We start from the raw sequence: 55,910 nt of genomic DNA on the forward strand, positions 1-55,910 counted from the left end.
GGCTCTGACGCGCGCGGATTGTATCGTTCGGTTGCCATGGGACGTTTTTCACTTAAAAGCATGCGGACTGCGGGCGACAGCTCGGCAGTCCATTGGATGTGGTCCGGGTGTTCACCATGGTTTGGCAAACCCGTCAACCATATGGGTATCGCGTCTGGAAAAAACGCGGTCAAAACAGCGGGATTTGGACATGGGCGACGCCGTTCAGCAGTTTTTAGCGGTCAAGGCGAAGATCGCCGCCGCCGAGCGCGAAGCCCGGCGCGACGCTGGCGCGGTGACGCTGGTCGCGGTTTCCAAGACCTTTGACGCCGCCGACATCAGGCCCGTCATCGAGGCAGGCCAGCGCGTCTTCGGCGAGAACCGGGTGCAGGAAGCGCAGGGCAAGTGGCCAGCGCTGAAAGAGGCTTTCCCCGATGTCGAACTGCATCTGATCGGCCCGCTGCAATCGAACAAGGCCAGGGAAGCCGTGGCGCTGTTCGACGTCATCGAGACGGTCGATCGTGAGAAGATTTCCGCCGAACTCGCCAGGGAGATCGCCCGGCAAGGCCGGGCACCGAAACTCTACGTCCAGGTCAACACCGGCTCCGAGCCGCAGAAGGCCGGCATCGAGCCGCGCGAGGCCGTGACCTTCGTCGCCCGCTGCCGCGATGTCCACGGCCTCGCCATCGAAGGCCTGATGTGCATTCCGCCGGCGGACGAGAACCCCGGCCCGCATTTCGCCCTGCTGGAAAAATTGGCGCGGGAGGCAGGCGTCGCCAAACTGTCGATGGGCATGTCCGGCGATTACGAGACGGCCATCGCCTTCGGCGCCACCAGTGTCAGGGTCGGTTCGGCGATCTTCGGCAGTCGATAAAACCGTCCGCCCTGGGTTGGCCCTGTCGTCTGTGAGTTCTAAGCCTATGATACACAGACGGACTGAACACATCTTGCGAGTTAAGCGAGGAGTAGTGTTCTTGAGCTGGCAGCTGCGGGACGCAAGAAACAACCTCTCGAAGCTGGTAAGACAGTCGCGCGAAAAAGGGCCGCAAACCATTACGGTGCGAGGGCAGCCATCTGCCGTGGTGCTAGCGGTTGAGGACTACGAACGGTGGGTTGGCGCAAAGCCCTCCCTTGCGCAATATCTTCTCTCCGGCCCCGTCTGGGATGACGAGTTTGTCGAGGAGGTCAATCGCCGCCCGAACACAATGATCCGAGCGGTCCATCTCTGACAAGTTTCTGTCACCGGCAAGATGGTCCAGTTCTACCGGCTGATTACGCCAGCGCTGGAAACGAAACGTACCGTTCCTATTTGATCTGTGTCATCACAAATCTTTGGAGCCTTCGCCATGCATTACAACCAGCTTGGAAATACGGGGATGTTCGTCTCCCAACTCTGCCTCGGCACCATGACCTTCGGTGCAGCCGGCCAGAATGCCCAATGGGGCCTGATCGCCAGTCTCGACCAGAAAGGCGTCAACGAGATCGTCGGCCGCTCGCTCGCCGCCGGGGTCAATTTCTTCGACACGGCCGATGTCTATTCCTTCGGCGAATCCGAGCGCCTGCTCGGCCAGTCGCTCAGGGATCTCGGCGTTGACAGGTCGAGCGTGGTCGTCGCCACCAAGGTTCACGGCGCCATGGGCGAGGGCCCGAACCAGCGCGGCTCCTCGCGCGGCCACATCATGGATTCGGTCGATGCCAGCCTCGAGCGGCTGCAGCTCGATCACATCGATCTCTATCAGCTGCACGGAACCGACGCGGTGACGCCGATCGACGAAACGCTGCGGGCACTGGACGATCTCGTTGCCAGCGGCAAGGTCCGCTATGTCGGCGTATCCAACTGGCAGGCCTGGCGCATCGCCAAGGCGCTTGGCATAGCCGACCGCAAGGGCTTTGCCCGCTTCGAGACCATCCAGTCCTATTACTCGATCGCCGGTCGTGATCTCGAGCGCGAGATCGTGCCGCTGATCAACGAGGAGAAGCTCGGCCTGATGGTCTGGTCGCCAATGGCCGGCGGACTGCTGTCCGGCAAATACGGCCCTGGTGCGCCCGGCAATGGCGAGGGCCGCCGCGCCTCCTTCAACTTCCCACCGGTCAACGAGGACCGCGCCTGGGCGGCGGTCGCGGTCATGCGCGAGATCGCCAAAAAGCATGACGTCAGCGTCGCTACCGTGGCACTAGGCTATGTCCTGGCCAAGCCCTTCGTGATGAGCGTGATCATCGGCGCCAGCCGCATGGATCAGCTCGAACAGAACCTTGCCGCCACGAACCTCAAACTTGATACCGATGATCTCGCCAGACTGGACGAGGTGAGCGCGCTGCCGGCCGAATATCCCGGCTGGATGCTGGAGCGGCAGGCCGCCGGCCGGCGTCCGGCGCCGTTCGTGCCGAAGGCCTGATCGCTTTTCTAGCCTGCTTCGAAGCCGCGTGCCTTAGGTACGCGGCTTCTCAGTTACAGCAATTCCAAGAAAAGTGTGGGCGGTTTTCTGTCCAGAATTGCGTCAGAACAAAGAGTTAGAGCGGTTCGCCGTTTCCATGAAACGGTGAACTGCTCTAGAGGCGAACGGCCTCCGAGAGAAAATCGAGAAAAGCCCGCACCCGCGCAGGCAGATGCTTGCCCTGGCCGACATAGACGGCATGGGTGGCCTCCTCGTCGCCTGGGTTGAATTCCTCCAGCAACGGGACGAATGCCCCGGCGTCGATGTCCGGCTGGACATGCCAGCGCGCCAGCCGAGCGATTCCGCCTCCCGCCAGCGCGATCCGCCGCATCGCCTCGCCGTCGGTCAGCGTTGCGTTTCCGACAACCGGGACGATGACCGGCGCACCTGCCGCATCGACAAAAGGCCAGCCGTCTATATGCCGCGCAAAGCCGAAGGCCAGCATATTGTGACGCCCGAGATCGGCCAGCGTGCGCGGCGTCCCACGCGCTTCGACATAGGAGGGTGCCGCGACCAGCACCATCCGGCTCTGCCCCAGTTTGCGCGCTACCAGCCGTGACTCGCGCAAGGGCCCGGCGCGTATCGCCACATCGGCGCGCTCCTCCAGAAGGTCGATCACGCTGTCTGTCAGCACGGCGTCGACGGAAATCTCGGGATAACGCTCCAGCAACCGAGGCAGCAGCGACATCAGCCGGTGGTGGCCGAACGGCACGTAGCTGTTGACCCTCAACCGGCCGCGCGGCGCCGCCCCGGCGGCCGCCTCGCGCTCGGCCGCGTCCATGTCGGCGAGGATGCGCATGCCGCTGTCGTAGAAAGCAGTGCCTTCCGGCGTCAGTTGCAGCTTGCGCGTCGAGCGGGTGACCAGCCGCGCGCCGAGCCTGGCCTCCAGCCGCGCGATCAATTTGCTCACCGCGGACGGGGTCATGCGCAAGGCACGTGCCGCCGCCGAAAAGCTGCCCGCCTCGACGACGCGCACAAACACTTCGATCTCGCCGGAACGGTTGATGTCGGATCTCGCCATCTGTGAATCTATTTCACAGAAAGTATGCCTGGAGCAAGTCTGGTTCACATCGCATGGCCACACGATCTTCCCGGTCGGGGCGCAGCCTGGACAGGGCGCCCGTCACCGCCGAAGTGGAAACATCATGCCTCTCGCTCTCTATGCTCTCGCCGCCGGCGCCTTCGGCATCGGCGTCACCGAATTCGTCATCATGGGCCTGCTCATCGACGTCAGCAAAGATCTCGGCGTCTCGATCTCGGCCGCCGGCCAACTGATTTCCGGCTATGCGCTGGGCGTCGTCATCGGAGCACCTCTGCTGACGATCGCCACCGGCAACTGGCCGCGCAAGACGGTGCTTCTGGCGCTGATGGCGATCTTCACCATTGGCAATCTGGCCTGTGCGCTGGCGCCTGATTATTGGACGTTGATGGGCGCGCGCGTCATCACCGCCTTTGCCCATGGCACCTTCTTCGGCGTCGGCTCGGTGGTCGCCACCGGATTGGTCGCGCCCAACAAGAAGGCGTCGGCGATCGCGCTCATGTTCACCGGCCTGACCATCGCCAACATTCTCGGCGTTCCCTTCGGCACCTGGCTCGGCCAGGCTTTCGGCTGGCGCGCCACCTTCTGGGCGGTGACCGCGGTCGGTCTCGCGGCCTTTGCCGTCATCCTGGCACTGGTGCCGCGCAGCCAAGCAACTCCCGTGAAGAGCGACCTGCGCGCCGATCTCGCCGTGCTGCGCCGCACGCCCGTCCTGCTCGGCTTCGCCACCACCGTTCTCGGCTATGCCGGCGTCTTCGCCGTCTTCACCTACATCGCCCCGTTGCTGACCGAGATCAGCGGCTTCCAGGAAGCGGCCGTTTCGCCGATCCTGCTCGTCTTCGGCGGCGGCCTCATCGTCGGCAATATCGCCGGCGGCAAGATCGCCGACCGCTGGCTGGTGCCGGCGGTGCTCGGCAGTCTTGTGGTGCTCGCCCTGGTTCTGGCGACCATGAGCTTTGCTATCCACAGCCAGGTGTTGGCCGTGATCTATGTCGGCCTGCTGGGCGCCGCCGCCTTCGCCACCGTGGCGCCTTTGCAGATGTGGGTGCTGGAAAAGGCCCAAGGTGCTGGCCAGAGCCTCGCCTCGTCCTTCAACATCGCCGCCTTCAACCTCGGCAACGCGGCCGGCGCTTGGCTCGGCGGCGCGGTCATTGCCCAAGGTCTTGGCCTGGGTTCGCTCACCTGGGTCGCCGCGCTGCTGCCGGTCGCGGCACTCGCCGTGGCGGGACTGGCCCTGCGTCTCGACCGCGGCACCGCGCTCGGCGCGCCCGTCTGCGTTCGGTCGTGAAGCTCGCCGGCAAAGCCGGATCGATTCGACTTCTTTCAAAATCACAAGGAGTAAGAAAATGGACTATCGAAATCTTGGCGCATCGGGCCTGAAGGTGCCGGTGCTCTCGTTCGGAGCGGGAACCTTCGGCGGTTCCGGCCCGCTGTTCGGCGCATGGGGCAACAGCGACGCCAGGGAAGCGCGGCGGCTGGTCGACATTTGCCTCGAGGCCGGCGTCAATCTGTTCGACACCGCCGATGTCTATTCGAACGGCGCCTCGGAAGAGGTGCTCGGCGAGGCGATCAAGGGCCGGCGCGATGCCGTGCTGATCTCGACCAAGACCTCGCTGCCGATGGGCGACGGGCCGGCCGACTATGGTTCCTCGCGTTCGCGGCTGATCAAGGCCGTCGACGCCGCGCTGAAGCGGCTCGGCACCGATTACATCGACCTGTTGCAACTGCACGCCTTCGATGCCGGCACGCCGATCGAGGAAGTGCTATCGACGCTGGACGGCCTCGTGCGCGCCGGCAAATTGCGCTGTGTCGGGGTCTCCAATTTCTCCGGCTGGCAGGTGATGAAATCGCTCGGGCTGGCCGACAGGCACGGCTATCCGCGCTATGTCGCGCATCAGGTCTACTATTCGCTGGTCGGCCGCGACTATGAATGGGAGCTGATGCCGCTCGGCCTCGACCAGGGCGTCGGCGCGCTGGTCTGGAGCCCGCTCGGCTGGGGCCGCCTGACCGGCAAGATCCGTCGCGGCCAGCCATTGCCCGACAAAAGCCGGCTGCACGACACCGCGAGCTTCGGACCGCCGGTCGAGGACGAGCATCTCTACCGGGTCATGGAGGCCCTCGATGCGGTGGCGCAGGAGACAGGCAGGACCGTGCCGCAGATCGCCATCAACTGGCTGTTGCAGCGCCCGACCGTGTCGTCCGTCATCATCGGCGCCCGCAACGAGGAGCAGTTGCGCCAGAACCTCGGCGCCGTCGGCTGGACGTTGACGCCGGAGCAGATCGGGAAGCTCGATGCGGCAAGCGAGGTCACCGCGCCCTACCCTTATTTTCCCTACCGCCGCCAGGAGGCCTTCGCCCGGCTGAGCCCGCCGGCGGTTTGAGCGTGTCCGACCGCTAGAGCCGAAGATTAGCGGGGCGGCGCCCGCCTCTGTCCTGCCGGACATCTCCCCCACGGGGGGAGATTGGATGTCACCTCGGCTTTCGCCAATTTCCAACGTGAAGGGATGGCGCTGTTAGCAAAGCTGCCGATCTCCCCCCACGTGGGGGAGATGTCCGGCAGGACAGAGGGGGGCGCCGTAGAGTGCCGACCTTACGGCCTCGGACAGCGGCCCCTAATGCAGCACGAACTCGCCGTCGACCTTGCGCCACTCGTTGGGCGCGATGAGCTTCTGGTGCGTGTAGCTGACCGAATGCAGCGGCCCCTCGAGCTTGGTCTTCCAGAACTCGATGAAGCGGATCAGCACCGGAAACTTCGGCGCGATGTCGTAGTCCTGCCATATGAAGCTCTGCAACAGATGCGGATGGTCTGGGAAATGATAAAGGATATTGGCCGTAGTCAGGCCATAGCCCCGCAGCATCAGGTCCATTTCAAGCTGGTCGCGCATTTTTGCTCCCCGGGTTGATTCTCCTTCCTCCCAACAATGGATTGTGCGCGCGGTTGCTTAACCGTCTATTGATTTTTTCTTGATCGAAACCGGCTTTAGCACGCGAAAACATGAAGTTAGCAGCGGTCCGGTGCAAGTGCTGACAGCAGCCGCGGACCCATGTGCGGCATCCCGCCGCGCAAACCCAACGTCTAATGTTGCCGTCATCGCGGAACTGTTAATAATGCGCGCGAATTCGCGGCCGCGTCGCCGCGATCCCGCTGGCGGTTCAAGCCGGCGTTAGTTTCGGGAGGAAAAGCAGGAAATGTCCGAGGTTCATGTCCACCGCGTTCAGCCGGCCTGGAAGAAGAATGCGCTGATCGACAACGACACCTATCTCAAATGGTACGCCGACAGCGTGAAGAATCCGGACAGGTTCTGGAGCAAGCACGGCAAGCGCATCGACTGGTTCAAACCCTTCTCCAAGGTCAGGAACGCCTCCTTCGACGGCAAGGTCTCCATCAAATGGTTCGAGGACGGCCAGACCAATGTTTCCTACAACTGCATCGACCGCCACCTGAAGAAGCGCGGCGACCAGACCGCCATCATCTGGGAAGGCGACAACCCCTACGACGACCGCAAGATCACCTACAATGAGCTCTATGCGCATGTCTGCCGCTTCGCCAACGTGCTGAAGAAGCACGGCGTCAAGAAGGGCGACCGCGTCACCCTCTATATGCCCATGATCCCGGAAGCGGCCTATGCGATGCTCGCCTGCACGCGTATCGGCGCCATCCACTCGGTCGTCTTCGGCGGCTTTTCGCCCGACGCGCTCGCCGGCCGCATCGACGATTGCAAGTCAACCATCGTCATCACCGCTGACGAGGGCCTGCGCGGCGGCAAGCCGATCCCGTTGAAGGAGAACACCGACAAGGCAATCGAGATCGCGGCAAAAGCCGGCACCAGGGTCGAAAAGGTAGTGGTGGTCCGCCGCACCGGCGGCAAGATCGGCTGGGCGCCGGGCCGCGACGTCTGGTACCACGAAGAGGCCGCGACCGTTAAGGCTGAGTGCAAGCCGGAGAAGATGAAGGCGGAGGATCCGCTGTTCATCCTCTATACATCGGGTTCGACCGGCAAGCCGAAAGGCGTGCTGCACACCACGGCGGGTTATCTCGTCTACGTCTCGATGACGCACCAATATGTCTTCGACTATCATGATGGCGACATCTACTGGTGCACCGCCGATGTCGGCTGGGTCACCGGCCACAGCTACATCGTCTACGGGCCGCTCGCCAACGGCGCCACCACGCTGATGTTCGAGGGCGTACCCAACTACCCCTCGCAGTCGCGCTTCTGGGAAGTCATCGACAAGCACCAGGTCAACATCTTCTACACCGCGCCGACGGCGCTGCGCGCCCTGATGGGCGCCGGCGACAACCACGTGAAAAAGGCGTCGCGCAAATCGCTGCGCGTGCTGGGCTCGGTCGGCGAACCGATCAATCCGGAGGCATGGGAGTGGTATTTCAACGTCGTCGGCAACGCCAAGGTGCCGATCGTCGACACCTGGTGGCAGACCGAGACCGGCGGCATCATGATCACGCCGCTGCCGGGCGCCACCGACCTCAAGGCTGGCTCGGCCACGCGGCCCTTCTTCGGTGTCAAGCCGCAACTGGTCGACGGCGAGGGCAAGGTGCTTGAAGGAGCCGCCGACGGCAATCTATGCATCACCGAGTCATGGCCCGGCCAGATGCGCACCGTCTATGGCGATCACGACCGCTTCGTGCAGACCTATTTTTCGACCTACAAGGGCAAGTACTTCACCGGCGACGGCTGCCGCCGCGATGCCGACGGCTATTACTGGATCACCGGCCGCGTCGACGACGTCATCAACGTCTCCGGCCACCGCATGGGCACGGCCGAGGTCGAATCCGCATTGGTCAGCCATGACAAGGTTTCGGAAGCCGCCGTCGTCGGTTATCCCCACGACATCAAGGGCCAGGGCATCTACTGCTACGTCACGCTGATGGCCGGCGAGACGCCGAGCGAGGACTTGCGCAAGGAACTCCTCGCCCATGTCCGCAAGGAGATCGGCGCCATTGCCACGCCCGACAAGATCCAGTTCGCACCCGGCCTGCCCAAGACCCGCTCGGGCAAGATCATGCGGCGCATCCTGCGCAAGATTGCCGAGGACGATTTCGGCGCCCTTGGCGATACCTCGACGCTCGCCGATCCGGCCGTCGTCGACGACCTCGTCGCCAACCGCCAGAACAAGAAAGGCTGACACCGGCCATGGCCGCGATAGGCAGCGTTGCCGAACTCTGGCGCTATCCGGCGAGTTCGCTCGCCGGCGAACGCCTGGAGACGATCGCGGTCGGCACCGAGAGCATCGAGGGCGACCGCATGTTCGGCCTGGTCGATGCCTCCGACAATGAGATCGCCCGGCCCGATCGCGAGCCGAAGTGGCACAAGGTGCCGCGCATCCGCACCCGGCTGACGGGCGACCGCGGGCTCGAGATCGCGATTCCCGGCGCGGATTGGCTGGCAGCGCCCGGCGCCGAAAGCGATCGTGCCGTTTCCGACTATCTAGGCTTTCCGGCCTCGATCCGTCCGTTCGGCCTGGAGAACGCCCCGCCGGCCTATACCGGCCCGTTGACCGAGGCGCGCTACCGCAAGGCGCCGATCCATCTGTTGACCACCGCCTCCCTGGCGCGCCTGAAGGCGCTGCATCCGCAAGGCACTCCCGACCCGCGCCGCTTCCGTCCCAACATCGTCATCGACATGGCGGCGGTCGAAGGCTCTTTCCCCGAAACCGAATGGATCGGCAGGAAGCTCGCCGTCGGCGACCTGCTGTTGACCATTTCCGAGCCGTGCCGCCGCTGCGGCTTCACCATCATCGCCCAGGACGGTTTCGACGACGACCCGGCGATCCTGCGCAATCTGGTGCGTCATAACGCGCACAATCTCGGCGTCTACTGCACCGTCGACCGCGCGGCCAGCGTCAAGGTCGGCGACGTGATGCGATTCGCCTGACTACCTGTAAAGATCCGCCCGCGTCGGCGGCAAACCGCTCGGGCCCCGCGTCCGCTTGGTGGCGACCGTCTGGAAAATCTGCGCCGAGGCATGATCGAAGGCGATCGAACAGCCGGTCAGGTAAAGCAGCCACAGCCGCGCCTTGGCTTCTCCCACTTCGGCGATGGCCTCGTCGAAGCGCGCATGCAGGCGCTCTGCCCACAGCCGGCAGGTGCGGGCGTAGTGCTCGCGCAGATTCTCGACGTCGTGGACGAGGAAGCCATGTGCTTCCAGATTGCCGCACGTCATGCCGATCGTGTCGATCTCGCCACCCGGGAAGATGTATTTGATCAGCGCCTTGTATTCCGAGCCCTTGCGCAAGGTCTTCTTCATGCTGCCCTTGCTGCGCCTGGTGATGGCATGATGCAGATAGATGCCGCCCGGCTTGAGCAGGCGATGGACGGTCGAGAAGTAGGCGGCGTGGTTGGCCAGCCCCAGATGCTCGAACATGCCGATCGAGGATATCTTGTCGAAACTTCCGGTGAGCTCGGCATAGGATTTTATCTCGATTGTGATCCGGTCCTCCAGCCCCTCGGCCCGAATGCGTTCGCGGGCGAGTCCGGTCTGGGCCTCCGACAACGAGACGCCATGGCCGACGACGCCATGATGCTTCGCCGCATGGATCAGCATCGCGCCCCAGCCGCAGCCGATATCGAGCAGGCGGTCGCCGGGCTTCAGCCGCAGCTTGCGGCAGATATGCTCGAGCTTGTCGGCCTGGGCCTGGTCGATGTCATTGGCGAAATCCTTGAAATACCCGCAGCTGTAGACCATGCGCTCGTCGAGGAAGAGCCGGTAGAAGACGTTCGATATGTCGTAATGATGCTGGATCGCCTGCTTGTTGGAGCCGCTGACAAAGGGATTTTGCCCGGCGAGGTCGGCGCGTTGCGTCATCTGCCTTCGCGAGAACAGCACGGCCGGCAGGTCGCGCATGATCGCGAGCTTCGGCAGCGCCTTGAACCGCAGCTTGCCTTGTGAAGGCAGCGCATAGAGGTCAAACAGCGACCCCTCTTCCACATCGACCGCCTTGGAAATCCACATCTCGACCAGCGTCGAGAAATTTGGCCGGCGGGCCAGTTGCCAGACGATGTCCTGGTCGTTGATGGCAAGCACCGGGCCGCCGGCCGGACCGATGCGCTCGCCGGTCCAAAGCCTGACGGCAAAGCCCGGCTTCAGCGCCTGGACGACCGTGCGAACGATGCGTGCTGCTCTTTCGGTAGCGTCCATGCCGTCCCCCACTACATTCGGTAGGCCGATCTTGTCCGCTTGAACCCCTGGCCGCAACCCGATTGCACGAAAGGACGCGGCCAAGCCGGAAAAACGTCTTTTTCCATCTGGCGTCTTGTCTTTTGCTGCAACGCACCCCATCATCAGTGCGTGTTCAACAAACTGAAAGGAGGTGATCCGATGTCGAGTGATTTCGTTTTCCAGAACGTGGCCTCAGCGGATTGCACTTTCGGGAAGCAGTCTTCCCGTTAAGGCGCGAGATGCGCGGCGGGCGACCCCTCGGGTTGCCGCCAGGAGCCGCGCCATGGACGGAAACACGGAAGGCCGCCGGCTTCGAAAGAAGCGGCGGCCTTTTCCTTGTGCGGCTTACTGCGTCAGCGCGACCTTTTCGGTGTTGCGGATGATTTCCTGAAAGGCGGCGTCCAATTCCACCCCGGTCGACACTTCGAAATAGTGTTTTTGAGCGGTGGAGGCATCTTTCGACGAACAGTCCTTCAGCACCGCCTTTGCCTGATCCCGCTCGGCTGCCGACATGTCCTTGTTGTTCAGGTCGAAGCCGATGGTGAAAATTTCGATGCCGTCATTTTTCATGTTGCCGCACAGCGTTTCGGCGTTGCCGCGCGCAAGATTGCCCTGGCTGTTGTAGCGGCCCCCGGCGCCGGCGAAGGCGGTATTGAACTGGCCATCGGTCATCAGGATCGCGACCTTGGCGATCTTCTTCGCGTTGACGTCCGAGGCGCCGTTGCCGAGGCCGGCATTCTTGATCGCTGCGCGCCATTGCGGCGACAGCATATAGTAGGTCCACTGAATGGCGATCGCGCCGGCGGTATAACCGTCAGCCTGGAAGTCGTCGATCGGACCAAGCAATGCGCCGGAATCGGCGGTCAGCGGGATCACTTCCGCATCGGGACACTTGTTCATTCCGCCGCCATTGAGATGATCATCCCGGTTGACCAGGGCATAGTACTTCTTGCCGTTCTTATCCATGCGAACAGCATCTGGGCCGTCGGCGCTTAAATCCGCGTCGCCATTTTTGTCCTTGCGCTCCGTGGCGCAATTATCGGGGCGTGGCATCGCCGCGCCGACAATGGAGATGTAGTCGCTGAAGGACGGCAGCAAATTTTTGCCCGTCTTGGCGACGAGAAGCGAACTGCCGGCGACGGGTGGCAGCTCAGAGCTCCCTGGCTTCTCGGCATAGACGTTTTCGGCCAGCTTGCCGGCGTTCACGCCGGATGCGTAAGGCACAATCGCGACGCGGATGCGGGGGTTCTTCGGATCCTGGTTCCGGAGCATCGTCCGAACGGCGTTTTTCGCTGCTGCTTTCAGATCGCCGATCTTGTCGACCTTGCCCCGCTTCGCCATCGAGCCTGTTATGTCGAGCATCATGGCCACCTCGATCTGCTTGTCCGAATAGAGCGCTGTCGTCGAGGCGGGAACGCGCTGCATGTCGCGCGTGCCAAACAGCGGGAAATAGAAGGCGACGTCGGCATGGGCCTCCGCCTGCACCGTCCTGGCGGTCCTGTCGACCGTCAGCCTGTCGAGCACGATCTGGTTGGCCTGCAGGATGCCGGCCGTACTGTTGGCGTCGAGGAAGGCCTGCACCGATTTGTTGGCGTCGGCCTCCTTGATCACGCCGGTCGTCAGATCCCGCGCCGTCGACGTCACTGCGGCGTCGACCACGCTCTGCAGGCTCGATTTGGCGTTGTAGAGCTGGGTGATGTTGACGGCGAAGCCGACGCCCAGCGCCAAGACCGAGGCGGCGAATCCGAACAGGATGGCGAAATTCCCGCCGCGATGCCTGGCAAAGTCGCCGGCCGCGTCCACAAGACCCCCGAAAATCCGCATCGTTCTCTCTCCGCTCGCCCCGGCCTCGTCGCCGGGCAAACGGATCGATGCAGGATTCCGGCCGGGCGCGGCCAGCGGCCGCGCACCAGGGACTAGACTCTTGTTTTTGCTTCGCTTTCAAGGATGGAAAGGTGAATGACCAGTAAACGCCGATGCTGCGTTCGGGTGGCATTTACCAAGCGCTTACCACGATCTTGCACGTCGCGGCACAGGGCGCGCGGCCGTGTCCCGCCACGGCACAGCGGCTCGTGTGCCAGAGCGAGGCAGTATGGGGATGCATGGAAACCCGGCTCAGGCCAGCATCTGCGCGGTGACCGTCCTGTCGATGGCGTGGTAGGGCGGGTTGAACAGATTGTTCTCCTGTTCGTAGGTCCATACCTTGAACAGGCTGAGCCGGTGCGGGCCGAAACTGTGCAGCAACGGCACGTCGGTGGCATCGCGTCCGCGCGCGATGACGATGCGGCCGATCCTCGGAACATTGTGGCGGGGGTCGAACGTGTACCACTTGCCGTCGAGAAACACTTCCATCCAGGCCGAGAAATCCATCGGCGCCGGATCGGCCGGCACGCCGATGTCGCCGAGATAGCCATTCACATAGCGTGCCGGAATGTTCATGCAGCGGCAGAGCGTGATCGCCAGATGGGCGAAGTCTCGGCAGACGCCGACCTGCTCCTCATGCGCCTGCGCCGCGGTGCGGGTCGAGCGGGCATAGCCATAGCCGAAGGACAGCCGGTTGTGGACGTAATCGACGATCGCCTGCACCCTCGCCCAGCCGGACGGCAAACGGCCGAAAAGCTCCCAGGCGAGCTGGCTCAGGTGATCGGTCTCGCAATAGCGGCTGCCCAGCAGATAAAACAGCACCTCGTCGGGCAGCTCTGCCACCGGCACCTCGCGTGCCAGCGTGTTGACCTCGTCCGTCTCGCCGCTGTCCTCGACCACGGCATCGTAGAGGATGCGAAAAGTGCCGGCGGGTGCGGTAAAGCGGCGGCACGAATTGCCATGCAAATCGCTGTAGAGCCTGGTCGGAACCGCGGGCGACGTCAGCATGCGCGTCTGCCGCTTGATGTCGGCCTGCCTGTCCCTGTGGATCTCGAGCATTGAAATCACCGGCGTGGCTCCAGCGCATTCAATGGCCATTTCGTAGCCGAGCCGAATCAGCATCGCGTCCCCCTTCGATGGTCGTGGAAAAGCAGCGAAGTTGAAACGCCGGAGGCGGATCACGGTTCCCTGACTTGCGGAAAAGGGGACTGGCCGAAAAGGAGGCCGCGCGGCTTCCAATGCCGGCGCAGGGACGTTACCATCGGCGCTCCCTCGAAAGACCTCCCCGAAATCAAGGAAAATCATGTACGCAGGCAGAAAATTCGCCGCCTTCCTCTTCGATATGGACGGCACGCTCATCAATTCCATTGCCTCGGCCGAACGGGTGTGGAGCGACTGGGCGCGGCGGCAAGGGCTCGACGTCGCCGCCTTCCTGCCGACGATCCATGGCGTGCGGGCGATCGAGACGATCGCCGGTCTGGCGCTCCCCGGCGTCGATCCGGCGCATGAGGCCGACCTCTTGCTCAAGGCCGAAGCCGCCGATCTGGAGGGCATTGTTCAGATCGCCAGCGCCGCCGCGTTTCTCAACGCGCTCCCGCCGGAGCGCTGGGCGATCGTAACCTCGGCGCCGCGGGAACTGGCGCTCTTGCGCATGAAGGCTGCCGGCATCCCCGTCCCGGCCGTGCTGATCGCGGCGGAAGATGTTTCACGCGGCAAGCCGGCGCCCGACTGCTTTCAGCTCGGCGCGACGCGGCTCGGCGTCGATGCGCGCGATTGCCTCGTGTTCGAGGATGCCCCGGCGGGCATCACGGCGGCCGAGGCGGCGGGCGCAGCGGTCATGGTCATAAACGCCACGCACCGACATCCCCTGGCGACGCGGCATGCCGCGATCGCTGGCTACGACGCCATCGGCGTCACCGTCGACGAGCGGGGCTGGATCGCGCTCGAGCCGCAGCGGGCGGCGGCGGCGGCCTTCTAGGCTGTGGCGACACTCAAACACCCGATTGCCGGCAAATGAGCTGTTTGCTGGGCCGGCATATTAGAAATCGCTGGTCAGGCCCTTGATCTCCCAGTCGCCGTAGCGGCCGGGCTCCTTGCCGCCGCGGCCGCCGACTTCCTTCGGCACCGCGGCTTCCTTGCGGCGGTAGTCCTCGCGCCGCGCCGCGGCCTCTTCAAGCGCGCGGCGGGCGGCGGGCGTCAGCGTCTTCAGCCGCGCTTCGTCATCAGTGGCAGGTGTTTTACTGGTCTCGTCGTTCATGCGATATTCCGGCGGATTGAAACAGGCCGATTGAAACGGGTACCGGCGTTTCCCATCATATAGCGATGAGCCCACGAGGATCGACCCCCTTACATCACGACCAGGACGGGAGCAGACGATGAACACACTTCGCACCGCCATGCTTCTTGCCGCGATGACCGCGCTGTTCATGGGCGTCGGCTTCCTGATCGGCGGCACGGGCGGCATGATGATCGCCTTCCTGATCGCCGCCGCCACCAATCTGTTCAGCTACTGGAACGCCGACAAGATGGTGCTGTCGATGAACCGCGCCGTCGAGGTCGACGAGAAGAACGCGCCCGAATATTACGCCATCGTGCAGGCACTGGCCAAGCAGGCAGGCCTGCCGATGCCCAGGACCTACCTGATCGACAATCCGCAGCCCAACGCCTTCGCCACCGGCCGCAACCCGCAGAACGCGGCGGTCGCCGCTTCCACCGGCCTTTTGCAACGGCTGACGCATGAGGAAGTGGCCGCGGTGATGGCGCACGAGCTCGCCCACGTCCAGCACCGCGACACCTTGACCATGACGATCGTCGCCACCTTCGCCGGCGCCATCTCGATGCTTGGCAATTTCGCCTTCTTCCTCGGCGGCAACCGCGACAACAACAGCCCGTTCGGTTTTGTCGGCGTGCTGGCGGCGATGATCGTGGCGCCCTTTGCGGCGATGATCGTGCAGATGGCGGTCAGCCGCACCCGCGAATACGAGGCCGACCGGCGTGGCGCTGAAATCTGTGGACACCCGCTGTGGCTGGCCTCGGCGCTTGACAAGATCGCCCGGGGCGCCGAACGCATACCCAATCCGGATGCCGAGCGTAACCCGGCGATGGCTCATCTCTTCATCATCAACCCGCTGCACGGCGAGCGCATGGACAGTCTGTTCTCCACCCACCCGAGCACCGAGAACCGCATCGCCGCGCTGCAAGCGATGGCGCAGCGCATGGACGGTGGCGTATCGCGGTCCCCGCAGCGCCAGGCGCCAGTGCCGCCGCAGGCCGACGAGCCGCAATCGGCAGGACCGTGGGGCAAGCCGGCCGCGCCGGAACCGCCGGCAGAGCCCAAATCCAATCCATGGGGTCGCAATCCGACCGGGCCCAAGGGCCCGTGGTCGTGAGCGTGGCGGGCAGAGCACCTCGACACACAGGTGGTCAGGAAGACAAAAAGGACGGCGAGTTCGTTGCCGGCCTTGCCGCCCGCAAGGCGGCGGCGCGCCTGCTGGCAGCTGTCATCGATGCGAGGACGCCGCTCGACGGCCTGACCGACCATGAAAACGGCCATCCGCAATACAAGGCGCTAGACCTGCGCGATCGCGGTCTTGTGCGCGCCATTCTGGTCACCGCGCTGCGCTATCGCATGACCATTGCCGGGTTGCTGGCGCGGCGTCTGGAAAAACCGCTGCCGGCCAATGCCACCGCGCTGTCGCATATTTTGCATGTGGCGGCCGCGCAGATCCTGTTCCTCGACATTCCAGACAGCGCCGCGGTCGACCTCGCCGTCACCCATGCCAAGTCCGATCCCCGCACATTGCGCTTTGCCGGCCTGGTCAACGGTGTGCTGCGCACGCTCGCGCGGATCAAGGAGGCTGAACTTCCAGAGGCCCTTGCCACCACCGACGAAGCGCCGAAATGGTTTTCCGACCGTTTGAAGGCCGCCTATGGCGTGGACGAGGCCGGACGGATACTCGCCGCCCACCGCCAGGAGGCCCCGGTCGATTTCTCGGTCAAGGCCGATCCGGAGCACTGGGCCGAAAGGCTCGGCGGCATTGCCCTGCCGACCGGCACGATTCGGGTGGAGAAGCTTGCCGGCCCGGTCACCGAACTGCCTGGCTTCGCCGAAGGCGCCTGGTGGGTCCAGGATGCCGCAGCCGGCCTGCCTGCCCGGTTGCTCGGTGATGTCGGCGGGCTTCGCGTCGCCGATCTCTGCGCCGCGCCCGGCGGCAAGACCGCCCAATTGATCGTGGCCGGCGCACGCGTCACCGCGATCGACACCTCGAAGAACCGGCTGGCGCGGCTGGCGCAGAATCTCGAACGCCTCCGCCTGTCGGCGGATATCGTGCAGGCCGACCTCCTCCAGTACGAGCCGGACGAGCTGTTCGACGCCGTCCTCCTCGACGCGCCCTGCTCCTCGACCGGCACAGTGCGGCGGCATCCCGACGTGCCATGGACCAAGACTGTGGCTGATGTCGAGAAGCTCGCCGATCTCCAGCGCCGGCTGCTCGCGCGCGCCGTCACCCTGGTTAAGCCGGGCGGAAGGATCGTCTTTTCGAACTGTTCGCTCGACCCACTCGAAGGCGAGGAGCTTTATCGTGGCTTCCTCGCCGCGACGCCTGGCGTCGTTGCCGACCCGCTTCGCGCCGGCGAGATCATCGGCATCGATCCCTTCCTGACGCAGGAAGGCACGCTGCGCACCACACCTGCCGACCTCGATCTCGGCTCGCCGCAACGTTCCGGTCTCGACGGCTTTTTCGCCGCGCGCATGCGTCGCGCCGGCTAAGGCAAGTCCACGAAAGCTGCGTGACGATTCTCCGTCCGGAATTGCGTGGAACAAGGATCTGGAGCGGAGTATGGATGCCCATCGGGCGCTGAACCGCTCAGGGGTTTAAGCATAGGAAGTTGCTGACTTTTTTGGGGAGCATCCGCGGCCAAGCCAGGCGCAGCGTCACCGCTCGCGGGAATTCGCCTTCGCATGAATCGTTGAATCAGATAAGCTTGCCCTTGGGATAGAGGACGATCAGGAGGGGTTTTGGCACTTGCTGCCGGCAACACGACGCGTCTGTGGGCGCTTGTCGCGAAGGAGTTTTGGCGCAAAACGCGCCGGCGCCTGCGTGCCGGACCGGTTTATCGCTGGCGCTATTCCGGCCGCACGCCCGAACGGGTGCTGATCGCGCCGCCGGACCTGCGGCTGGCCGACCCGCAGATCGCGCTTGAGATCTACTATGGCCGCTATCCCTTGTCGGGACATATGGTCGAGACCGGCGGCAAGTCGCCCTTCCAGATCAGCGTTCCCAATTACGGCTGGCAGAAGACGCTGCATGGCTTTCGCTGGCTGCGTCACATGCGCGCCGCCGGCACCGAGCTTGCCGCCGCCAATGCGCGTGCGCTGGTGTCCGACTGGATCGCCACGCATGGAAACAACATTTCCGGCATTGCCTGGGAGCCCGGCACGGCCGCCAAGCGCATTATCGCCTGGCTGCAGCATTCCTCGATCGTGCTGCAAGGCGCTGAATTCCCGTTCTACCGCGCCTTCCTGAAATCGCTGGCCGTCCAGATCCGCTACCTCAGGTCGATGGCGCGCGAAATGCCTGACGGCAAGGACAGGCTGCGCGCCCGCATCGCCCTCGCCTTCGCCGCCCTGTCGCTGCCGGCGCCCGCATCGGCGCTGCGCGGCGCCACCCGCAACCTCGCCGAGGAACTGGACCGCCAGATCCTTCCTGATGGCGGCCACATCTCGCGCAACCCAATGGCGGTGCTGGAAATCCTCGCCGACCTTTTGCCGCTGCGGCAGACCTACGCCAACCAGGCGGAAGCGCCGCCACAGGCCCTGATCGGCGCCATCGACAGGATGCTGCCGGCGCTGCGCTTCTTCCGCCACCAGGACGGCAGCCTCGCCCGCTTCAACGGCATGGGCGCCACCATCCATGACCGCATCGCCAGCATCCTGCGCCACGACGACACCGCCGGCTCGCCGCTGCTGCATGCACCGCATTCGGGCTATGAGCGGCTGTCCATGGGTGGCGTCACCGTCATCGCCGACACCGGCCTGCCGCCGCCCGTCCACGTCTCCAATGCCGCCCATGCCAGCTGCCTTGCGTTCGAGCTGTCGTCGGGCCGCCAGCATTACATCGTCAATGCCGGCATCGACACCTATGGCGCCGCCGAATTCCGGCCCCTGGCCCGCGCCACCGCCGCGCATTCGACCGCCACCATCAACGACACCTCGTCGGCGCGGTTCAGCCATTCGCTGCGCATCAACGATCTTCTGGGGTCGCCTTTGATCGGCGGCCCGCAGCATGTGCAGTGCAAGCGTATCGACCAGAAGGGCGTTCAAGGCTTCATCGCCCGCCATGACGGCTATATCCAGCGCTTCGGTTTCCTGCACGAGCGCGAGCTGAAACTGTCCTCGAACGGCAATGTGCTGACCGGCAGGGACCGCTTCCAGCGTCCTGGAGGTGCGGCGATCCGCAACAATGGCCGCGATTTCGTCACCGTGCGCTTCCACGTCCATCCCGACATCAACCTTTTGCAGGACGAGCATGACCGCCTGGTGCTGACCGCCGAGCAGGCCGACAGCTGGGTGTTCACCTGCACCGAGATGGTGCCGGAGGTCGAGGAATCGATCTACTTCGCCGGTCTCGGCGGCCCGCGTCGAAGCCGGCAGATCGTGCTTGCCTTCAAGCCGTCCGACATCGCCGAAGTCCACTGGCAGCTCACCCGCACCTCTATCGCCGGCTATCCCGAAAACAACTGACCGCGCCTGCGCTGACCGAGCTTGCGCCTTGATTTCCTGATCTCATATGATACGGCGCGGGCCTGCCCCTCCAGCCGTGAAAGCACGCCCATGGCCGTCGCCGCCAAGAACATTCCCGCTCCCGACCTCGTTCCCGTGCGTCGTGCGCTGCTCTCCGTCTTCGACAAGACCGGCCTCATCGATCTCGCCAGGGCGCTCGCCGCTTCCGGCGTCGAGCTGGTGTCGACCGGCGGCACGGCAAAAGCGATCGCCGATGCGGGCCTGGCGGTCCGCGACGTCTCCGAGCTCACCGGCTTTCCCGAGATCATGGATGGCCGCGTCAAGACCCTGCACCCGTCGGTGCATGGCGCCCTGCTCGGCGTTCGCGATGATCCCGATCACGCCGCGGCGATGCACAAATATGGCATCGAGCCGATCGACCTGGTCGTCTGCAATCTCTATCCGTTCGAGGAAGTCCGCCGCTCCGGCGCCGACTACGCGGCGATCGTCGAGAACATCGACATTGGCGGCCCGGCGATGATCCGCGCCTCGGCCAAGAACCACGCCTATGTCGCCATCGTCACCGACCCCGGCGACTATGCCTCCGTGCTCAATGCGCTGGAGATGAATATCGGCTCGCTTTCGCTGGATTTCCGCAAGAAGCTCGCGGCCAAGGCTTTTGCCCGCACCGCCAGCTATGACGCGGCAATCTCGGGCTGGTTCGCCGAGGCGCTGGAGATCGAGCACCCGACCTGGCGCGCCTTCGGCGGCAGGCTGGAAACCGTGATGCGCTATGGCGAGAACCCGCACCAGGGCGCCGGCTTCTATGTCAATGGCGACAAGCGGCCGGGCGTGGCCACGGCGCGCCAGCTCCAGGGCAAACAGCTTTCCTACAACAACATCAACGATACCGACGCCGCCTTCGAGCTGGCCGGCGAGTTCGACCCGGCGCGCTCGGCCGCCGTCGCCATCATCAAGCATGCCAACCCGTGCGGCGTCGCCGAGGGTTCGACGCTGAAGGCCGCCTACGCCAGGGCACTGGCCTGCGATCCGGTCTCGGCCTATGGCGGCATTGTCGCTGTGAATCGCATCCTGGACGCCGAGGCGGCCGAAGAGATCGTGAAGACCTTCACCGAGGTCATTATCGCGCCCGGCGCCACCGACGAGGCGGCAGCGATCGTGGCCGCGAAGAAGAACCTGCGCCTGCTGGTCGCGGGCGGCCTGCCGGATCCGCGCGCGATCGGCACAACCGTCAAATCCGTCGCCGGCGGCCTGCTGGTGCAGGGCAGGGACAACGCCGTCGTCGACGACCTCGAGCTGAAGGTGGTGACGAAACGGGCGCCGACGCCGGCCGAACTGGCCGACCTGAAATTCGCCTTCCGCGTCGCCAAGCACGTCAAGTCGAACGCCATCGTCTACGCAAGGGACAGCGCCACGGTAGGCATCGGCGCCGGGCAGATGAGCCGCGTCGATTCCTCGCGCATCGCTGCCCGCAAGGCACTCGACGCTGCGGAAGCGGCGGGCTGGGCCGAGCCGCTGACCAAAGGCTCTGTCGTCGCCTCCGACGCCTTCTTCCCCTTCGCCGACGGCCTGCTGTCGGCCATCGAGGCCGGCGCCACCGCCGTCATCCAGCCCGGCGGCTCGATGCGCGACGACGATGTGGTTGCCGCTGCGGATGAACACGGTATTGCGATGGTGTTCACCGGCGTGAGACACTTCAGGCATTGAGCACTTCTTCCCTTCTCCCCTTGCGGGAGAAGGAAGAGTGCTACTCCGCCGCCCGGTCCGCCGGATACGGCGTCCTGATCAGGATCGCCATGCCTATGGCCAGGAACAGGATGATAACCGCCATGCCGAGCCGCGCCGAATCGCTCACCGCCGTGATGGTCGCCACCAGGAACGGCGCCAGGAAACTGGTCGCGCGCCCGGCCAGCGCATAGATGCCGAAATAGCGGCCGGATTCCGACGCCGTGACGCTGCGCGCCATATAGGACCGCGATGACGCCTGCACCGGCCCGAAGGCGAGCCCGATCAGCAATCCATAGAGGATGTAGGCCTTTTCCGCGGCGGTGCCGAACAGGCCCCCGGAATCGGTGGTCGAGAGCTGGATAAGCCCGAGCAGCGTGAAGCCGGGGCCGGTCGAGACGACGCCGATGGTGGCGACCGAAAGCATGACCAGCGCGATCATCACCACCGCCTTGGAGCCGAGCGCGGTGTCGAGCCGCGCAGCGATCCAGCAGCCGAAGATGGCGACGACGTTGAGGATGATGCCGAACATGCCGATCTCGGTGATCGACCACTGGAACATGCCGGCCGCGAAGGTGCCGCCGAGCGCCAGCAGCGCATTGACGCCGTCCTGATAGATCATGCGGGCGACGAGGAAGCGGAAGATGCCGCCGCGCCTGCGCACCTCGACCAAGGTCGACTTCAGCTCCGACAGGCCTTCGCGCACCGCAGGCTTGATCGGGATGCCTTTGATGGCATCGGGAGTGAAGAGGAACATCGGCAGGATGAACAGGAAATACCAGCCGGCCGACAGCGGCCCGGTGGCGCGGGCATCCTCGCCGAGCTTCGGGTCCAGCCCGAACAGCGGGTCGAGGCCGATGATGGTCTTGCCGGTCTCCTGCGATCCGGCCAGGAACAGCACGACGAAGATCAGCGCGATCATACCGCCGAGATAGCCAAGCCCCCAGGCCATGTTGGAGATGCGGCCGATCTCGCTCTTCGGCACCAGGCGCGGCATCATGGAATCGTTGAAGACGGTGGAGAATTCAGCCGCCACCGAGGCCAGCGAGAACAATGCCACGATCAGGAACAGGTTCGAGCCGGGCGCGGCGAGCCACAGCAGCGCCAGGCTGGCGATCTTGATCGCCGCGAAGAAGGCGATCCACGGCTTGCGCGGCCCGGTCTGGTCGGCGATCGAACCGAGGATCGGCGATAGCACGGCGATGACCAGTCCGGCCGCGGCGATGCCGTAGCCCCAGACGGCCTGGCCGGTGGTCGGATCGCTGGCCATGCGCGAAACGAAATAGGGGCCGAAGATGAAGGTGGTGACGACCGTGAAGAAGGGCTGCGCCGCCCAGTCGAACAACATCCACCCCCAGATGCCGCGCCCGGACGCCCGCTGCACTGCTACTTCGGCCATGTCCCCTCCGGTCGCCTTCGTTTCGTTGGCGGTTCACCCATGTCTGCATGTTTTCCGCGGGTCATGCAAACGAACACGCGCCGCGCCGCCGTTCTTTGGCCTACCCGCCTTCATTCAGATCAACGGAGCAAGGGCGCCACCCCTATGCCCCTTGTGCGACGGTCGGACCGAAGGTCCGGGTGAGGGCCGGCGCCGCCTCCCCGCCTAGGCGAGGGTAAGTCAGGCGATGGCTCACATCCCCGTCAGATCGCTCATCAGGCCCGATGCCACCGACAGCCGCGACACGGTGATGTCGCCGCCCTCGGTCAGCGCCTGCAGCCGTTCGCGGGTGCGGCCGATCCTCTCCCCGCCGGCCTCCAGCCACGCCGCCACCGGGTCGGCTGCCCCGGCGTGGTTCACGAGTGCCGCCACCGCGATGCCGCGCCGCGCGGTCCCGATCGTGTCGGTGGCGCGCGACAGGGCGAGCTGGTCGTAATAGTCCGCCGGTGTGATGGAGCGGGCCGCCTCCTCGACGCGCGGAATACGGAAGGCGTCGCTGACCGCGAAGAAGGCCTTCGCCGCGGCGACGATGTCGGCGCCTGCCGTTCGCGCCGTCAGCGCGATGTCGGGGATCAGCTCCGCCACATCGGCCAGCGCCAGTTGCGCTGCCAGCCTGTCCGGCGCCCCGGCCTTGAACAGTCCATGCCGCTTCTCGTCGATCCGTTCGCGCGAATAATCGGGGAGCAGCGAAACGAGTTTCGGCTCCAGCGCCTTGCGGGCCTCCTGCAATTCGGCGATGCGCTGGGCAAGCGGCGCCGTGCCGGCGTCGTTCTTCAAGTACCAGCCGCTGGTCACGTAGATCAGCCGGCTGACCGCCTGGTAGAGATCGAGCTGCATCTGGCCGTCGATCTGATTGTCGAGCGCGTCGATCTCGCGGTAAAGCGCCGGCAAGGCAAAGCCGTCGCGCACCACGGCGAAGGTGCGCACCACGTCGGCGGCGGTGCGCCCCGTCGCTTCCCGCAACCGGTTGACGAAGGAGGGACCGCCGCGGTTGACCAGCTCATTGGCGACGACGCGGGCGATGATCTCGCGGCGCAGGCGATGGCCGTGTATCTCGGCGGCATATTTCTTCGCCATCCGGTCGGGGAAATAGCCCATCAGGTCGCGGTCGAAATGCGGCTCGTCAGGCACGTCGCTTGCGACGATGTCGGAAAACAGCACGATCTTGGCATAGGCGAGCAGCACGCCGAGCTCGGCCCTGGTCAGCGGCTCGTCGCGCGTCTCGCGCTCGGCAAGGGCCGCCGGCGAGGGCAGCGTCTCGACCGTGCGGTCGAGCAGGCCGCGTGCTTCCAGCGCCGACATGAAGCGGGCCTGGTGGGCGATGTCGGCGAGGCCGCGCTTGCGGGCGATGGAGAGCGCCAGCGTCTGCTGGTAGTTGTTGGACAGGACCAGCTCGCCGACCTCGCCGGTCATCTCGGCGAGAAGCTTGTCGCGCGCAGGCCGGGTCAACGACCCTTTGCGCATGGCGGACGCCAGCGCGATCTTGATATTGACCTCGACGTCGGAACAGTTGACCCCGCCCGAATTGTCGATGGCGTCGGAATTGCAACGCCCGCCATTCATGCCGAATTCGATGCGCGCGCGCTGCGTCACCCCGAGATTGGCCCCCTCGCCGATCACCTTGGCGCGCACGTCGAGCGCGGTGATGCGGACGGCGTCGTTGGCGCGATCACCGACCTCGGCGTTGGTCTCGGTCGAGGCCCGCAAATACGTGCCGATGCCGCCGAACCACAAGAGGTCGACGGGCGCCTTGAGGATGGCGCTCATGATCTCGACCGGCGTGGCGGTCGTCTTGTTGAGGCCGATCGCAGCAGCAGCAGCGGCCGGCAAGGTGATCGATTTCTGGCCGCGCGAGACGATGACGCCGCCCTCGGAGAGCTTGCTCTTGTCGTAGTCCTGCCAGCTCGAACGGGGAAGAGCGAACATGCGCTGGCGCTCGGCCATCGATGCCGCCATGTCGGGATCGGGATCGATGAAGATGTCGCGGTGGTCGAAGGCTGCGATCAGCCTTGTCTTCGGTGACAACAGCATGCCGTTGCCGAACACGTCGCCCGACATGTCGCCCACCCCGACGACGGAGAAGGGCGTGGTCTGGATGTCGCGGTTCATCTCGCGGAAATGCCGCTTGACCGCCTCCCACGCGCCCTTGGCGGTGATGCCCATCTTCTTATGGTCGTACCCGGCCGAACCGCCGCTGGCGAAGGCATCGTCAAGCCAGAAGCCATGGCTTTCACTGATGGCGTTGGCGGTGTCCGAGAAAGTTGCCGTGCCCTTGTCGGCGGCAACGACGAAATAGGGATCGTCCTGGTCGCGCCTGATAACGCCGGCCGGCGGGATGACGCCGTCGAGGCCGATATTGTCGGTGATCGACAAAAGGCTGGAAACGAAGTTCTTGTAGGCCGAGGTGCCGGCTTCGAAGATGGCGTCGCGGCCGGCGCTCATCGGCAGCTTCTTCGGATAGAACCCGCCCTTGGCGCCGACCGGCACGATGACCGCGTTCTTGACCTGCTGTGCCTTGACCAGGCCGAGCACCTCGGTGCGGTAATCCTGGGCGCGGTCCGACCAGCGCAGGCCGCCGCGCGCCACCGGACCGAAGCGCAGATGCACGCCCTCGACCTCAGAGCCGTAGACGAAGATTTCCCGCCACGGTCGCGGCTCGGGCAACCCGTCGACCGAACGCGAATCGAGTTTGATCGCCAGCGACTGGCCCTTGGCTTTCGTATCGGCAACGAAATGATTGGTGCGCAGCGAGGCTTCGATGAGATTGAGGTAGCGGCGGATGATGGCGTCGTCGTCGATGTTGGGAACGTCTTCCAGCGCGTCCTTGATCTTGGCCTTGAGATGCTTTGCCGCCACCACGCCTTCCGTCTCGGCTGTCGGGCCGAGCCGGGCGATGAACAGCGCGTGCAGGCCGCGTGCGATCTCGGGATAGCGGTTGAGGGCCGCGGCGATGAAATCCTGGCTCTGCGGAATGCCGGCCTGCTGCAAATAGCGACCATAGGCGCGCAGGATGGTGATTTCACCCGACCACAGGCCTGCGGTCTGGGCAAGGCCGTTGTAGCCGTCATTGTCGACGTCGCCGCGCCACACCGAGAGGAACGCGTCCTCGAACAGCGCGCCGCCATTGCTGAGGTCGATCGGCTTTCCGTAGCTGTTCTCCAGCTCCATGTCGTGGATGAAGACGGTGCCGGGCTGATCACTATTGATCATGCCGGGCTGGCCGCTATTCCCGGCTTTGTCGTCGCCGACCTCGAAGGTGCGCTCGCTGATGACGCGGAAACCGATATTTTCCAGCACCGGCACGCGCCGCGACAGCGCCACCGGGCTGCCATGGTGATAGATTTTCAGCGCCGCCTGGTGCGGCTTCTGCTCGGCATGGCGATAGTAATCGATGGCGATCGGATTGCTGGCGCTGATCTTGGCGATACGCCCGGCATCGACCAGCGCCACACCGGCGCTGAAGGAGTCCCGGTAGCTTTCCGGAAATCGTGCCGCGATCCTCTTCAGCGCCGGGTCGCTGCCGCTGGTTTCCGCCGCCTCGGAAAGGGCGTCCTCCCAGGTGCGCACGATGTCGCGGATCGCCGCCTCGATCGTCGCCTGTTCGACCTTCGGCGTCTTGCCGCCGGAGCGGCCGATGATGAAATGCACGCGCGCCAGCCCGCCTTCCGGGAAGGCCGGGTAGTAGGCCGACAGCCGGCCTTCGAACACCGTCTTGAGGTAGGTGCCGACCTTCTCGCGCACGACGCTGTCGTAACGGTCGCGCGGCACGAAGACGAGGATGGAGACGAAGCGGTCGAACTGGTCGGCACGCACCAGTGCCCGCACGCGCGGCCTCTCGACGAGGCCCAGAATGGCCGCGGCATGCTTCCTCAGGATCGGCACCGGCACCTGGAACAGCTCGTCGCGCGGATAGCTCTCCAGCACGTTGATCAGCGCCTTGCCGGAGTGGTCGTGCCGGTCGAAACCGGATTTGGCGATGACGGTTTCGGCCTTCGACCTGAGATAGGGGATCTTCATCACCGAGCGCGTGTAGGCGGTCGACGTGAACAGGCCGACAATGCGCAGTTCGCCCGCCAGAGCGCCCTTGGCGGTGTAGGTCTTGATGCCGATATAATCGAGATAGATGCGCCGGTGCACGGAAGACTTGGCATTGGCCTTGGTGACGATCAGCGGCTCCGGCCCATGCAGGAAGGCTCGAATCTCCGGCGTTGTCGTCACCGCTTCGGTGCCGCGCCGCAGCACCAGCACGTCCAGGTCGGACAATATGCCCAGGCCAGGCTTGTCGGCACGCTCCAGCGTGCCGCTTTCCTCGCCGCCGACATATGTGAATTCGCGCATGCCGAGGAAAGTGAAATTGTCGTCGCGCAGCCACTCCAGGAAGGCGATCGCCTCGGCCACGCTCTTCTTGTCCAGGGGTACCGCCGAATAGCGGAATTCCGAGATCGCCTGGTCGAGGCGGGCCAGCATCGGCTTCCAGTCGCTGACGGCTGAATGGACCTGGCCGAGTATCTTGCGCAGCCGCTCGGCCAAGCCGTTCGCCTGCTCCGGGGTCAGCCGAGGAATATGGACGTGAATGACGCTCAGCCGGTCGTGGCTGCCGTCGTCCCTGGCGAAATTGCCGTCGCCGAGAATTTCCTCGACGCCGTCCTTGCCATGGCGGACGGTGATGACGGGGTGCGTGACCAGGGTCGGCTCGCCGGCACTCTCGGTGATCTCGCCGAGTATGGAATCGAACAGGAAAGGCATATTGTCGTTGACGACGGTGACGATCGTGACGGGTCGGCCCTCGCGAACGACGCCGGTATCGGTATCGACGGCGACGGCGCACGCGCCCTTCTTGTGACCGGCGACCGCGCGGCCGGCGAGATCCGCGGCGCGTTCGAGGTCCGCCACCTCATAGGCGGCAATGTCTTCCGCCGGCGCGCGGGCGAGCAGGTAGTCGGCAAGCCTGGCCGGCCTTTCCTGCGTCTTCGGCATCGCCGTGGCTTTCTTCTTCGACCTGCTCGCCGATTTCACGCTGGCCATGACGCTTCTTTCCTCCCGTCGTATGCTTTTGCGGACTATGTAGCAGATGACCGCTATTTGGCGACAAAGGTTTGACGGCGTGCCAAGAATTATCGCAATTCGGCGGCAGCCGGCGACAAACGAGGAGGAATGCCCATGACCGACAAGATCACCGCGCTCGATCTCGCCGCCGCTGAGCTGAGCGATGCCACCAGGACCTATTTCGCCAAATGCGAGGAGAAGCTCGGCCTGATCCCCAACGTGTTGCGCGCCTATGCCTTCGACGACAAGAAGCTGCGTGCCTTCACCGACATGTACAATGATCTGATGCTGGGTGATTCAGGCCTGTCGAAGCTGGAGCGCGAGATGATCGCGGTCGCTGTCTCCTCCATCAACCATTGCTACTACTGCTTGACGGCGCATGGCGCCGCCGTGCGGCAGCTGTCGGGCGACCCTTCGCTCGGCGAGATGATGGTAATGAATTTCCGCGCCGCCGATCTTTCATCGAAGCAGCTCGCGATGCTGGAATTCGCGGTCAAGCTGACAGAGGAGCCGGCCAAGATCGTCGAAGCCGACCGCGCGGCCCTGCGTATGGCCGGCTTCACCGATCGCGACATTTGGGACATCGCCTCCACGGCCGCCTTCTTCAACATGTCGAACCGGGTGGCGGCGGCAATCGATATGCGCCCGAACTCCGAGTACCACGCCATGGCAAGGTGACGAGCAGGCTACCTGCTCATATATTAGCCACCTCTCATTCTCATTGCTTGTTTGCCGGTTTGGTCCGATGATCGCCGGGCGGCATGACCGCATGCCGGTTCGATGCCGCCGACAAGGGAGGAGAACATGGCGAAATTTCTCTATGTCTATCACGGCTCCGGCAAGATGCCGACCGAGGAGGCCGAACGCAAAGCGGCGATGGATGCCTGGAACGGCTGGTACGGCAAGCTCGGCTCGGCCGTGGTCGACGGCGGCAATCCGGTCGGCATGTCGAAGACGGTGCTGCCCGACGGCAAGGTCGAGAACAATGGCGGCAGCAACCCGACCGCCGGCTACACGATCGTGGAAGCCAGGGACATCGACGATGCCGTCGCCAAGGCCAGGGATTGCCCGATCCTGATGAACCCGGCCTTCAGCGTCGAGATCGCGCCGATCGTCGAAATGATGTGACGGTCACGAGCGCGCCGCGATCGCCGCGGCTGCACCGGCCATGGTGGTGGCGCTGACGCGGTTGGCAATTCTCATGGCGCGCTTGCTCTTCAGGAGCTTGCGCGCCTGGGCGGCGGCCAGCACCCAGGCAAGGTCGATGATAACAAGCACCACCGCCATGGTCGCCGTCAGCTCGATCCAGCCAACCACCGTCACCGAAGCAAGGTCGATGATGGTCGGCAGCAAGGCCAGGTAGAACATCATGATCTTGGGGTTGCCGAGCGTCACGGCCATGCCGGCGAAGAACAGTTTGCCGGGCGAGTCCTCGCGCGGCATCTCGCCTTCATTCGCTTCGACAGGCGCGGTCCACATCTTCCAGGCGAGGTAAGCGAGATAGGCGACGCCGACCCATTTGACGATGACGAAAGCGAAATGGAAAGTCTGCGCCACCACCGCCAGCCCGAACACGGCCAGCGACAGCCAGATGCCCTCGCCGATCCACATGGCGAGCAGGAACGGGAACACGTCGCGAAACCCCTTGGCGATGACGCGGGCGACGAGTGCCGCGATCGAAGGACCCGGCGAACCGGCGGCCACGAAGAGCGCGCCGGCGAAGATCAGGAGCGAGGTGAGATGCATGGTGAGGATCTCGGCTTGAAAACCTTCAATGCCAGACAATAGCGCAAGCGATCGAGTTTCGGTAGCATCAACATGCTTGCCGGCCCGGCATCTCGCGGCTAGATAGATCGCCGCGAAACAATTTCGAGCTTCACTTTGCCTACGTAACCGCCGGTCTCGTCAACTCCCCCGACACAATGCATGGCGCCGCCACAACGGTGCCTTTTTCCATTTCATGTGTTCCTCTGGGCGGCGGTTCGAGACCGGTTTGGCACTGCTGAACCGCTGTCGCATGCGCCGCGACGCCTGATCCCAAGAACCGCAGCCTACCGCCACGCCGTGCCCGCCTGGGCATCTCGACATTGCCGACCTGATGAACTTCCCGACGGGAAGGGCTTATCGGCATGTCTTCCGCCTTGCGCATCCGCTGGACGATCGCGCCTCAAACCGCACCACGTCCCCTGATCACCTGCAATCGCTGCGGCGGCGTCAAAGCCTATCGCAGCAGCGGAAAGTTCCGCGTCAACGCCAACGGCAAGCGCATTGACGTCTGGCTGATCTATCGTTGTATCAACTGCGACAATTCCTGGAATTTCGGCATTTTCGAGCGCCGCAACCGCCGCGAAATCGAGCCGGCGCTGCTGCGGGCGCTGGAGAGCAACGATGCAGCACTTGCCCGGCGCCATGCATTCGATGTGACCGCACTGCGCGGCCAGGTGGGGCGTGTCGAGGAGTTTCCCGACGTCGACGTGCACAAGACGGCGCTTGGCGGGACAAGCGAAGCTGCAAGCGTGCTGGAGCTCCGGCTCGGGCTCGAAATGCCGATATCGCTGCGACTCGATCGTTTGCTCGCCAACGAACTCGGCATCTCACGGTCGCGGCTTCAGGCCCTGGAAGAGAAACGCCTGTTGGTTGTCGATTGCGACGGGGCCAAGGCTTTGCGCAAGCCGGCACGCGACGGGACGACGGTCCGCGTCGACCTGGCCGGCGAACCCGACCGGCAGGCCATCATATCTGCCGCCAGGGGATGAACGGCAGAGGGGCGAAGCACCTGGTGCTCCGCCCCTCCCGGATACGATCAGAAAGCAGAAATTACGCGGCGCCGACGGCCTTGGACGATTTCTCGAAGCGCTTGCGCTCGTTGGGATCCAGATAAAGCTTGCGCAGGCGGATGGTCTTCGGTGTCACCTCGACCAGCTCGTCGTCCTGGATCCAGGCCAGCGCGCGCTCCAACGTCATGCGGATCGGCGGTGTCAGCTTGACCGCCTCGTCCTTGCCGGCGGCGCGGATGTTGGTCAGCTTCTTGCCCTTCAGCACGTTCACTTCCAGGTCGTTGTCGCGGGAGTGGATGCCGATGATCATGCCCTGATAGACTTTGACGCCCGGATCGATGACCATCGGGCCACGATCCTCCAGGTTCCACATGGCGTAGGCGACGGACTCGCCCTGCTCGTTGGAGATCAGCACGCCGTTGGTGCGGCCGGGCAGTTCGCCCTTATAGGGCTCATAGGCATGGAACAGCCGGTTCATCACGGCGGTGCCGCGCGTGTCGGTCAAGAGTTCCGACTGGTAGCCGATCAGGCCGCGCGTCGGCGCGTGGAAGACGAGGCGCTGGCGGTTGCCGCCGGAGGGGCGCAATTCGACCATCTCGGCCTTGCGCTCGGACATTTTCTGCACGACGACGCCGGCATGCTCCTCGTCGACGTCGATGACGACTTCCTCGACCGGCTCCAGCAATTCGCCGTTCTCGCCCTTCTGCATGACCACGCGCGGCCGCGACACGGCGATTTCAAAGCCCTCGCGGCGCATGGTCTCGATCAGCACGGCAAGCTGCAATTCGCCACGGCCCGACACGAAGAAGGAATCCTTGTCAGGCGATTCCTCGATCTTGAGCGCGACATTGCCCTCGGCTTCGCGCAGCAGGCGGTCGCGGATGACGCGGCTGGTCACCTTGTCGCCTTCCGTGCCGGCCAGCGGCGAATCGTTGACGAGGAAAGACATGGTCACGGTCGGCGGATCGATCGGCTGCGCGTGCAGCGGCTCGCTCACGCTCAGGTCGCAGAACGTGTCGGCGACGGTGCCTTTGGACAGGCCGGCAATGGCGACGATGTCGCCCGCCTGCGCTTCCTCGATCGGCTGGCGCTCGAGGCCGCGGAAGGCCAGTATCTTGGAAATGCGGCCGGTTTCGATCTGGGTACCGTCATGATGCAGCACCTTGACCGCCTGGTTGGCCTTCAGCGTTCCGCTCTCGATGCGGCCGGTGATGATACGGCCGAGGAACGGATTGGCTTCCAGGATAGTGCCGATCATGCGGAACGGGCCGGGATGCACGGTCGGCGCGGGCACATGCTTGAGGACGAGGTCGAACAGCGGCGACAGGCCCTGGTCCTTGGGACCTTCCGGATTTTCCGAGACCCAGCCGTCGCGCCCCGAACCATAAAGGATCGGGAAGTCGAGCTGCTCGTCGGTGGCGTCGAGCGCGGCAAACAGGTCGAACACCTCGTTGACCACCTCGACATGGCGGGCGTCCGGCCGGTCGATCTTGTTGATGACGACGATGGGCTTCAAGCCGACCTTGAGCGCCTTGCCGACGACGAACTTGGTCTGCGGCATCGGGCCTTCGGCGGCGTCGACCAGCACGATCGCCGAATCCACCATCGACAGGATGCGCTCGACCTCGCCGCCGAAATCGGCGTGGCCGGGGGTGTCGACGATGTTGACGCGGGTACCCTTCCAGTCGACCGAGGTCGCCTTGGCCAGGATGGTGATGCCACGTTCCTTTTCGAGGTCGTTGGAATCCATGGCGCGTTCGGCGACGCGCTGATTGTCGCGGAAGGCGCCGGATTGTTTCAGAAGCTGGTCGACAAGGGTGGTCTTTCCATGGTCGACGTGCGCGATGATCGCGATATTGCGGAGGTTCATGATCTGGTCTCGGGAGCGTTGCAGGCAGCAGGCCAAAAGGCGCCGCCTCTTTCGTGTTGCGCGGCTCATACAGGGTTTTTCGCATTTGCGAAAGAGGAAGCGCGACACCAAATAATCATCAAATCTTAAGCATCGCCATGTGAAATGGTTTTGTTAACCAAGGCGGGAACCTTTTGCGGGCCCGGGCAGTTCGAACACCATGACCAACGCAGTCGTCAAATTTCGGCCGATTCTCGCAACTGCGGCTTTCGCCGTGCTGCTGGCTGCCGGCGCCGCTCAATCCGCGGCGACGCTCAAGGAAGCGCGGCCCGCTCTGCCGAGCGATATCCCGAGCGCCGAACAGGTCTTTGCGGATGCGCCCGATGGCGTCGATCCGGTGGTGACGGGGCCGGTCAGCGCGGCCTTCAAGCAAAGGCAGCAAAGCGCCAACTGCGATAGCGCGGTTTGGCCCAACGTTCCGATAGTCTGCTATCCCGACTGATCGGCTGCGCGCCGTTGGCGAAGCTGCCGATCTCCCCCTTATTGAAAGATCGCCAATCTGACCGACGGCCCCTCGTCCGAAGGCGCACTACGCCGCCTGCGGCTCCGGGTCGAACGCCGGCCGGCTGGTGTTGATCAGGAGCGAGATACAGGCGGCGGCAATCGCGGTCATGCCGGCGATCAGGAAGGCCAGTTCGTAATTGCCTTGCAGTTCGCGCATGGTGCCGCCGAAGAAGGCGGCGGTTGCCGCGCCCACCTGATGGCCCGCGACGATCCAGCCGAACACGATCGGGCCGCTGCGGTCGCCGAAGGCTTCATTGGCGAGCCGCAGCGTCGGCGGCACGGTGGCGATCCAGTCGAGACCGTAAAGCACGGCGAAGATGATCAGACTAGTCGCCGAAAAGCCGGAATAGGGCAGATAGATCAGCGAAAGGCCGCGGATCGCATAATAGACGCCGAGCAGCTTGCGCGGATCGAAACGGTCGGTGAGCCAGCCCGACAGCGTGGTGCCGATCAGGTCGAAAATGCCCATCATCGACAACAGGCCAGCCGCCTGCACCTCGTTGATGCCCATATCGCCGCAAAATGCGATGAGATGCGTGCCGACCAGCCCGTTGGTGGTGAAACCGCAGACGAAGAAGGTGGCGAACAGGTACCAGAAGACGCGCGTGCCGGCGGCGCGGCGCAGCGTGGTCAGCGTGTGGGTCAGGAAATTGCCTTGTGCCGCCGGCGGTACCGGCGGCACGTCGTCGGCTTCCGCGCCATAGCGCACCATGCCGATCGATGCCGGGCGTTCCGGCACCAGCAGCAGCACCAGCGGCACCAGACAGGCCGTTGCGACGGAGATGGCGGTGACGACCGGCTTCCAGCCGCCTGATTGCGCCAGCGAGGCCAGCAGCGGCAGGAAGACCAGCAGACCGGTGGCGCTGGAGGCCGACATCAAGCCCATGACGAGACCGCGGTTGGTCTTGAACCAGCGGTTGACGATGGTGGCGCCGAGCACGGTGGCGACCGCGCCGGAGCCGACGCCGGAAAACACGCCCCAGGTGATCAGCAGATGCCATGGCTTGGTCATCAGCAGGCTGAGCGCGGTGGAGGCCGACATCACCACAAGCGCGGCAAGCAGTGTGCGCCGCAGCCCGATCCGCTCCATCAGCGCGGCGGCAAACGGCCCGGTCAGGCCGTAGAGGAAGATGCCAACCGCGGCAGCCAGCGACACCACGTCGCGCCGCCAGCCGAAACTTTCCTCCAGCGGCAGCATCATGACGGCTGGCGCGGAGCGCAGGCCGGCCGCGATCAGCAGGCAGAGAAAGATGACGGCGACCACGACGAAAGCGTAGCGCTGGCCAAATGGACGGGATTGAGCTAGCATGTTACTGACCGGTACGTTGCAGGATGGAAACATGTATACGTACCGATCGGTAACAGTGTCAACCGAGACCGCGAATGCCACCAGACAATAAAATTGAACCGTCCATCAGCAGCGCTCACGCGTCGGCTCCGCCAAAGGCGGCGGAAAAGATACTCGGCGTGGCGCGCGATCTGTTTTACCGGCAAGGCATCAGGGCAATTGGCGTCGATGAGATCGTCAGGCGCGCAGGGGTCACCAAGCCCAGCCTCTATCGCAGCTTTCCCTCCAAGGACGAATTGGCCGCCTCTTATCTGCGCCGATACGACCTCGAATTCTGGGAACGCTTCGACGAGGCGGTGAACGCCCATCCCAGCGATCCGCGCGCGCAAATCCGAGCCTTCCTGACCCGCGTCGGCAAGCGCACGCAGAAGCCTGACTATCGCGGCTGCGGCATGACCAATGCGGCCGTAGAATATCCCGAGCGCGGCCATCCGGCGCGCGTGGTGAGCGAGGACAACAAGCAGGAACTGCGCCGCCGCCTGCGCGCCATGGCCGCCGCGATGAATGCCGCCGACGCCGACACGCTGGGCGACGGTCTGCTGCTTCTGATCGAAGGCGCCTATATCAGCGGCCAGTTGTTCGGCGCCGGTGGCCCGGCGGCGTCGGTGGCGATCAACGCCGATCTGCTGATCGAGGCGAGCTTGAAGAAATAGTGTTTGGCGATAGGCTGCTGCGACCTTCAACGGAGATGTCCGCGATGCGCAGCCTGGTTCTTCCGCTCGTTCTCGCCAGCGTCTGCCGGGCAGCGCATGCCGGCGAGATATCGAGCGCCTACACCGATCTCGACTGGAAGAACGACTGCGTCACCTATGCGCAGGCCGGGGACGGTGATGGCGACTGGGCCGACCTCGCCTGTTCGGGCTATCGTGGCTATCCGGTGCTGATCGCCTATGACGATGCGCGCGAATCGCTGTTTTATGGTTTCCCGCCCGGCGGCGACATGACATCGGTCTGGGAAAGTTTCTCCGGCTTCAATTCCTCAGGCGCCAGGATCGAGTGGCGCATCGAGACCGACGGCGACAAGGCGGTGCCGTTCGCGGTCATTCACCGCCGCTCAATCAGCAATCCGGAAGACGAGAAGAAACCCACCGACGTGCTGCTCGTCTCCAAGGTCGCGCAAATGGATGCGCGCGACGGCTGCACGGTCGCACTGGTGCTGGCTACAGGAAATCCTGCCGCCAACGATCAGGCGCGCAAGCTTGCCGACGAGAAAGCACGGTCCTTCGCCTGCGGCAAGGACCGGCGCACCGTCATCGGCGAGGTGCCGGCTTTCGGGCGCGTCGACAATTGAAGGACAAGCGTTCGCCGCTCGCCGACGCGTCAAATGCTTCTGTTTTCACGCGCCCTCGTCATCACCGTTGAGGAACAGCAATGTCTCGGAGCGCGCTGGTCTGCTTGTTGCGGGCTCAGCCGTAGATCTGCTTGTGGACCTGATAAAGCATTTCCGAGCGGTCGGCGCGCATGTCGGCCAGATCGCGGCTGGAGAAGCTGTCGATTTCAGCGACGAGGCGGTTGTAGTTCTTGCGCTTGGCAATGCTGCTGCGGGCGCGGGTCAAGAGGCTGTCGAGGATCATAGCGAGTTTCCTTCTGGGCCGCATTTGGCGGCCGGTTTCTTCCTCCCTTGATCGATACGGAGCATGACATAGGAATAGTGCATCGCAAAAAGAAGATGTTGCAATGCACCATTGCGCTATGTGCATAGCCGGTTAATGGCGCCTGAACGCCACCCCCGGCGCCGGCGCATTGCCCTTCCGTGATGGGAATGCCGGTTCCTGTCGTTTTGTCTTACAAATTGCGGAAATGTCATCGCCGCCGACCTTGCCATATCGATCTCCTGCTGGCTTGATCGCCGCCGGATCGCCAACGTTACCGGGAGGAAAGAATGGCCGCCGCCGACTACGAAATTCTCGATCCGCGTTTTGCGCGGTTGTTCAACGGCAATGCGCAAGTGGATAAGCTCTTCACCGGCTGCCGATGGGCGGAAGGGCCGGCCTGGTTCGCCGCCGGTCGCTATGTCGTCTGGTCCGACATCCCGAACAACCGCATGATGCGTTACGACGAGACCGACGGCAGCGTCAGCGTGTTTCGGCAGCCATGCGGCAATTCCAACGGCAACACCGTCGACCGGCAGGGCCGGCTGGTGACCTGCGAGCATTCGGGGCGCCGCGTCAGCCGCACCGAGTTCGACGGTTCGGTCACCACCATTGCCGCCAAATGGAAGGGCAAGCGGCTGAATTCGCCCAATGACGTGGTGGTCAAGTCGGACGGCTCGATCTGGTTCACCGATCCAACCTACGGCATCGACACCGATTACGAGGGCGACAAGGCCGAGAGCGAGATCGGCGCCTGCCATGTCTACCGCGTCGATCCCGGTACCGGCGATGTCGAGGCTGTCATCACCGACATGGTCAGGCCGAACGGGCTGGCTTTCTCGCTCGACGAGAGCAAGCTCTATGTCGTCGACACCGGCCGCACGCATGGCGCGCAGAACCCGGCGCATATGCGGGTATTCAATGTCGGTGAGGGCGGCAAGAAGGTCTCGGGTGAAAAAGTCTTCGCCGACTGCACCGCAGGCCTGTTCGACGGCTTCAGGCTCGACGATGCCGGGCGCATCTGGACCAGCGCCGCCGATGGCATCCATTGCTACGATCCGGACGGAACGCTGATCGGCAAGGTCAAGGTGCCCGAGGTGACGGCCAATTGCGTGTTCGGCGGCGCCAAGCTGAACTGTCTCTACATCGCCGGCACCACCTCGCTCTACATGGTCCGGCTGATGGTGAACGGCGCCAAGACCTACTGAGCTGAATTAAAGGGGAGGACGTCATGCCATTCGTCAACATCCGCATCGTCAAGGAAGTGATCGCCGCCGATCCGGCCGGCAAGAAAGCCGACATCGCCAAAAAAGTCACGGCGGCGATCATGGACGCCACCGGGCTCGGCAATGACGATGTCTGGGTGGTCTTCGAGGAGGTCAACGCCCGCGACTGGTATGTCGGCAAGACCGATGTCGAGACGCTGAGAAAAGGGTAGGCGCTAACGCGCGCGAATGAAATCCGCGAAAGCGGACAACGCATCTCGCATTGCCAACGCGTTCGCCTGCTCCCCCAGGACGGCCTCCACCTCAGCTGGCTTCTTGCCGAGCAGCCCGATCTCCAGCCCGCCGTCATGAAGCGCGAAGGACATGGTGCGCATGATCTCCGCCAATGCGGCGCGGGCATAGAGCGAGCGCGGCGAGGCGTGCACCAGCATGGCCGGCTTGTCGACGGCGGCATCGCGCGAGACCAGCCAGTCGAGCGCATTCTTCAGGCCGCCCGGCACGCCATGCGCATATTCCGGGCATGAGATGATGACGCCGTCGGCGGCGGTGACGGCATCGATCAGCCTGGACGCTTCGGACGGCGTCCGCTCACCCTCGTCGTCGGGGTTGAAGATCGGCAGCAGGCCGAGTCCTTCATGGATGGCGACGCGGCAGCCCTCTGGCGCGTTCCACGCCAGTGCCGCGACCAGGCCCGAATTGGTGGAGGCCGCCCGCAGGCTGCCGGAAATGGCAAGGAGGTTCAGCAAGGCGACGCTCGGACGAATCTTCCGCGCAGGCTACCACATCGTCTGCTTGTATTCGTCGTCCAGCCAGCGGTCGGTCGCCTCGGCCGAATCGGCGAGCGCCAGTTGGTCGCGCAGGATCTGACCGAGCGTCGGCAGCGTGGCGCGGTCGTACCAGCTGTTGGGCTTCCACAAGTCGGAGCGCATGAAGGCCTTGGCGCAATGCATGTAGGCGGCCTTGACGGCGACCACGACGACGCTCTGCGGCTCCTTGCCGTCGACGGCCAGCCGTTCGCGCAAACCCGCGTCGACGGTGATGCGGGCGTCGCCGTTGACGCGCAGCGTCTCGTTCATGCCGGGAATGAGGAACAGCAGCCCGACCGACGGGTTGAGCAGGATGTTCTCCAGCGTATCCAGCCGGTTGTTGCCGGGCCGGTCGGGGATGGCGATGGTCCTGTCGTCAAGCACGGCGGCGAATCCTGGCTTGTCGCCTTTGGGCGTCACATCGGCATTGCCTTCGCCGTCGGAGGAGCCGATCAGCACGAAGGGGCTCTTGCCGATGAAGGAGCGGCAATGGCCGTCCAGCGCCTTCAATTCCTTGCGGATCGAACCATCCGTCGGACGCGGCGTCTTGTAGATCGTCCGCAGCTCTTCGCGCGTGGTAACGAATTCCATGGCACTCCCCCCAATTTGCAGGCCTTACTTGCCGGCCTTCTCTTCGCCGCCGGTCTTGTCGTCCAGCGAATGGCGCAGGATCAGCGGCATCTGGCTGAAGGTGAACAGAAGCGTGATCGGCATGATGCCCCAGACCTTGAAGGTAACCCAGGCATCGGTCGAAAAATTCCGCCACACCACCTCGTTGACGAGGGCCAGGAACAGGAAGAACAGACCCCAGCGGAAGGTGAGTTTTCTCCAGCCCTCGGCATCCAGCCTGAAGGCGGAATCGAAGACGTAGCCGAGCAGCGATCTGCCGAAGAACAACCCTCCGAGCAGCACGCCGCCGAACAGCGTGTTGACGATGGTCGGCTTCATCTTGATGAAGATGTCGTCCTGCAGGTAGAGCGTCAACGCGCCGAAGATGAAGACGACGACGCCCGACACCATCGGCATGATCGGCAGGGTGCGGGTGAGTAGCCACGACGCGACCAGCGCGATCGCGGTGGCGGCCATGAACAGGCCGGTGGCGACGAAGATCGGGCCACCGAATTCAGCCAGCGCCGGGAATTTCTGCGTCAGCCATTCGCCTCGCGCATTGGCGAAAAAGAACACCAGCAGCGGCCCTAGCTCGAGAACGAGCTTGAGCAGCGGGTTGACGCCTTCCTTCTTCTCTTTCTGCGGGTCGGACGGATCGCGTTCGAGAATGGGTGGGTTCATATCTTCCTTCTTACGCACGATCCGGTTGAAGCAACTTCCGGGATCATGCCGTTACGCAACGCCAGCGATCGCCCTGGCGAATTCGCTTGCCGAGAACGGTTCGAGGTCGTCGACCTGTTCGCCGACGCCGATGAAATAGACCGGCAATCTGTGTTTTGCCGCGATCGCCACCAGAATACCGCCACGCGCCGTGCCGTCCAGCTTGGTCATCACCAGGCCGTTGACGCCGGCGATGTTGCGGAAGATCTCCACCTGGTTGAGCGCGTTCTGGCCGGTGGTGGCGTCGACCGTCTGCAGCACGGTGTGCGGGGCTTCCGGATCAAGCTTGCCCAGCACGCGCACGATCTTTTCCAACTCGGCCATCAGCTCGGCCTTGTTTTGCAATCGGCCGGCGGTGTCGATGATCAGCACGTCGGAACCCGCTTCCTTCGCCTTCTCGAAGGCATCGTAGGCGAGGCCGGCGGCATCGGCGCCGAGCTTGGAGGCGATGACCGGCGATTTCGTCCGCTCGCCCCAGATCTTGAGCTGCTCGATGGCGGCGGCTCGGAAGGTGTCGCCGGCGGCCAGCATCACCGACAGGCCGCCATCGGTCAGTTTGGCCGCCAGCTTGCCGATGGTCGTGGTCTTGCCGGTGCCGTTGACGCCGACCACCAGGATGACATGCGGCTTGTGGCTGAGGTCGAGTTCCAGCGGCAGGGCGACGGGGGTCAGCACCTTCTCGACCTCCTGCGCCATCACGGTGCGGACCTCGGCGTCGGAGACATCCTTGCCGTAGCGGCTGGCGGCCAGCGAATCGGTGACGCGCAAGGCCGTCTCCAGCCCGAGATCGGCGCGGATCAGCACGTCCTCCAGATCCTGCAGCGTGTCGTCGTCGAGCTTGCGCTTGGTGAAGACGCCGGCAATGTTGCCCGACAATTCGCGCGAGGAGCGGGCAAGCCCGTCCCGCATGCGCTGGAACCAGGAGCGCCGCGGCGCCGGCTCCGGCGCCTTCTGCGGCTCGGCCTTCTGCTCCACCTTTCTGGCGACCGTTACCTTTCCGGGGGCGGGCGCAGCCTTCGGCGGGACGGGAACTGCCTCAGGTTCCGGCGCGATCTCGGCGCGCACAGGCTGCGGCTCGATCGGCGCAGGCTGGCGAATCGGCGGCGAGATTTCGGCGGCGATTTCGGCGCTGGGTGCCAGGTTCTCGACAGGTCGGCGCTGCCCCTCACCCTCGCCCTCTTCCCGTGAAGGACGGGGAGAGGGAGGCGTTGGCGTTGCAGCTTCTTCCTTCTCCCCGTCACTATACGGGGAGAAGGTGCCAGCAGGCGGATGAGGGGCGGCGCCGGCCTGTGAAGGCTGCGCCGAAGACGGTGTCGCAGGAATCTCGATTGGCGCCGGCGTCTCGACCGGAACTTCGGCGGGCGTCGGTACTTCGGCGGGTGCCGGTTCCGGCAGCTGCTCCGGGCGCGACGGGACAATTTCCGGCTCGGCGGGCGCTGGTTGCGGTACCTCCTGCGGCCGCGGTTCGGGCGCAGGCTCCGGAATGGCCGGGGGTGTCGGAATTTTCTCAGGGGCCGGCGGCTCCGGGCGCTCTGGCGCCGGTGCCGGTTCCTCCTCCGGCCGCGGCTCCGGCAGCGGTTCCGGCTCGGGCGGAATGGTCGGCTCCGGCACCGGCGGAATGGCCGGGGCAGGCTCGGGTGTCGGCTCCTCGGGCGGCGCGGGCTCGACGGGAGGCTGAGCCTGGCTCTCCTCCCGCTTCAGGAATTCCGGAACGGCCTGCTCGGCCGCCGGCTTCAGCGTGTCGAGCTGATCCCATTTGATCGGCGGCAGCGGGGCGGTCTCGTCGACGCGCTCCTCGACGACCTCCTTCTTGCCGAACGAAAATATCTTCTTGAAGAACCCGGCCATCTCTTGCGTTTCTCAGGCGGCGCGGGCGGCAAGCGGAACCGCGATCAGCCGGGCGCCGTCATGGCCGGTGACTGTTGCTTCGACGATCTCGCCCGGCGCGCCGGTGGCGAGCGCGGCGAGCGTGAACCCTTCGGTGCGGCCGAGCCCGTCGCGCTCGATCAGGATCGACTGACGCGTTCCGGAGAGCGACGACAGATGGCGGCGATATGCCGTCTCGCCGGCGTCGCGCAGGCGGGCTGCCCGCTGCTTGATCACTTCGCGGCGGACCTGCGGCATGCGCGCGGCGGGCGTGCCTTCGCGCGGCGAAAACGGAAAGACGTGCAGGTGGGTCAGCCCGCATTCCTCGACGATCTTTGCCGAATTTTCGAACATCGCCTCCGTCTCGGTCGGGAAGCCGGCGATGATGTCGGCGCCGAAGACGACGTCGGGGCGCAGCTTGCGCACGTCTTCGCAGAAGCGGATCGACTGATCGCGCAGATGCCGGCGCTTCATGCGCTTCAAAATCATGTCGTCGCCCGATTGCAGCGACAGATGCAGATGCGGCATCAGCCGCGGCTCGGTGGCGATGGCGTCGAGCAAATCGTCGTCGGCCTCGATGGAATCGATGGAGGAGAGGCGCAGGCGCTTGACGTCCGGCACCTGGCGCAGGATGGTCTGCACCAGCCTGCCGAGTTTCGGTGCGCCCGGCAGGTCGGCGCCGAAACTGGTCATGTCGACGCCGGTCAGCACGATCTCGGCATAGCCGTTGCCGGTGAGCCGCTTGACCTGCTCGACCACGGCGCCCATCGGCACCGAGCGTGAATTGCCGCGGCCATAGGGGATGATGCAGAAGGTGCAGCGGTGGTCGCAGCCATTCTGCACCTGCACGAAGGCGCGTGCCCTGCCCTCGATGGCATCGACCATATGGCCGGCGGTCTCGCGTACGGAGAAGATGTCGTTGACGCGCGCCTTCTCGCTGTCGTTGACGCCGAAATCCGGCAGCGCGCGATAGGAATTGGCCTTCAGCTTCTCCTCATTGCCAAGGACGAGATCGACCTCGTCCATGGCCGCGAAATTCTGCGGCTCGGTCTGCGCCGCGCAGCCGGTGACGATGATGCGAGCTTCGGGGTTGTCGCGGCGCGCCTTGCGGATCGCCTGTTTGGCCTGGCGGACCGCTTCGCCGGTGACGGCGCAGGTGTTGAAGATGACGGCGCCGCCGGCCAGCCCACCGAGGCCCGCAGTTTCGGCCTCGCGCCGCATCACCTCGGATTCATAAGTGTTCAGCCGGCAGCCGAAGGTCACCAGTTCGATGCGATTGGGGCCCTTCCCCACATCGCCATCCTTGAAAGGAGCGGGCATCAGGCCGCGCTTTCGGTGTCGCGCGCCCAGGCGCCGCTCGAGGGATCGAAGCTGCCGGAAAACTCCCATTCGGCCGCACCGGTCAGGATGACATGGTCGTTTTCAAGCCATTCGACGTGCAGCGAGCCGCCGCCGGGGGTCAGTAGATTGACGCTGCGCCCGGTGCGCCGGGTGCGGGCCGCAGCCACGACGGCGGCGCAGGATGCCGTGCCGCAAGCCTTGGTCAGGCCGGCGCCGCGTTCCCAGGTGCGGATGATCATGCTGTCGGGCGAGGTCACCTGCGCGATGGTGATGTTGGCGCGCTCGGGGAAGATCGGATGGTTTTCGAGCAGCGGTCCGAAGCGGTCGAGTTCGTAGGACCAGACGTCGCGGTCGACCCAGAAGATGGCATGCGGATTGCCCATGGAGACGACCGAGGGCGAATGCAGCACCGGGGCGTCGATCGGGCCGACCTGCAATTCGATCATGCGGGTATCGCGAAACTCCTCAGCGAGCGGAATGTCCCGCCAGCCGAAGCGCGGCGTGCCCATGTCGACCGAGATCGAGCCGTCGGCATGTTCCTGCGCGTTGAGGATTCCGGCGACGGTCTCGAAGGTGAATGTCTTTTGTCCGGTCTCGGCCGCCAGCGCCTGGACGACGCAGCGCATGCCGTTGCCGCAGGCCTGCGCGCCCGAGCCGTCCGAATTCAATATGTCGATGAAATAGGCCGTACCCGGCGTCCGCGCCTCATGGATCGCCATGATCTGGTCGAACCGCGTCGAGGCATCGGCGTTGAGCGCGATCGCAGCTGTCGGCGTCACCCGGTCGGCACGGCCGCGCATGTCGGCAACGATGATCTCGTTGCCGATGCCGTTCATCTTGGCGAAAGGGGCGGTGCCTGCCATTTCTTCCGGTCATTCCGTACTGTTTGCCGCTATATGGCGGAAAAGGGCGGGAATTACCAGTGCATCGCGCCTTCAGGTGACGGCGAAGACGCCGAGCACGATCAGCAGGAATATGATCAGCACGATACCGATCAGGATGCGCGCGCCGGTGGCCGCCGCACCCGCTAATGCAGGCATGCCGAGCAGGCTCGCAGCGGCGGCGATAATCAGGAGAATGATGATCCATCTGAGCATGGAAATGCCTCGCAAAGCGATAGAAATCGAAGCCCCTTCAACAAACGCGCCGGTGGCGCTCGGGTTCCGCCTGCCGCGGCAGGCCCCGGTCAGAGCGCCGCTTCCTGCGGCACGTCCCAGACCTCGCCCGGCCGCAAGGCGCGAAAACGTTCGCGCGGCAGGCCCTCGGCCTCCAGCGCCTCGTCGAGCTTGCGTGCCGGCTCGTCGATCGGTTCGTCGGTGAGCTGGAACGTGCCCCAATGGCAGCCGGCCGCATAGGCGGAGTTGCACAATGTCATGCCTTGCACCGCCTCCTCCGGGTTCTGATGCTGCGAGGCCATGAACCAGCGCGGCTCATAGGCGCCGATCGGCAGGATGGCGAAGCGGAAGCCGCCGTGCTTGTGAGCCATGAGCCGGTAGTTGATGCCATCATGGAAGCCGGTATCGCCCGCGAAATAGATCCGGCCGGCCGGCGTCTCGATGACGAAGCCGGCCCATAGCGCCATGCGCCGGTCGCGTGTGCCGCGCGCCGACCAGTGATGCGCCGGCTCGACATGGACGGCCACGCCATCGCCGATGTCGACCCTGTCGCCCCAGTCATGCGCCGAGAGCCGCATGCCGGGAACCGCCCCGCCAATCAGGACGTCATTGCCGAACGGGGTCACCACCAGCGGGTCGTGCCTGGCCTTGAGCTGCTTCAGCGTCGCGATGTCGAGATGGTCGTAGTGATTGTGGCTGACCAGCACGAGATCGATCGGCGGCAGGTCGGCCAGGGCGATGCCCGGCGCATTGACGCGTTTCGGCCCGACGAAGGAGAACGGCGAGGCCCGCAGCGACCATACCGGATCGGTGAGGATGTTCAGGCCCGCGGTCTGGACCAGCAGCGTGGAATGACCGACCATGGTCACGGTCAGGCCGGCGCCCTCGACACGTGCAGGCGGCTTTGCCTGCGGAAAGGGGCTCGGATTGGTGGCCGGCCATTTCGAGCGTTGGCCATTGAACTGCCATTTCAGCAGATCGGCGAAACGCGCCGGCGGCTGGCCGCCGGGATTGAAGAACAAGGTTCCGTCGAAATGATCGCTGGGCGGGCCGTTATAGTAGCGATTGGCGGCTTTCGGTCTCGCAGCCAATTTGCGGCTCCAGCGAATTTCGTCTTGATAGACATAGCCCTTGTGCCGGCTGGCGCAAGCGTTTGCCGGCCGAATGCCAACGGCCCGGGCGGCCGGCTTGAGTAGGATCGGATTGGGGAGGACGATGCCATGGCGATGAAGCGGACCAGGACACCATGGATGAAGGCCGGGGATTTCGGCCGCTCGCTGGCGCGCGGCATCGGCGTCAACCTGCTGGTGAGCGACATGGCGGCCATGGAAGCCTTCTGCCGCGACGTGCTCGGCGCCGATATCATCTATGCCGACGAGGATTTCGCGGCGATCGAGCTGCTGGGCTCGGTGTTCATGCTGCACGCCGACCATTCCTATCTCGACAATGCCATGACAGGGACGATCGCCGGCGCCGAGACACGCGGCGCCGGCATCGAACTGCGCCTTTACGGCGCCAATCCGGATGCGGTCGAGGCCGCCGCGCGCGATCACGGCCACATCGTGCTGGCCGGAGCGATCGACAAGCCGCACGGCCTGCGCGAGAGCTATGTCGTCGGACCGGACGGCTATATATTCGTGCCGAGCGCTCCGCTGGCCGGATGATAGCGACAAATTTGCAACAATTCTTGGCGCAAACCCTATTTTAACCATATCGGGTTGAAATTTCGCCACCTTCTCCATCTTGGTGGAGGGCGACATTGTGCGGACGGCAGCCCCGCCGGATCCGACGGAGGTTGAAATGACTTTTTCGAAAACAGCCCTGGTGGCCGTATCGCTGGCGGCGCTCGTTGCGAGCGGCTGCTCAACCTCACGGTTTTCCTCGATGGACGACCAGCAGCCGGCGCCGCTGCAGCCAGCACCGTCCGGGCAAGTGACGGCCAACCAGTTGCCGCCTCCGGCCTCCCCCGGCACCACGGATCCTTCGCAATTCCCGACCGCGCCGCAGAACAGCCAGGTCGCCTCCTTGCCGCCGGACGGTTCGGCGCCGGCGGGTGCGCCGGACCTGACCGCGGCCAGTGTCGCCGGCGTATGGAACGCCAGCGTTTCCGGTCAGAGCTGCAAGGTGGCGACGCCGCAGACCAAATTCGGCGCCGGTTTCCGCGCCGGACCGCTGCATTGCCCGGCGCCGATCGACGGCATCAAGTCGTGGAACGTCGCCGGCAAGCAGTTGACGCTTTACGATGAGAATGGCGGCACGCTGGCACGGCTATATTCCTCGGGCGGCTCGAAATTCGACGGCCAGACTTCCAATGGCCTGCCGATCTCGCTTACAAGGTAAGCCAATCCCTCGACAACGACGTGACCTATGCATCTGCGTGACGGCCTCCAGACCCATGTGACCGTCAGGCAGCGTTACGACCATCTGGTCGACACCGGTGCCATCGAGCGCGATCCGGCGCAGGAGCGGATCGTCACCGCTCTCGACCGGCTGGTATCAGAGATTTCGGTGAAGCGGCTGGCGCACAAATCGAGCGCGCTTGGCTGGCTCTTCGCCCGCAGGCGCGAGACGCACGAGGCGGTCAAGGGCCTCTACATCCATGGCGGCGTCGGCCGCGGCAAGACCATGTTGATGGACTTGTTCTTCGAGCTGCTGCCGGTACGGCGCAAGCGCCGCGTGCATTTCAACGACTTCATGGCCGAGGTGCAGGACCGCATCCAGAAGCACCGGCAGGAGCGCAAGGACGGCACGGTGAGGGAAGACGATCCGATTCCGCCGGTGGCGCGGGCGCTTGCCGAACAGGCCTGGGTACTGTGTTTCGACGAGTTCTCGGTCACCGACATCGCCGATGCGATGATCCTGTCCCGGCTGTTTTCGGCGCTGTTCGCCAGCGGCGTGGTGCTGGTGGCGACGTCGAACGTGGCACCGGAAAATCTCTATCGCGACGGGCTGAACCGTCAGCTTTTCCTGCCCTTCATCGGCATATTGGAACGGCACGCGCAGGTGCTCTCGCTCGATGCCGACAAGGACTATCGGCTGGAAAAGCTTGCCCGTACGCTGGTCTATGTCACGCCCGCCGATGCGGCGGCCGATGAGGCGCTGGACGCGGCTTGGCAAACGATGACGCGCGGCGCGCCGACGGCCGAGGCGTCGCTTGCCGTCAAGGGCCGGCAGTTGGCCGTTCCGCGCGCCGCCGGCGACGCGGCGCGTTTTTCCTTCGCCGATCTGTGCGAGAAACCGCTCGGCGCGCGCGACTATCTGGCCCTTGCCGACCGCTTCTCGACCATCTTTATCGACCACATTCCGGTGCTGGGTGAAGGCCGGCGCAACGAGGCCAAGCGCTTCATCCTGCTGGTCGACACGCTCTACGACCATCACATCAGGCTGGTGGTAAGCGCGGAAGCGCCGCCGCAGCAACTCTATGTGGCCAAGCGCGGCGTCGAGGTGTTCGAGTTCGAACGCACGGCTTCGCGGCTGATCGAGATGCAGAGCCGCGACTGGCTGGAGGATTGGGCGGAGCGGCGGAAGGCGAAGACGACGCCGGAGGCGCGGCAGGCGCCGGCTACGCCGCCTTCGTCCCAGGGCGGAGCGACGCAAAGCGAAGCGCGCACCCTAGGACGAAGATAGGCCGAACTCCTGTCAGCCTCGCTACAGTTGATAAACATACATGACGAAGCTCTCTGCTGACTCGTGCGTCTCCTTGCGCGACTCGTAAAGCGCGGGCGGCACGGTTGTCCGGCTCGGTGCCGACCCAGGCTTCTTCGCAGCCATTCTCCCTGCCGATCGCAAACATCGCGTCGAGCATCTTTCGCGCGATGCCCTGGCGCTGGAAGGCCGGCGATACGCCGAGTTCATCGATGTAGAGCTCCGTCATTTTGTCGGGATGACGGTGGATGACCGCGGCGCATTGACCGACGGTCACGCCGTCGGCGAGCGCCACGACCATGAAATGGCCGGGCTCCCTGAGATAGGCTGCCAATCGATCCGGCCTGACCGGTTCGTCGAACACATCGTCGGCGACCCGCATCACAAGGGCGTCATCGCCGGCTTCAAGTCTTACGATCTCCATCTTCATCGTGTAAATTCTCTTCAGTCGAGTTCAAAACTTTTACGTTTACGTAAATCCCGGTTACTCTAACCGATTGAAAACGCTCGCTCCAAAATAATCGTTTGAATTTACGCGGCGCCGGGGCTATTGGGTGCGGCGAAATCTCGCGGGATCCCCGCAGCATTCCGGTCTCTTCCTCGACGCCGTCATCAGATCGTCAGCGATTTGAGCGACATCACGAACAAAGGGAAACTATCCTGACATGGCACGCAACAAGATAGCGCTTATCGGCTCTGGCATGATCGGCGGCACGCTCGCTCACATGATCGGCCTCAAGGACCTCGGCGACGTGGTTCTGTTCGATATTGCCGAAGGCATCCCGCAGGGCAAGGGGCTCGATATCGCGCAATCGTCGCCGGTCGACGGGTTCGATTCCAGGCTGACCGGCGTCAACGACTATGCCGGGATCGAAGGGGCGGACGTCTGCATCGTCACCGCCGGCGTGCCGCGCAAGCCGGGCATGAGCCGCGACGATCTGCTCGGCATCAACCTCAAGGTCATGGAACAGGTCGGCGCCGGCCTGAAGAAGTACGCGCCGAAGGCCTTCGTCATCTGCATCACCAATCCGCTGGATGCGATGGTCTGGGCGCTGCAGAAGTTTTCCGGCCTGCCCAACACCCATGTCGTGGGCATGGCCGGCGTGCTCGACAGCGCTCGCTTCCGCTATTTCCTGGCCGAGGAGTTCAAGGTCTCGGTCGAGGACGTTACCGCCTTCGTGCTCGGCGGCCATGGCGATTCCATGGTGCCGATGATCCGCTATTCGACGGTTGCAGGCATTCCTCTGCCCGATCTCGTCAAGATGGGCTGGACCTCGAAGGAGAAGCTCGACCAGATCGTGCAGCGCACCCGCGATGGCGGCGCCGAAATCGTCGGCCTGTTGAAGACCGGCTCGGCCTATTATGCGCCGGCCGCATCGGCGATCTCGATGGCTGAAGCCTATCTCAAGGACAAGAAGCGTGTGCTGCCTTGCGCGGCTCATCTTTCCGGCCAGTATGGCGTGAAGAACACCTATGTCGGCGTTCCCGTGGTGATCGGCGCCGGTGGCGTCGAGCGCGTCATCGAGATCGAGCTTTCCAAGCCAGAGCAGAAGATGTTCGATAGCTCGGTGGCGGCGGTGCAGGGCCTGACCGAGGCCTGCGTCAAGATCGCGCCGCAACTCGCCTCGAAGTGAACCCCAGCAGCTGATCCGGAGACGATCCAGATGAACATCCATGAATATCAGGGCAAGGCGCTGCTGAAGGGCTTTGGCGCGCCGGTGGCCCAAGGCGTGCCGGTGTTCAAGGCGGATGAGGCGGAAGCCGCCGCCAAGGCGCTGCCCGGCCCGCTCTATGTGGTGAAGAGCCAGATCCATGCCGGCGGCCGCGGCAAGGGCAAGTTCAAGGAGCTCGGGCCCGACGCCAAGGGCGGCGTGCGGCTGGCCAAGTCGGTCGCCGACGTCGTCGCCAACGCCAACGAGATGCTCGGCCACACGCTGGTGACCAAGCAGACCGGCCCGGCCGGCAAGCAGGTCAACCGGCTCTATATCGAGGATGGCGCCGATATCGAGCGCGAGCTCTATCTGTCTGTTCTGGTCGACCGTTCGGTCGGCCGCATCGCCTTCGTCGTCTCGACCGAAGGCGGCATGGACATCGAGGCGGTCGCCCACGACACGCCGGAAAAGATCATCACCGTCGCCATCGATCCGGAAAAGGGCGTTACCGCGGATGACGTGAAGAAACTCAATGGCGCGCTGAAGCTCGACGGCGATGCTGCCAGGGACGGCGGCACGCTGTTCCCGATCCTCTACAAGGCCTTCGTCGAGAAGGACATGAGCCTGCTCGAGGTCAATCCCCTGATCGTCATGAAGAACGGCCGGCTGCGCGTCCTCGACGCCAAGGTGTCGTTCGACAACAACGCGCTGTTTCGCCATCCGGATGTGCTCGAGCTGCGCGACACCACCGAAGAGGACGAGAAGGAGATCGAGGCGTCGAAATACGACCTCGCCTATGTCGCGCTCGACGGCAATATCGGCTGCATGGTCAATGGCGCCGGCCTCGCCATGGCGACGATGGACATCATCAAGCTCTACGGCGCCGAGCCGGCCAACTTCCTCGACGTCGGCGGCGGCGCGTCGAAGGAAAAGGTGACGGCGGCCTTCAAGATCATCACCAGGGATCCGGCGGTCAAGGGCATCCTGATCAACATCTTCGGCGGTATCATGAAATGCGACATCATCGCCGAGGGCGTTATCGCCGCGGTCAAGGAAGTGGGCCTGAAAGTGCCGCTGGTCGTGCGCCTTGAAGGCACCAATGCCGAACTCGGCAAGAAGATCATCAACGACAGCGGCCTCAACGTCGTGTCGGCCGACGATCTTGACGACGCGGCCAAGAAGATCGTGGCGGCGGTGAAGGGCTGATCAAGTGCCTCCGCGCAAGATAAATCTCGTCGAGGCGGCGGATGCGAAGATCGCGGAGGTCTTCGATCCGCATATCGCCGGCGACGTCAATGACAGCCAGGCGAAGGTCGCCAAGTTCGGCGCGGTTTTCGACTGGCACGCCCATGACAACGAAGACGAAGCCTTCCTCGTGCTGCGCGGTCGCATCGCCATCGATTTCCGCGACGGTCCGGTCGAACTCGGCGAAGGCGACTTCATCGTCGTGCCGCGCGGCGTCGAACACCGGCCGCGTTCGCTGACACCGGAACCTGTGGTGCTGATGTTCGAACCGGCAACGACGCTCAACACCGGCAATGCCAAGAGCGCTCTCACCGTCACCGACCTGAAGCGGCTGTGAACCCATGAACGCTGCGCCTTTCTCCTCGCTCTCGGCCGATCACCAGCGCCTGCAGGCTCTGGTCGGCGCGTGGCGCGGCGAGGAAGAGGTCGCGGACACACAATGGGCCGATGGGGGCTCAGCGACTTCGGAAGTACTGGCAGAGGCACAGTTCGGCGGCCTGTTCGTAGTGCAACGCTATCGCCAGCGCCGCGACGGGACGATTTCGTTCGGCGCGCACAGCGTGTTCGGCTTCGACCGGCAAAACAGCCTTGTCACCATGCATCAGTTCGATTCGATGGGCTTTGTGCCGGCCTCGCCGGCCTCCGGCACGTGGGAGGGCAACACACTGACGCTGTTGCGCTCGTCGCCGCGCGGGGCCGCACGCGTGACCTACGCTTTCGACGGCAGCGACAGCTATCGCATGCGACTGCAATTCCAGCCCGTCGGCAGCGACGGCTGGCAAGACATGATGAGCGGCCTTTACCGGCGCGTCCCGCCTTCCGTTTTGGGGGATGGCTGAGCGATGGAAATCCTGGGCAAAGCGGTTGAAGAAAGACACATAATCACACATATATTGGCTGTGTGTTTATGTGGAGACGAGCGATGAAGAACGTCACCCTGGCCATGGACGAGGCCCTGCTCGAGAAGGCGCGAGGCCTTGCCGGACGTCGCAAGACGACGCTCAACGCCCTCATTCGTTCACTGCTTGCGCATGAAGTCGAGCAGGAAGATCGGATTGCCTGGGCCAAGGCGGGAATGAAGCGGCTTATGGACGAGGCTGCGAAACGGAGCGACAGCGCCGACACCCCCTATAAGTGGGATCGAAGGGACGCCTATGCCGACCGGGAAGATCGACTGCTTTCTCGACACGAACGTCCTGATCTACGCGGCTTCGGAGAAGAATCGTGACCCACGTCGCGCGCCAATCGCAGAAGACCTGGTATCGAGCACTGTCTTTGGCGTGTCGGGGCAAACCTTGGCCGAATTCACAGCGGTGGCGCGAGGAAAATCCCTTCTGGGGGATGATCTGCTCGACCAATGGCTGGTCCTCCTCGGCACTTGTCCGCTGGTGCCTGTCGACGAAAGCTATGTTCGCGCAGGACTGGACCTCGCCCGCCGCTACGGAATTCACTACTACGACGCCGCGCTTCTTGCCGCAGCCGGATATCTCGGCGCGCCGATTTTCTACACCGAAGATCTCAACCACAACCAGGTTTATGGCTCGGTGCGAGCCGTCAATCCTTTCTTGTAATCGCTGAATTCAGAGGCGTTCTCACCATGTCCATTCTCGTCGACAAGAACACCAAGGTGCTCGTGCAGGGCCTGACCGGCAAGACCGGCACCTTCCACACCGAACAGGCGCTGGCCTATCACGGGACCAAGATGGTCGGCGGCATCCATCCCAAGAAGGGCGGCGAGACTTGGACCGGCGCCAAGGGCGAGAACCTGCCGATCTTCGCCACCGTCGCCGAGGGCAAGGCCAAGACCGGCGCCAACGCTTCCGTCGTCTATGTGCCGCCGGCGGGTGCTGCCGAAGCCATCATCGAGGCCATCGAGGCCGAAATCCCGCTCATCGTCTGCATCACCGAAGGCATTCCCGTCATGGACATGATCAAGGTCAAGGCGCGGCTCGACCGTTCGACGTCGCGGCTGATCGGCCCGAACTGTCCCGGCGTGCTCACCCCCGACGAATGCAAGATCGGCATCATGCCCGGGAACATCTTCCGCAAGGGTTCGGTCGGTGTTGTTTCGCGCTCGGGAACGCTTACCTATGAAGCCGTGTTCCAGACCACCAATGTCGGCCTCGGCCAGACCACCGCTGTCGGCATCGGTGGCGATCCCGTCAAAGGCACCGAATTCATCGACGTGCTCGAAATGTTCCTCGCCGACGACGAGACCAAGTCGATCATCATGATCGGCGAGATCGGCGGCTCGGCCGAGGAAGACGCCGCGCAGTTTCTCAAGGACGAGGCCAAACGCGGCCGCCGCAAGCCGATGGCGGGCTTCATCGCCGGACGCACGGCGCCAGCCGGCCGCACCATGGGCCATGCGGGCGCGGTTATCTCGGGCGGCAAGGGCGGCGCCGAAGACAAGATCGCGGCAATGGAATCGGCCGGGATAAAAGTTTCGCCATCGCCGGCCCGGCTGGGCACGACGCTGGTCGAGGCAATTAAGGGCTAGTGAGTAGTCAATAGTGAGTAGTGAAAAGGGAAGAACGGGTGAGTAGCAGCTGAACGGGAAAGTCTTCATTTTTCCTACTCCTTACTGACTACTCACTATTCCCCTCGAAAGGAGACGGAGCCAGGCTCCGCAGACAAAATGGCACGACAAGATCAGGCCAACGACCAATTTTCGCTCACCTCTTTCCTCTATGGCGGCAATGCCGATTATATCGACGCGCTCTATGCGGCGTATGAGGACGATCCAGCCTCGGTCAATCCCGAATGGCAGGAGTTCTTCGCCGGCCTGAAGGACGATGCCGGGGATGTCCGCAAGAACGCCAAGGGCGCCTCGTGGGCCAAGCCCTCCTGGCCGCTGCAGGCCAATGGCGAGCTGGTGTCGGCGCTCGACGGCAATTGGGGCCTGGTCGAGAAGCACATCGAAAAGAAGGTCAAGGAGAAGGCAGCCGTCAACGGCGCCGTCCCCTCCGACGCCGACGTGCACCAGGCGACGCGCGATTCCGTGCGCGCCATCATGATGATCCGCGCCTATCGCATGCGCGGCCATCTGCACGCCAATCTCGACCCGCTCGGCATCGCCACGCTCGAGGATTACAACGAGCTGTCGCCAGAGAATTACGGCTTCACCGAAGCCGACTACGACCGGCCGATCTTCCTCGACAATGTGCTCGGGCTCGAATTCGGCACCATCCGCCAGATGCTCGACATCCTGACCCGCACCTATTGCTCGACGCTCGGCGTCGAGTTCATGCACATCTCCGATCCGGAAGAGAAGGCGTGGATCCAGGCGCGCATCGAGGGCGCCGACAAGGAGATCTCCTTCACCGCGACCGGCAAGAAGGCGATCCTGCAGAAACTGATCGAGGCCGAGGGCTTCGAGCAGTTCGCCGACGTCAAGTTCAAGGGCACCAAGCGCTTCGGCCTCGACGGCGGCGAAGCGCTGATCCCGGCACTGGAACAGATTGTCAAGCGCGGCGGCCAGCTCGGGCTGAAGGAGATCGTGCTCGGCATGGCGCATCGCGGCCGCCTCAACGTGCTCTCCCAGGTGATGGCCAAGCCGCATCGCGCCATCTTCCACGAATTCAAGGGCGGCTCGGCCGCACCCGACGAGGTCGAGGGCTCGGGCGACGTCAAATACCATCTTGGCGCCTCCTCGGACCGCGAGTTCGACGGCAACAAGGTGCACCTGTCGCTGACCGCCAATCCCTCGCATCTGGAAATCGTCGACCCTGTGGTGATGGGCAAGGCGCGCGCCAAGCAGGATTATCTGTTCGGCCGCGGTCGCGAGGAGATCGTGCCGCTGGAAGAGCGGGCCAAGGTGCTGCCGCTTTTGCTGCATGGCGACGCAGCCTTTGCCGGCCAGGGTGTCATTGCCGAAATCCTCGGCCTATCGGGCCTGCGCGGCCACCGCGTTGCCGGCACATTGCATTTCATCATCAACAACCAGATCGGCTTCACCACCAACCCACGTTTCTCGCGCTCGTCGCCCTATCCGTCCGACGTCGCCAAGATGATCGAGGCGCCGATCTTCCACGTCAATGGCGACGATCCGGAAGCCGTGGTGCACGCCACCAAGGTGGCGATCGAATTCCGCATGAAATTCCACAAGCCTGTCGTGGTCGACATGTTCTGCTACCGCCGCTTCGGCCACAACGAGGGCGACGAGCCGGCCTTCACGCAGCCGATCATGTACCGCAACATCCGCAACCATAAGACAACGGTGCAGATCTATGCCGACCGGCTGATCGCCGAAGGCCACTTGACGCAGGCCGAGTTCGACAAGCTCAAGGCCGACTGGCGGGAGCACCTGGAATCCGAGTGGGAAGTCGGCCAGCATTACAAGCCCAACAAGGCCGATTGGTTGGATGGCGCCTGGTCGGGCCTGCGTACGGCCGACAACCAGGACGAACAGCGGCGCGGCAAGACCGCGGTGCCGGCCAAGACACTGAAGGAGATCGGCAAGAAGCTGACTGAGGTGCCGAAGGATTTCGAGGCGCACAAGACGATCATCCGCTTTCTCGAAAACCGCCGCCAGGCCATCGAATCCGGCGAAGGCATCGACTGGTCGACGGCCGAGGCGCTGGCTTTTGGCGCCATCCTGCTCGACGGCAACCCGATCCGCCTCTCCGGGCAGGATTCGGAGCGCGGTACCTTCTCGCAGCGCCATTCCGTGCTCTACGACCAGCGCGACGAGACCCGCTACATCCCGCTCAACAATCTGTCGGCGGCGCAGGCCGGCTATGAGGTCATCAACTCGATGCTGTCCGAAGAAGCCGTGCTCGGCTTCGAATATGGCTACAGCCTGGCCGAGCCGAAGGCGCTGACGCTGTGGGAAGCGCAGTTCGGCGACTTCGCCAATGGCGCCCAGGTGGTGTTCGACCAGTTCATATCCAGCGGAGAGCGCAAGTGGCTGAGAATGTCGGGCCTCGTCTGCCTGCTGCCGCATGGCTATGAGGGCCAGGGGCCGGAACATTCGTCTGCCCGGCTTGAGCGTTTCCTCCAGCTCTGCGCCGAAGACAACATGCAAGTGGCCAACTGCACGACGCCGGCCAACTACTTCCACATATTGCGTCGGCAGTTGAAGCGCGACTTCCGCAAGCCGCTGATCCTGATGACGCCGAAGTCACTGTTGCGCCACAAGCGGGCGGTGTCGACGCTGCCGGAAATGTCGGGCGAAAGCTCGTTCCACCGGCTGCTGTGGGACGATGCCCAGCTCTTGCCCAACCAGGCCATCAAGCTGACCAAGGATTCCAAGATCCGCCGTGTCGTGCTGTGCTCGGGCAAGGTCTATTACGACCTCTACGAGGAGCGCGAGAAACGCGGCATCAACGACATCTATCTGCTGCGTGTCGAACAACTCTACCCGTTCCCGGCCAAGGCGCTGATCACCGAATTGTCGCGCTTCCGCAATGCCGAAATGGTGTGGTGCCAGGAGGAGCCCAAGAACATGGGCGCATGGTCGTTCATCGACCCGTATCTGGAATGGGTGCTGGCGCATATCGACGCCAAGCACCAGCGGGTGCGCTACACCGGCCGGCCGGCAGCCGCCTCGCCGGCGACCGGGCTTATGTCCAAGCACCTCGCCCAGCTCGCCGCCTTGCTCGAAGATGCGCTCGGCGAGTAGGCAGAATTGGGCGAATAGAACAGACAGATAGAAACGGACAGGCACAATGGCTACCGAAATCCGCGTTCCCACTCTCGGCGAATCCGTCACCGAGGCGACCATCGGCAAATGGTTCAAGAAGGTGGGCGATGCCATTGCCGCCGACGAGCCGCTGGTCGAGCTCGAAACCGACAAGGTGACGGTCGAGGTTCCCTCGCCGGGCGCTGGAACCTTGGGCGAGATCGCGGCCAAGGAAGGCGAGACGGTCGGGGTCGGCGCGCTTCTGGGCTCGATTTCGGCCGGCGCCGCCGCCGCACCGGTCACCAAGCCGCAAGCCGTGGCGCAGGCATCCAGCCCCGACGCGGCGCAGACCACCAAGCAGGCTGCCGCCGAGACCGCCAAGGTCGCCGGCGACGCCGGTCCGGTCGAGCCGCGCAGCATGCCGCCGGCGCCGGCAGCGGCGAAACTGATCGCCGAGAACAATCTGTCGGTCGACCAGCTTTCCGGC

Annotated in this window: 54 protein-coding genes (2 of these 54 running past the window's edge); 32 read left to right on the forward strand and 22 right to left on the reverse strand. The window is 64.2% G+C overall.

The features are described from left to right. Nucleotides 1–38, reverse strand: the 5' end (the start) of a protein-coding gene (gene leuS, locus FJ940_RS00825; protein WP_140518238.1) for a leucine--tRNA ligase. Its footprint begins 2,587 nt before the window's first position; only the first 38 of its 2,625 coding nucleotides appear in the window; it begins with the start codon at nucleotides 36–38; the stop codon falls past the left edge of the window. Between the two features lie 152 nt (nucleotides 39–190). On the opposite strand from leuS, the gene FJ940_RS00830 reads away from it, so the two are divergent. The 3 genes from FJ940_RS00830 (at nucleotide 191) to FJ940_RS00840 (ending at nucleotide 2,375) form a co-directional block, all read left to right on the forward strand. After that, a complete protein-coding gene (locus FJ940_RS00830) occupies nucleotides 191–853 on the forward strand; it encodes a YggS family pyridoxal phosphate-dependent enzyme (RefSeq protein WP_140566744.1) in 663 nt (220 codons plus the stop codon). 100 nt (nucleotides 854–953) lie between these two features. Beyond that, on the forward strand, nucleotides 954–1,208 hold the full coding sequence (locus FJ940_RS00835) for a type II toxin-antitoxin system Phd/YefM family antitoxin (RefSeq protein ID WP_140524994.1): 255 nt from the start codon (nucleotides 954–956) through the stop codon (nucleotides 1,206–1,208). Nucleotides 1,209–1,325: 117 nt separating this feature from the next. Continuing rightward, the gene (locus FJ940_RS00840; RefSeq protein ID WP_140654866.1) at nucleotides 1,326–2,375 is read left to right on the forward strand and encodes an aldo/keto reductase; all 1,050 of its coding nucleotides are present in this window, start codon (nucleotides 1,326–1,328) and stop codon (nucleotides 2,373–2,375) included. Between the two features lie 154 nt (nucleotides 2,376–2,529). Here the strand turns inward: FJ940_RS00840 and FJ940_RS00845 are convergent, their stop codons facing one another. Beyond that, nucleotides 2,530–3,435, reverse strand: coding sequence for a LysR family transcriptional regulator (locus FJ940_RS00845; protein WP_140654869.1), 906 nt, complete (start codon nucleotides 3,433–3,435; stop codon nucleotides 2,530–2,532). A 124-nt stretch (nucleotides 3,436–3,559) separates the two neighbouring features. Here FJ940_RS00845 and FJ940_RS00850 point away from each other — a divergent pair, with 124 nt between their 5' ends. Both FJ940_RS00850 and FJ940_RS00855 read left to right on the forward strand, forming a co-directional pair. Beyond that, entirely contained in the window at nucleotides 3,560–4,741 is a 1,182-nt protein-coding gene (locus tag FJ940_RS00850) for an MFS transporter (protein ID WP_140554871.1), read from the forward strand. Between the two features lie 58 nt (nucleotides 4,742–4,799). Beyond that, complete coding sequence (locus FJ940_RS00855; RefSeq protein ID WP_140518232.1) at nucleotides 4,800–5,834, forward strand: aldo/keto reductase; 1,035 nt, start codon at nucleotides 4,800–4,802, stop codon at nucleotides 5,832–5,834. 231 nt (nucleotides 5,835–6,065) lie between these two features. Here FJ940_RS00855 and FJ940_RS00860 read toward each other — a convergent pair whose 3' ends face one another. Continuing rightward, the gene (locus tag FJ940_RS00860; protein ID WP_140492921.1) at nucleotides 6,066–6,338 is read right to left on the reverse strand and encodes an usg protein; all 273 of its coding nucleotides are present in this window, start codon (nucleotides 6,336–6,338) and stop codon (nucleotides 6,066–6,068) included. Between the two features lie 304 nt (nucleotides 6,339–6,642). Between FJ940_RS00860 and acs the strand changes: the two genes are divergently transcribed. Beyond that, entirely contained in the window at nucleotides 6,643–8,598 is a 1,956-nt protein-coding gene (gene acs, locus FJ940_RS00865) for an acetate--CoA ligase (protein ID WP_140518231.1), read from the forward strand. 8 nt (nucleotides 8,599–8,606) lie between these two features. Next, nucleotides 8,607–9,347, forward strand: coding sequence for an MOSC domain-containing protein (locus FJ940_RS00870; RefSeq protein ID WP_140654872.1), 741 nt, complete (start codon nucleotides 8,607–8,609; stop codon nucleotides 9,345–9,347). Here FJ940_RS00870 and FJ940_RS00875 read toward each other — a convergent pair whose 3' ends face one another. The 3 genes from FJ940_RS00875 to FJ940_RS00885 all read right to left on the reverse strand — a co-directional run bounded on the left by FJ940_RS00875 (nucleotide 9,348) and on the right by FJ940_RS00885 (nucleotide 13,616). Beyond that, nucleotides 9,348–10,610 (reverse strand): cyclopropane-fatty-acyl-phospholipid synthase family protein, encoded by a 1,263-nt coding sequence (locus FJ940_RS00875; RefSeq protein ID WP_140654874.1) that lies wholly within the window; start codon nucleotides 10,608–10,610, stop codon nucleotides 9,348–9,350. 366 nt (nucleotides 10,611–10,976) lie between these two features. Further along, nucleotides 10,977–12,455: a TadE/TadG family type IV pilus assembly protein gene (locus FJ940_RS00880; protein WP_140654877.1), complete on the reverse strand. Its 1,479-nt coding sequence runs from the start codon at nucleotides 12,453–12,455 to the stop codon at nucleotides 10,977–10,979. Nucleotides 12,456–12,746: 291 nt separating this feature from the next. After that, complete coding sequence (locus FJ940_RS00885) at nucleotides 12,747–13,616, reverse strand: transglutaminase family protein (RefSeq protein ID WP_140524987.1); 870 nt, start codon at nucleotides 13,614–13,616, stop codon at nucleotides 12,747–12,749. A 181-nt stretch (nucleotides 13,617–13,797) separates the two neighbouring features. Here FJ940_RS00885 and FJ940_RS00890 point away from each other — a divergent pair, with 181 nt between their 5' ends. Next, entirely contained in the window at nucleotides 13,798–14,472 is a 675-nt protein-coding gene (locus FJ940_RS00890) for an HAD-IA family hydrolase (protein ID WP_140654880.1), read from the forward strand. 60 nt (nucleotides 14,473–14,532) lie between these two features. Here the strand turns inward: FJ940_RS00890 and FJ940_RS00895 are convergent, their stop codons facing one another. Next, on the reverse strand, nucleotides 14,533–14,751 hold the full coding sequence (locus tag FJ940_RS00895; protein ID WP_140518225.1) for a DUF1674 domain-containing protein: 219 nt from the start codon (nucleotides 14,749–14,751) through the stop codon (nucleotides 14,533–14,535). A gap of 118 nt (nucleotides 14,752–14,869) precedes the next feature. Between FJ940_RS00895 and htpX the strand changes: the two genes are divergently transcribed. From htpX to purH, 4 genes are all read left to right on the forward strand, one after another. After that, on the forward strand, nucleotides 14,870–15,883 hold the full coding sequence (gene htpX, locus FJ940_RS00900) for a zinc metalloprotease HtpX (RefSeq protein WP_140560732.1): 1,014 nt from the start codon (nucleotides 14,870–14,872) through the stop codon (nucleotides 15,881–15,883). After that, complete coding sequence (locus FJ940_RS00905) at nucleotides 15,880–17,262, forward strand: RsmB/NOP family class I SAM-dependent RNA methyltransferase (RefSeq protein ID WP_224704319.1); 1,383 nt, start codon at nucleotides 15,880–15,882, stop codon at nucleotides 17,260–17,262. The genes htpX and FJ940_RS00905 overlap by 4 nt, the downstream gene beginning before the upstream one ends. A gap of 249 nt (nucleotides 17,263–17,511) precedes the next feature. After that, nucleotides 17,512–19,236, forward strand: a complete 1,725-nt coding sequence (locus FJ940_RS00910; protein ID WP_140518222.1) for a heparinase II/III family protein — start codon at nucleotides 17,512–17,514, stop codon at nucleotides 19,234–19,236. Nucleotides 19,237–19,326: 90 nt separating this feature from the next. Continuing rightward, nucleotides 19,327–20,943 carry a bifunctional phosphoribosylaminoimidazolecarboxamide formyltransferase/IMP cyclohydrolase gene (purH, locus tag FJ940_RS00915; RefSeq protein ID WP_140492888.1) on the forward strand — a complete coding sequence of 539 codons (1,617 nt, stop codon included), beginning with the start codon at nucleotides 19,327–19,329 and terminating at the stop codon, nucleotides 20,941–20,943. Nucleotides 20,944–20,983: 40 nt separating this feature from the next. Here purH and FJ940_RS00920 read toward each other — a convergent pair whose 3' ends face one another. Together FJ940_RS00920 and FJ940_RS00925 are read right to left on the reverse strand one after the other, a co-directional pair. After that, on the reverse strand, nucleotides 20,984–22,360 hold the full coding sequence (locus FJ940_RS00920; RefSeq protein WP_140518061.1) for an MFS transporter: 1,377 nt from the start codon (nucleotides 22,358–22,360) through the stop codon (nucleotides 20,984–20,986). Between the two features lie 231 nt (nucleotides 22,361–22,591). Further along, the gene (locus FJ940_RS00925) at nucleotides 22,592–27,424 is read right to left on the reverse strand and encodes an NAD-glutamate dehydrogenase (protein WP_140654885.1); all 4,833 of its coding nucleotides are present in this window, start codon (nucleotides 27,422–27,424) and stop codon (nucleotides 22,592–22,594) included. Nucleotides 27,425–27,559: 135 nt separating this feature from the next. On the opposite strand from FJ940_RS00925, the gene FJ940_RS00930 reads away from it, so the two are divergent. Together FJ940_RS00930 and FJ940_RS00935 are read left to right on the forward strand one after the other, a co-directional pair. Next, on the forward strand, nucleotides 27,560–28,123 hold the full coding sequence (locus FJ940_RS00930) for a peroxidase-related enzyme (protein WP_140654888.1): 564 nt from the start codon (nucleotides 27,560–27,562) through the stop codon (nucleotides 28,121–28,123). A gap of 126 nt (nucleotides 28,124–28,249) precedes the next feature. Beyond that, nucleotides 28,250–28,573, forward strand: coding sequence for a YciI family protein (locus FJ940_RS00935; RefSeq protein WP_140492873.1), 324 nt, complete (start codon nucleotides 28,250–28,252; stop codon nucleotides 28,571–28,573). Between the two features lie 3 nt (nucleotides 28,574–28,576). Here FJ940_RS00935 and FJ940_RS00940 read toward each other — a convergent pair whose 3' ends face one another. Further along, nucleotides 28,577–29,191, reverse strand: a complete 615-nt coding sequence (locus FJ940_RS00940; RefSeq protein WP_140654890.1) for a LysE family translocator — start codon at nucleotides 29,189–29,191, stop codon at nucleotides 28,577–28,579. 383 nt (nucleotides 29,192–29,574) lie between these two features. Here FJ940_RS00940 and FJ940_RS00945 point away from each other — a divergent pair, with 383 nt between their 5' ends. Beyond that, entirely contained in the window at nucleotides 29,575–30,201 is a 627-nt protein-coding gene (locus tag FJ940_RS00945; protein WP_140654893.1) for a DUF1062 domain-containing protein, read from the forward strand. A gap of 61 nt (nucleotides 30,202–30,262) precedes the next feature. On the opposite strand, the gene typA is transcribed toward FJ940_RS00945, so the two are convergent. Then, a complete protein-coding gene (typA, locus tag FJ940_RS00950; protein WP_140492867.1) occupies nucleotides 30,263–32,092 on the reverse strand; it encodes a translational GTPase TypA in 1,830 nt (609 codons plus the stop codon). A 253-nt stretch (nucleotides 32,093–32,345) separates the two neighbouring features. Here typA and FJ940_RS00955 point away from each other — a divergent pair, with 253 nt between their 5' ends. Then, the gene (locus FJ940_RS00955; protein ID WP_224518939.1) at nucleotides 32,346–32,573 is read left to right on the forward strand and encodes a hypothetical protein; all 228 of its coding nucleotides are present in this window, start codon (nucleotides 32,346–32,348) and stop codon (nucleotides 32,571–32,573) included. Nucleotides 32,574–32,660: 87 nt separating this feature from the next. Here FJ940_RS00955 and FJ940_RS00960 read toward each other — a convergent pair whose 3' ends face one another. Continuing rightward, nucleotides 32,661–33,944, reverse strand: coding sequence for an MFS transporter (locus FJ940_RS00960; protein WP_140880322.1), 1,284 nt, complete (start codon nucleotides 33,942–33,944; stop codon nucleotides 32,661–32,663). A gap of 74 nt (nucleotides 33,945–34,018) precedes the next feature. Here FJ940_RS00960 and FJ940_RS00965 point away from each other — a divergent pair, with 74 nt between their 5' ends. Next, entirely contained in the window at nucleotides 34,019–34,636 is a 618-nt protein-coding gene (locus FJ940_RS00965) for a TetR/AcrR family transcriptional regulator (protein ID WP_140492858.1), read from the forward strand. A 44-nt stretch (nucleotides 34,637–34,680) separates the two neighbouring features. Beyond that, entirely contained in the window at nucleotides 34,681–35,274 is a 594-nt protein-coding gene (locus FJ940_RS00970; protein ID WP_140492855.1) for a hypothetical protein, read from the forward strand. Nucleotides 35,275–35,389: 115 nt separating this feature from the next. Here FJ940_RS00970 and FJ940_RS00975 read toward each other — a convergent pair whose 3' ends face one another. Beyond that, nucleotides 35,390–35,557 (reverse strand): hypothetical protein, encoded by a 168-nt coding sequence (locus FJ940_RS00975; protein WP_140492852.1) that lies wholly within the window; start codon nucleotides 35,555–35,557, stop codon nucleotides 35,390–35,392. 308 nt (nucleotides 35,558–35,865) lie between these two features. Here FJ940_RS00975 and FJ940_RS00980 point away from each other — a divergent pair, with 308 nt between their 5' ends. Together FJ940_RS00980 and FJ940_RS00985 are read left to right on the forward strand one after the other, a co-directional pair. Then, nucleotides 35,866–36,783, forward strand: a complete 918-nt coding sequence (locus FJ940_RS00980) for an SMP-30/gluconolactonase/LRE family protein (RefSeq protein WP_140492848.1) — start codon at nucleotides 35,866–35,868, stop codon at nucleotides 36,781–36,783. A 23-nt stretch (nucleotides 36,784–36,806) separates the two neighbouring features. Beyond that, the gene (locus tag FJ940_RS00985) at nucleotides 36,807–37,013 is read left to right on the forward strand and encodes a 4-oxalocrotonate tautomerase family protein (RefSeq protein WP_013892236.1); all 207 of its coding nucleotides are present in this window, start codon (nucleotides 36,807–36,809) and stop codon (nucleotides 37,011–37,013) included. Nucleotides 37,014–37,016: 3 nt separating this feature from the next. Here FJ940_RS00985 and FJ940_RS00990 read toward each other — a convergent pair whose 3' ends face one another. From FJ940_RS00990 to FJ940_RS01025, 8 genes are all read right to left on the reverse strand, one after another. Next, nucleotides 37,017–37,547: an NADPH-dependent FMN reductase gene (locus tag FJ940_RS00990; RefSeq protein ID WP_140492845.1), complete on the reverse strand. Its 531-nt coding sequence runs from the start codon at nucleotides 37,545–37,547 to the stop codon at nucleotides 37,017–37,019. A gap of 30 nt (nucleotides 37,548–37,577) precedes the next feature. Further along, nucleotides 37,578–38,198 carry a pyridoxamine 5'-phosphate oxidase family protein gene (locus FJ940_RS00995; RefSeq protein ID WP_140492842.1) on the reverse strand — a complete coding sequence of 207 codons (621 nt, stop codon included), beginning with the start codon at nucleotides 38,196–38,198 and terminating at the stop codon, nucleotides 37,578–37,580. A 24-nt stretch (nucleotides 38,199–38,222) separates the two neighbouring features. Further along, complete coding sequence (locus tag FJ940_RS01000; protein ID WP_140492839.1) at nucleotides 38,223–38,897, reverse strand: septation protein A; 675 nt, start codon at nucleotides 38,895–38,897, stop codon at nucleotides 38,223–38,225. 51 nt (nucleotides 38,898–38,948) lie between these two features. Beyond that, nucleotides 38,949–40,784, reverse strand: coding sequence for a signal recognition particle-docking protein FtsY (ftsY, locus tag FJ940_RS01005; protein WP_140654896.1), 1,836 nt, complete (start codon nucleotides 40,782–40,784; stop codon nucleotides 38,949–38,951). Between the two features lie 12 nt (nucleotides 40,785–40,796). After that, nucleotides 40,797–42,122, reverse strand: a complete 1,326-nt coding sequence (mtaB, locus tag FJ940_RS01010) for a tRNA (N(6)-L-threonylcarbamoyladenosine(37)-C(2))-methylthiotransferase MtaB (protein WP_140654899.1) — start codon at nucleotides 42,120–42,122, stop codon at nucleotides 40,797–40,799. Next, nucleotides 42,122–43,006 carry a diaminopimelate epimerase gene (gene dapF / locus FJ940_RS01015; RefSeq protein WP_140518073.1) on the reverse strand — a complete coding sequence of 295 codons (885 nt, stop codon included), beginning with the start codon at nucleotides 43,004–43,006 and terminating at the stop codon, nucleotides 42,122–42,124. The genes mtaB and dapF overlap by 1 nt, the downstream gene beginning before the upstream one ends. A 72-nt stretch (nucleotides 43,007–43,078) precedes the next feature. Next, nucleotides 43,079–43,240, reverse strand: a complete 162-nt coding sequence (locus FJ940_RS01020) for a DUF1328 family protein (protein ID WP_140492827.1) — start codon at nucleotides 43,238–43,240, stop codon at nucleotides 43,079–43,081. 89 nt (nucleotides 43,241–43,329) lie between these two features. Continuing rightward, nucleotides 43,330–44,349: an MBL fold metallo-hydrolase gene (locus tag FJ940_RS01025; protein ID WP_140654902.1), complete on the reverse strand. Its 1,020-nt coding sequence runs from the start codon at nucleotides 44,347–44,349 to the stop codon at nucleotides 43,330–43,332. A gap of 129 nt (nucleotides 44,350–44,478) precedes the next feature. Here FJ940_RS01025 and FJ940_RS01030 point away from each other — a divergent pair, with 129 nt between their 5' ends. The 3 genes from FJ940_RS01030 (at nucleotide 44,479) to zapE (ending at nucleotide 46,885) form a co-directional block, all read left to right on the forward strand. Beyond that, nucleotides 44,479–44,922, forward strand: coding sequence for a hypothetical protein (locus FJ940_RS01030; protein WP_140492821.1), 444 nt, complete (start codon nucleotides 44,479–44,481; stop codon nucleotides 44,920–44,922). Between the two features lie 136 nt (nucleotides 44,923–45,058). Continuing rightward, entirely contained in the window at nucleotides 45,059–45,598 is a 540-nt protein-coding gene (locus FJ940_RS01035; protein WP_140492818.1) for a protease inhibitor Inh/omp19 family protein, read from the forward strand. Nucleotides 45,599–45,625: 27 nt separating this feature from the next. Then, nucleotides 45,626–46,885, forward strand: coding sequence for a cell division protein ZapE (gene zapE / locus FJ940_RS01040; protein ID WP_140654905.1), 1,260 nt, complete (start codon nucleotides 45,626–45,628; stop codon nucleotides 46,883–46,885). Here the strand turns inward: zapE and FJ940_RS01045 are convergent. Beyond that, the gene (locus tag FJ940_RS01045) at nucleotides 46,821–47,333 is read right to left on the reverse strand and encodes a GNAT family N-acetyltransferase (RefSeq protein WP_224704333.1); all 513 of its coding nucleotides are present in this window, start codon (nucleotides 47,331–47,333) and stop codon (nucleotides 46,821–46,823) included. The two genes, zapE and FJ940_RS01045, sit on opposite strands and share 65 nt — an antisense overlap. Nucleotides 47,334–47,568: 235 nt before the next feature. Between FJ940_RS01045 and mdh the strand changes: the two genes are divergently transcribed. From mdh to odhB, 9 genes are all read left to right on the forward strand, one after another. Further along, entirely contained in the window at nucleotides 47,569–48,537 is a 969-nt protein-coding gene (gene mdh / locus FJ940_RS01050) for a malate dehydrogenase (RefSeq protein ID WP_140492808.1), read from the forward strand. 30 nt (nucleotides 48,538–48,567) lie between these two features. Beyond that, on the forward strand, nucleotides 48,568–49,761 hold the full coding sequence (gene sucC, locus FJ940_RS01055) for an ADP-forming succinate--CoA ligase subunit beta (protein ID WP_140492804.1): 1,194 nt from the start codon (nucleotides 48,568–48,570) through the stop codon (nucleotides 49,759–49,761). Between the two features lie 4 nt (nucleotides 49,762–49,765). Then, complete coding sequence (locus tag FJ940_RS01060) at nucleotides 49,766–50,137, forward strand: cupin domain-containing protein (RefSeq protein WP_140518078.1); 372 nt, start codon at nucleotides 49,766–49,768, stop codon at nucleotides 50,135–50,137. Between the two features lie 4 nt (nucleotides 50,138–50,141). After that, nucleotides 50,142–50,639, forward strand: coding sequence for a DUF1579 family protein (locus FJ940_RS01065; protein ID WP_140518079.1), 498 nt, complete (start codon nucleotides 50,142–50,144; stop codon nucleotides 50,637–50,639). Nucleotides 50,640–50,722: 83 nt separating this feature from the next. Further along, nucleotides 50,723–51,028 carry a hypothetical protein gene (locus FJ940_RS01070; RefSeq protein ID WP_140492797.1) on the forward strand — a complete coding sequence of 102 codons (306 nt, stop codon included), beginning with the start codon at nucleotides 50,723–50,725 and terminating at the stop codon, nucleotides 51,026–51,028. Continuing rightward, a complete protein-coding gene (locus FJ940_RS01075; RefSeq protein WP_033838548.1) occupies nucleotides 50,955–51,371 on the forward strand; it encodes a PIN domain-containing protein in 417 nt (138 codons plus the stop codon). Before FJ940_RS01070 ends, FJ940_RS01075 begins: the two co-directional genes overlap by 74 nt. Before the next feature lie 26 nt (nucleotides 51,372–51,397). Beyond that, complete coding sequence (gene sucD, locus FJ940_RS01080; protein WP_140518080.1) at nucleotides 51,398–52,300, forward strand: succinate--CoA ligase subunit alpha; 903 nt, start codon at nucleotides 51,398–51,400, stop codon at nucleotides 52,298–52,300. Nucleotides 52,301–52,438: 138 nt separating this feature from the next. Further along, nucleotides 52,439–55,423, forward strand: a complete 2,985-nt coding sequence (locus tag FJ940_RS01085) for a 2-oxoglutarate dehydrogenase E1 component (RefSeq protein WP_140654907.1) — start codon at nucleotides 52,439–52,441, stop codon at nucleotides 55,421–55,423. Nucleotides 55,424–55,469: 46 nt separating this feature from the next. Beyond that, nucleotides 55,470–55,910 carry the 5' portion of a 2-oxoglutarate dehydrogenase complex dihydrolipoyllysine-residue succinyltransferase gene (odhB, locus tag FJ940_RS01090; RefSeq protein ID WP_140654910.1) on the forward strand. 846 nt of this gene lie beyond the right edge of the window, so only the first 441 of its 1,287 coding nucleotides appear in the window; it begins with the start codon at nucleotides 55,470–55,472; its stop codon lies beyond the right edge, outside the window.

The organism is Mesorhizobium sp. B2-3-7, from assembly GCF_006442695.1.
GTDB lineage: Bacteria > Pseudomonadota > Alphaproteobacteria > Rhizobiales > Rhizobiaceae > Mesorhizobium.

Excerpts from the sequence above, each read along its gene's own strand:
- FJ940_RS00875 (WP_140654874.1), bottom strand. The coding sequence starts at position 10,610 with ATGGACGCTACCGAAAGAGCAGCACGCATCGTTCGCACGGTCGTCCAG.
- mtaB (WP_140654899.1), bottom strand. The coding sequence starts at position 42,122 with ATGCCCGCTCCTTTCAAGGATGGCGATGTGGGGAAGGGCCCCAATCGC.
- FJ940_RS00980 (WP_140492848.1), top strand. The coding sequence starts at position 35,866 with ATGGCCGCCGCCGACTACGAAATTCTCGATCCGCGTTTTGCGCGGTTG.
- FJ940_RS00935 (WP_140492873.1), top strand. The coding sequence starts at position 28,250 with ATGGCGAAATTTCTCTATGTCTATCACGGCTCCGGCAAGATGCCGACC.
- FJ940_RS00885 (WP_140524987.1), bottom strand. The coding sequence starts at position 13,616 with ATGCTGATTCGGCTCGGCTACGAAATGGCCATTGAATGCGCTGGAGCC.
- purH (WP_140492888.1), top strand. The coding sequence starts at position 19,327 with ATGGCCGTCGCCGCCAAGAACATTCCCGCTCCCGACCTCGTTCCCGTG.
- FJ940_RS01075 (WP_033838548.1), top strand. The coding sequence starts at position 50,955 with ATGCCGACCGGGAAGATCGACTGCTTTCTCGACACGAACGTCCTGATC.
- FJ940_RS01035 (WP_140492818.1), top strand. The coding sequence starts at position 45,059 with ATGACTTTTTCGAAAACAGCCCTGGTGGCCGTATCGCTGGCGGCGCTC.
- mdh (WP_140492808.1), top strand. The coding sequence starts at position 47,569 with ATGGCACGCAACAAGATAGCGCTTATCGGCTCTGGCATGATCGGCGGC.
- zapE (WP_140654905.1), top strand. The coding sequence starts at position 45,626 with ATGCATCTGCGTGACGGCCTCCAGACCCATGTGACCGTCAGGCAGCGT.
- FJ940_RS01020 (WP_140492827.1), bottom strand. The coding sequence starts at position 43,240 with ATGCTCAGATGGATCATCATTCTCCTGATTATCGCCGCCGCTGCGAGC.
- FJ940_RS01000 (WP_140492839.1), bottom strand. The coding sequence starts at position 38,897 with ATGAACCCACCCATTCTCGAACGCGATCCGTCCGACCCGCAGAAAGAG.
- FJ940_RS00925 (WP_140654885.1), bottom strand. The coding sequence starts at position 27,424 with ATGGCCAGCGTGAAATCGGCGAGCAGGTCGAAGAAGAAAGCCACGGCG.
- FJ940_RS00880 (WP_140654877.1), bottom strand. The coding sequence starts at position 12,455 with ATGCGGATTTTCGGGGGTCTTGTGGACGCGGCCGGCGACTTTGCCAGG.
- FJ940_RS00930 (WP_140654888.1), top strand. The coding sequence starts at position 27,560 with ATGACCGACAAGATCACCGCGCTCGATCTCGCCGCCGCTGAGCTGAGC.
- sucD (WP_140518080.1), top strand. The coding sequence starts at position 51,398 with ATGTCCATTCTCGTCGACAAGAACACCAAGGTGCTCGTGCAGGGCCTG.
- FJ940_RS00850 (WP_140554871.1), top strand. The coding sequence starts at position 3,560 with ATGCCTCTCGCTCTCTATGCTCTCGCCGCCGGCGCCTTCGGCATCGGC.
- FJ940_RS00890 (WP_140654880.1), top strand. The coding sequence starts at position 13,798 with ATGTACGCAGGCAGAAAATTCGCCGCCTTCCTCTTCGATATGGACGGC.
- htpX (WP_140560732.1), top strand. The coding sequence starts at position 14,870 with ATGAACACACTTCGCACCGCCATGCTTCTTGCCGCGATGACCGCGCTG.
- FJ940_RS00855 (WP_140518232.1), top strand. The coding sequence starts at position 4,800 with ATGGACTATCGAAATCTTGGCGCATCGGGCCTGAAGGTGCCGGTGCTC.
- FJ940_RS00945 (WP_140654893.1), top strand. The coding sequence starts at position 29,575 with ATGTCTTCCGCCTTGCGCATCCGCTGGACGATCGCGCCTCAAACCGCA.
- FJ940_RS00965 (WP_140492858.1), top strand. The coding sequence starts at position 34,019 with ATGCCACCAGACAATAAAATTGAACCGTCCATCAGCAGCGCTCACGCG.
- FJ940_RS00985 (WP_013892236.1), top strand. The coding sequence starts at position 36,807 with ATGCCATTCGTCAACATCCGCATCGTCAAGGAAGTGATCGCCGCCGAT.
- FJ940_RS01085 (WP_140654907.1), top strand. The coding sequence starts at position 52,439 with ATGGCACGACAAGATCAGGCCAACGACCAATTTTCGCTCACCTCTTTC.
- FJ940_RS00970 (WP_140492855.1), top strand. The coding sequence starts at position 34,681 with ATGCGCAGCCTGGTTCTTCCGCTCGTTCTCGCCAGCGTCTGCCGGGCA.
- dapF (WP_140518073.1), bottom strand. The coding sequence starts at position 43,006 with ATGGCAGGCACCGCCCCTTTCGCCAAGATGAACGGCATCGGCAACGAG.
- FJ940_RS00870 (WP_140654872.1), top strand. The coding sequence starts at position 8,607 with ATGGCCGCGATAGGCAGCGTTGCCGAACTCTGGCGCTATCCGGCGAGT.
- FJ940_RS00975 (WP_140492852.1), bottom strand. The coding sequence starts at position 35,557 with ATGATCCTCGACAGCCTCTTGACCCGCGCCCGCAGCAGCATTGCCAAG.
- FJ940_RS00830 (WP_140566744.1), top strand. The coding sequence starts at position 191 with ATGGGCGACGCCGTTCAGCAGTTTTTAGCGGTCAAGGCGAAGATCGCC.
- FJ940_RS00860 (WP_140492921.1), bottom strand. The coding sequence starts at position 6,338 with ATGCGCGACCAGCTTGAAATGGACCTGATGCTGCGGGGCTATGGCCTG.
- FJ940_RS00845 (WP_140654869.1), bottom strand. The coding sequence starts at position 3,435 with ATGGCGAGATCCGACATCAACCGTTCCGGCGAGATCGAAGTGTTTGTG.
- sucC (WP_140492804.1), top strand. The coding sequence starts at position 48,568 with ATGAACATCCATGAATATCAGGGCAAGGCGCTGCTGAAGGGCTTTGGC.
- FJ940_RS00995 (WP_140492842.1), bottom strand. The coding sequence starts at position 38,198 with ATGGAATTCGTTACCACGCGCGAAGAGCTGCGGACGATCTACAAGACG.
- FJ940_RS00895 (WP_140518225.1), bottom strand. The coding sequence starts at position 14,751 with ATGAACGACGAGACCAGTAAAACACCTGCCACTGATGACGAAGCGCGG.
- FJ940_RS00940 (WP_140654890.1), bottom strand. The coding sequence starts at position 29,191 with ATGCATCTCACCTCGCTCCTGATCTTCGCCGGCGCGCTCTTCGTGGCC.
- FJ940_RS00840 (WP_140654866.1), top strand. The coding sequence starts at position 1,326 with ATGCATTACAACCAGCTTGGAAATACGGGGATGTTCGTCTCCCAACTC.
- acs (WP_140518231.1), top strand. The coding sequence starts at position 6,643 with ATGTCCGAGGTTCATGTCCACCGCGTTCAGCCGGCCTGGAAGAAGAAT.
- FJ940_RS01045 (WP_224704333.1), bottom strand. The coding sequence starts at position 47,333 with ATGAAGATGGAGATCGTAAGACTTGAAGCCGGCGATGACGCCCTTGTG.
- typA (WP_140492867.1), bottom strand. The coding sequence starts at position 32,092 with ATGAACCTCCGCAATATCGCGATCATCGCGCACGTCGACCATGGAAAG.
- FJ940_RS01030 (WP_140492821.1), top strand. The coding sequence starts at position 44,479 with ATGGCGATGAAGCGGACCAGGACACCATGGATGAAGGCCGGGGATTTC.
- FJ940_RS01070 (WP_140492797.1), top strand. The coding sequence starts at position 50,723 with ATGAAGAACGTCACCCTGGCCATGGACGAGGCCCTGCTCGAGAAGGCG.
- FJ940_RS01065 (WP_140518079.1), top strand. The coding sequence starts at position 50,142 with ATGAACGCTGCGCCTTTCTCCTCGCTCTCGGCCGATCACCAGCGCCTG.
- FJ940_RS00920 (WP_140518061.1), bottom strand. The coding sequence starts at position 22,360 with ATGGCCGAAGTAGCAGTGCAGCGGGCGTCCGGGCGCGGCATCTGGGGG.
- ftsY (WP_140654896.1), bottom strand. The coding sequence starts at position 40,784 with ATGGCCGGGTTCTTCAAGAAGATATTTTCGTTCGGCAAGAAGGAGGTC.
- FJ940_RS00960 (WP_140880322.1), bottom strand. The coding sequence starts at position 33,944 with ATGCTAGCTCAATCCCGTCCATTTGGCCAGCGCTACGCTTTCGTCGTG.